Source organism: Cupriavidus sp. 09_S30, assembly GCF_056930435.1.
Map to the genome: position 1 here is coordinate 2,125,720 of NZ_JBXOWI010000001.1, position 55,789 is coordinate 2,181,508.

Annotated in this window: 56 protein-coding genes and 1 pseudogene (2 of these 57 running past the window's edge); 18 read left to right on the plus strand and 39 right to left on the minus strand. The window is 66.2% G+C overall.

All coding sequences use genetic code 11. From position 1 onward, the window contains the following. The 7 genes from ldcA to AC1Z3O_RS10120 all read right to left on the minus strand — a co-directional run. Nucleotides 1–36 carry the beginning of a muramoyltetrapeptide carboxypeptidase gene (gene ldcA, locus AC1Z3O_RS10090; protein WP_483515586.1) on the minus strand. Its footprint begins 921 nt before the window's first position, so the window shows 36 of its 957 coding nt (coding positions 1–36); it begins with the start codon at nt 34–36; the stop codon falls past the left edge of the window. After that, complete coding sequence (tadA, locus tag AC1Z3O_RS10095; RefSeq protein WP_483515587.1) at nt 33–635, minus strand: tRNA adenosine(34) deaminase TadA; 603 nt, start codon at nt 633–635, stop codon at nt 33–35. Before tadA ends, ldcA begins: the two co-directional genes overlap by 4 nt. 13 nt (nt 636–648) lie before the next feature. Next, nucleotides 649–1,125 carry a 6-pyruvoyl trahydropterin synthase family protein gene (locus AC1Z3O_RS10100; protein ID WP_483515588.1) on the minus strand — a complete coding sequence of 159 codons (477 nt, stop codon included), beginning with the start codon at nt 1,123–1,125 and terminating at the stop codon, nt 649–651. Nucleotides 1,126–1,187: 62 nt separating this feature from the next. After that, nucleotides 1,188–1,823, minus strand: a complete 636-nt coding sequence (gene queE, locus AC1Z3O_RS10105) for a 7-carboxy-7-deazaguanine synthase (RefSeq protein WP_483515589.1) — start codon at nt 1,821–1,823, stop codon at nt 1,188–1,190. A 297-nt stretch (nt 1,824–2,120) separates the two neighbouring features. After that, nucleotides 2,121–2,627, minus strand: a complete 507-nt coding sequence (locus tag AC1Z3O_RS10110) for a DUF1993 domain-containing protein (protein ID WP_483515590.1) — start codon at nt 2,625–2,627, stop codon at nt 2,121–2,123. Between the two features lie 165 nt (nt 2,628–2,792). Then, nucleotides 2,793–3,650 carry a D-amino acid aminotransferase gene (locus tag AC1Z3O_RS10115; RefSeq protein ID WP_483515591.1) on the minus strand — a complete coding sequence of 286 codons (858 nt, stop codon included), beginning with the start codon at nt 3,648–3,650 and terminating at the stop codon, nt 2,793–2,795. A gap of 142 nt (nt 3,651–3,792) precedes the next feature. After that, nucleotides 3,793–5,184, minus strand: coding sequence for an MFS transporter (locus AC1Z3O_RS10120; RefSeq protein ID WP_483515592.1), 1,392 nt, complete (start codon nt 5,182–5,184; stop codon nt 3,793–3,795). 308 nt (nt 5,185–5,492) lie between these two features. Here AC1Z3O_RS10120 and AC1Z3O_RS10125 point away from each other — a divergent pair, with 308 nt between their 5' ends. Next, entirely contained in the window at nt 5,493–5,921 is a 429-nt protein-coding gene (locus tag AC1Z3O_RS10125; protein WP_483515593.1) for a TOBE domain-containing protein, read from the plus strand. A 137-nt stretch (nt 5,922–6,058) separates the two neighbouring features. Continuing rightward, nucleotides 6,059–6,460: a hypothetical protein gene (locus AC1Z3O_RS10130; RefSeq protein WP_483515594.1), complete on the plus strand. Its 402-nt coding sequence runs from the start codon at nt 6,059–6,061 to the stop codon at nt 6,458–6,460. A gap of 69 nt (nt 6,461–6,529) precedes the next feature. Here AC1Z3O_RS10130 and AC1Z3O_RS10135 read toward each other — a convergent pair whose 3' ends face one another. Then, nucleotides 6,530–7,495 (minus strand): SOS response-associated peptidase family protein, encoded by a 966-nt coding sequence (locus tag AC1Z3O_RS10135; RefSeq protein WP_483517569.1) that lies wholly within the window; start codon nt 7,493–7,495, stop codon nt 6,530–6,532. A 796-nt stretch (nt 7,496–8,291) separates the two neighbouring features. Between AC1Z3O_RS10135 and AC1Z3O_RS10140 the strand changes: the two genes are divergently transcribed. After that, nucleotides 8,292–8,954 carry a hypothetical protein gene (locus AC1Z3O_RS10140; RefSeq protein ID WP_483515595.1) on the plus strand — a complete coding sequence of 221 codons (663 nt, stop codon included), beginning with the start codon at nt 8,292–8,294 and terminating at the stop codon, nt 8,952–8,954. Nucleotides 8,955–9,062: 108 nt separating this feature from the next. On the opposite strand, the gene AC1Z3O_RS10145 is transcribed toward AC1Z3O_RS10140, so the two are convergent. From AC1Z3O_RS10145 to AC1Z3O_RS10155, 3 genes are all read right to left on the minus strand, one after another. Next, the gene (locus AC1Z3O_RS10145) at nt 9,063–9,950 is read right to left on the minus strand and encodes a LysR substrate-binding domain-containing protein (protein WP_483515596.1); all 888 of its coding nucleotides are present in this window, start codon (nt 9,948–9,950) and stop codon (nt 9,063–9,065) included. A gap of 64 nt (nt 9,951–10,014) precedes the next feature. Then, the gene (locus tag AC1Z3O_RS10150) at nt 10,015–10,269 is read right to left on the minus strand and encodes a hypothetical protein (RefSeq protein WP_483515597.1); all 255 of its coding nucleotides are present in this window, start codon (nt 10,267–10,269) and stop codon (nt 10,015–10,017) included. Between the two features lie 239 nt (nt 10,270–10,508). After that, on the minus strand, nt 10,509–12,053 hold the full coding sequence (locus tag AC1Z3O_RS10155) for a methyl-accepting chemotaxis protein (RefSeq protein ID WP_483515598.1): 1,545 nt from the start codon (nt 12,051–12,053) through the stop codon (nt 10,509–10,511). A gap of 248 nt (nt 12,054–12,301) precedes the next feature. Here AC1Z3O_RS10155 and AC1Z3O_RS10160 point away from each other — a divergent pair, with 248 nt between their 5' ends. Continuing rightward, nucleotides 12,302–12,670, plus strand: a complete 369-nt coding sequence (locus AC1Z3O_RS10160; protein ID WP_483515599.1) for a hypothetical protein — start codon at nt 12,302–12,304, stop codon at nt 12,668–12,670. A 3-nt stretch (nt 12,671–12,673) separates the two neighbouring features. Here the strand turns inward: AC1Z3O_RS10160 and senA are convergent, their stop codons facing one another. Beyond that, complete coding sequence (senA, locus tag AC1Z3O_RS10165; RefSeq protein WP_483515600.1) at nt 12,674–13,933, minus strand: selenoneine synthase SenA; 1,260 nt, start codon at nt 13,931–13,933, stop codon at nt 12,674–12,676. On the opposite strand from senA, the gene senB reads away from it, so the two are divergent. The 5 genes from senB to phnE all read left to right on the plus strand — a co-directional run bounded on the left by senB (nt 13,869) and on the right by phnE (nt 18,257). Then, nucleotides 13,869–14,867: a selenoneine biosynthesis selenosugar synthase SenB gene (gene senB, locus AC1Z3O_RS10170; protein WP_483515601.1), complete on the plus strand. Its 999-nt coding sequence runs from the start codon at nt 13,869–13,871 to the stop codon at nt 14,865–14,867. The genes senA and senB overlap by 65 nt on opposite strands. Before the next feature lie 80 nt (nt 14,868–14,947). After that, the gene (locus AC1Z3O_RS10175) at nt 14,948–15,823 is read left to right on the plus strand and encodes a putative selenate ABC transporter substrate-binding protein (protein ID WP_483515602.1); all 876 of its coding nucleotides are present in this window, start codon (nt 14,948–14,950) and stop codon (nt 15,821–15,823) included. Beyond that, complete coding sequence (locus AC1Z3O_RS10180) at nt 15,820–16,641, plus strand: phosphonate ABC transporter ATP-binding protein (protein WP_483515603.1); 822 nt, start codon at nt 15,820–15,822, stop codon at nt 16,639–16,641. The genes AC1Z3O_RS10175 and AC1Z3O_RS10180 overlap by 4 nt, the downstream gene beginning before the upstream one ends. Next, entirely contained in the window at nt 16,638–17,459 is an 822-nt protein-coding gene (locus AC1Z3O_RS10185; protein WP_483515604.1) for a PhnE/PtxC family ABC transporter permease, read from the plus strand. Before AC1Z3O_RS10180 ends, AC1Z3O_RS10185 begins: the two co-directional genes overlap by 4 nt. 3 nt (nt 17,460–17,462) lie before the next feature. After that, on the plus strand, nt 17,463–18,257 hold the full coding sequence (gene phnE / locus AC1Z3O_RS10190) for a phosphonate ABC transporter, permease protein PhnE (RefSeq protein ID WP_483515605.1): 795 nt from the start codon (nt 17,463–17,465) through the stop codon (nt 18,255–18,257). A 102-nt stretch (nt 18,258–18,359) separates the two neighbouring features. Here the strand turns inward: phnE and AC1Z3O_RS10195 are convergent, their stop codons facing one another. Continuing rightward, complete coding sequence (locus AC1Z3O_RS10195; RefSeq protein WP_483515606.1) at nt 18,360–19,559, minus strand: MFS transporter; 1,200 nt, start codon at nt 19,557–19,559, stop codon at nt 18,360–18,362. Nucleotides 19,560–19,821: 262 nt separating this feature from the next. On the opposite strand from AC1Z3O_RS10195, the pseudogene AC1Z3O_RS10200 reads away from it, so the two are divergent. Beyond that, nucleotides 19,822–19,953 (plus strand): annotated as a pseudogene (locus AC1Z3O_RS10200) (ArsR family transcriptional regulator); the annotation flags it as partial. Nucleotides 19,954–20,062: 109 nt separating this feature from the next. On the opposite strand, the gene waaC reads toward AC1Z3O_RS10200, so the two are convergent. Further along, on the minus strand, nt 20,063–21,061 hold the full coding sequence (gene waaC / locus AC1Z3O_RS10205; RefSeq protein WP_483515607.1) for a lipopolysaccharide heptosyltransferase I: 999 nt from the start codon (nt 21,059–21,061) through the stop codon (nt 20,063–20,065). A gap of 125 nt (nt 21,062–21,186) precedes the next feature. Between waaC and AC1Z3O_RS10210 the strand changes: the two genes are divergently transcribed. Further along, entirely contained in the window at nt 21,187–21,540 is a 354-nt protein-coding gene (locus AC1Z3O_RS10210) for a helix-turn-helix transcriptional regulator (RefSeq protein WP_483515608.1), read from the plus strand. Nucleotides 21,541–21,588: 48 nt separating this feature from the next. Next, nucleotides 21,589–22,257 (plus strand): phosphatase PAP2 family protein, encoded by a 669-nt coding sequence (locus AC1Z3O_RS10215; protein WP_483515609.1) that lies wholly within the window; start codon nt 21,589–21,591, stop codon nt 22,255–22,257. Between the two features lie 70 nt (nt 22,258–22,327). On the opposite strand, the gene AC1Z3O_RS10220 is transcribed toward AC1Z3O_RS10215, so the two are convergent. The 4 genes from AC1Z3O_RS10220 to guaB form a co-directional block, all read right to left on the minus strand. Beyond that, a complete protein-coding gene (locus AC1Z3O_RS10220; RefSeq protein ID WP_483515610.1) occupies nt 22,328–22,846 on the minus strand; it encodes a hypothetical protein in 519 nt (172 codons plus the stop codon). 334 nt (nt 22,847–23,180) lie between these two features. Beyond that, nucleotides 23,181–24,800, minus strand: coding sequence for a glutamine-hydrolyzing GMP synthase (gene guaA / locus AC1Z3O_RS10225; protein WP_483515611.1), 1,620 nt, complete (start codon nt 24,798–24,800; stop codon nt 23,181–23,183). Further along, nucleotides 24,775–25,392, minus strand: a complete 618-nt coding sequence (locus tag AC1Z3O_RS10230; protein ID WP_483515612.1) for a hypothetical protein — start codon at nt 25,390–25,392, stop codon at nt 24,775–24,777. Before AC1Z3O_RS10230 ends, guaA begins: the two co-directional genes overlap by 26 nt. Nucleotides 25,393–25,554: 162 nt before the next feature. Beyond that, entirely contained in the window at nt 25,555–27,018 is a 1,464-nt protein-coding gene (guaB, locus tag AC1Z3O_RS10235; RefSeq protein WP_483515613.1) for an IMP dehydrogenase, read from the minus strand. 124 nt (nt 27,019–27,142) lie between these two features. On the opposite strand from guaB, the gene AC1Z3O_RS10240 reads away from it, so the two are divergent. Continuing rightward, complete coding sequence (locus AC1Z3O_RS10240; protein ID WP_483517570.1) at nt 27,143–28,102, plus strand: DMT family transporter; 960 nt, start codon at nt 27,143–27,145, stop codon at nt 28,100–28,102. 93 nt (nt 28,103–28,195) lie between these two features. After that, complete coding sequence (locus tag AC1Z3O_RS10245) at nt 28,196–28,708, plus strand: DUF4124 domain-containing protein (protein WP_483515614.1); 513 nt, start codon at nt 28,196–28,198, stop codon at nt 28,706–28,708. A gap of 76 nt (nt 28,709–28,784) precedes the next feature. On the opposite strand, the gene AC1Z3O_RS10250 is transcribed toward AC1Z3O_RS10245, so the two are convergent. Together AC1Z3O_RS10250 and AC1Z3O_RS10255 are read right to left on the minus strand one after the other, a co-directional pair. Further along, nucleotides 28,785–29,150, minus strand: a complete 366-nt coding sequence (locus AC1Z3O_RS10250) for an RnfH family protein (RefSeq protein WP_483515615.1) — start codon at nt 29,148–29,150, stop codon at nt 28,785–28,787. Further along, nucleotides 29,137–29,574, minus strand: coding sequence for a type II toxin-antitoxin system RatA family toxin (locus AC1Z3O_RS10255; RefSeq protein WP_483515616.1), 438 nt, complete (start codon nt 29,572–29,574; stop codon nt 29,137–29,139). The genes AC1Z3O_RS10250 and AC1Z3O_RS10255 overlap by 14 nt, the downstream gene beginning before the upstream one ends. Nucleotides 29,575–29,781: 207 nt before the next feature. Between AC1Z3O_RS10255 and smpB the strand changes: the two genes are divergently transcribed. Further along, nucleotides 29,782–30,234, plus strand: coding sequence for an SsrA-binding protein SmpB (smpB, locus tag AC1Z3O_RS10260; RefSeq protein WP_483515617.1), 453 nt, complete (start codon nt 29,782–29,784; stop codon nt 30,232–30,234). A 55-nt stretch (nt 30,235–30,289) separates the two neighbouring features. Here the strand turns inward: smpB and AC1Z3O_RS10265 are convergent, their stop codons facing one another. The 3 genes from AC1Z3O_RS10265 to ppsA form a co-directional block, all read right to left on the minus strand. Next, a complete protein-coding gene (locus tag AC1Z3O_RS10265; RefSeq protein WP_483515618.1) occupies nt 30,290–31,222 on the minus strand; it encodes an SPFH domain-containing protein in 933 nt (310 codons plus the stop codon). 84 nt (nt 31,223–31,306) lie between these two features. Beyond that, nucleotides 31,307–31,765, minus strand: coding sequence for an NfeD family protein (locus AC1Z3O_RS10270; protein WP_483515619.1), 459 nt, complete (start codon nt 31,763–31,765; stop codon nt 31,307–31,309). Between the two features lie 133 nt (nt 31,766–31,898). Continuing rightward, the gene (gene ppsA / locus AC1Z3O_RS10275) at nt 31,899–34,283 is read right to left on the minus strand and encodes a phosphoenolpyruvate synthase (protein WP_483515620.1); all 2,385 of its coding nucleotides are present in this window, start codon (nt 34,281–34,283) and stop codon (nt 31,899–31,901) included. A gap of 276 nt (nt 34,284–34,559) precedes the next feature. On the opposite strand from ppsA, the gene ppsR reads away from it, so the two are divergent. Further along, a complete protein-coding gene (gene ppsR, locus AC1Z3O_RS10280) occupies nt 34,560–35,408 on the plus strand; it encodes a posphoenolpyruvate synthetase regulatory kinase/phosphorylase PpsR (protein ID WP_483517571.1) in 849 nt (282 codons plus the stop codon). Nucleotides 35,409–36,152: 744 nt separating this feature from the next. Here ppsR and AC1Z3O_RS10285 read toward each other — a convergent pair. The 16 genes from AC1Z3O_RS10285 to rpsB form a co-directional block, all read right to left on the minus strand. Then, nucleotides 36,153–36,932 carry a TrmH family RNA methyltransferase gene (locus AC1Z3O_RS10285; protein WP_483515621.1) on the minus strand — a complete coding sequence of 260 codons (780 nt, stop codon included), beginning with the start codon at nt 36,930–36,932 and terminating at the stop codon, nt 36,153–36,155. A gap of 91 nt (nt 36,933–37,023) precedes the next feature. Then, nucleotides 37,024–37,695, minus strand: a complete 672-nt coding sequence (gene rnhB, locus AC1Z3O_RS10290; RefSeq protein WP_483515622.1) for a ribonuclease HII — start codon at nt 37,693–37,695, stop codon at nt 37,024–37,026. Further along, nucleotides 37,695–38,873 (minus strand): lipid-A-disaccharide synthase, encoded by a 1,179-nt coding sequence (gene lpxB / locus AC1Z3O_RS10295; RefSeq protein ID WP_483517572.1) that lies wholly within the window; start codon nt 38,871–38,873, stop codon nt 37,695–37,697. Before lpxB ends, rnhB begins: the two co-directional genes overlap by 1 nt. 28 nt (nt 38,874–38,901) lie before the next feature. Next, a complete protein-coding gene (gene lpxA, locus AC1Z3O_RS10300; protein ID WP_483515623.1) occupies nt 38,902–39,705 on the minus strand; it encodes an acyl-ACP--UDP-N-acetylglucosamine O-acyltransferase in 804 nt (267 codons plus the stop codon). Nucleotides 39,706–39,786: 81 nt separating this feature from the next. Continuing rightward, nucleotides 39,787–40,239, minus strand: coding sequence for a 3-hydroxyacyl-ACP dehydratase FabZ (fabZ, locus tag AC1Z3O_RS10305; RefSeq protein WP_483515624.1), 453 nt, complete (start codon nt 40,237–40,239; stop codon nt 39,787–39,789). Next, entirely contained in the window at nt 40,236–41,348 is a 1,113-nt protein-coding gene (gene lpxD / locus AC1Z3O_RS10310; protein ID WP_483515625.1) for a UDP-3-O-(3-hydroxymyristoyl)glucosamine N-acyltransferase, read from the minus strand. Before lpxD ends, fabZ begins: the two co-directional genes overlap by 4 nt. A gap of 37 nt (nt 41,349–41,385) precedes the next feature. After that, nucleotides 41,386–41,925, minus strand: a complete 540-nt coding sequence (locus AC1Z3O_RS10315; RefSeq protein WP_483515626.1) for an OmpH/Skp family outer membrane protein — start codon at nt 41,923–41,925, stop codon at nt 41,386–41,388. 17 nt (nt 41,926–41,942) lie between these two features. Continuing rightward, complete coding sequence (gene bamA / locus AC1Z3O_RS10320; protein ID WP_483515627.1) at nt 41,943–44,276, minus strand: outer membrane protein assembly factor BamA; 2,334 nt, start codon at nt 44,274–44,276, stop codon at nt 41,943–41,945. A 98-nt stretch (nt 44,277–44,374) separates the two neighbouring features. Continuing rightward, entirely contained in the window at nt 44,375–45,754 is a 1,380-nt protein-coding gene (rseP, locus tag AC1Z3O_RS10325) for an RIP metalloprotease RseP (protein ID WP_483515628.1), read from the minus strand. Between the two features lie 94 nt (nt 45,755–45,848). Further along, nucleotides 45,849–47,024 (minus strand): 1-deoxy-D-xylulose-5-phosphate reductoisomerase, encoded by a 1,176-nt coding sequence (ispC, locus tag AC1Z3O_RS10330; protein ID WP_483515629.1) that lies wholly within the window; start codon nt 47,022–47,024, stop codon nt 45,849–45,851. Between the two features lie 11 nt (nt 47,025–47,035). Then, entirely contained in the window at nt 47,036–47,857 is an 822-nt protein-coding gene (locus AC1Z3O_RS10335; protein ID WP_483515630.1) for a phosphatidate cytidylyltransferase, read from the minus strand. A gap of 59 nt (nt 47,858–47,916) precedes the next feature. After that, a complete protein-coding gene (locus AC1Z3O_RS10340; RefSeq protein ID WP_483515631.1) occupies nt 47,917–48,690 on the minus strand; it encodes an isoprenyl transferase in 774 nt (257 codons plus the stop codon). A 50-nt stretch (nt 48,691–48,740) separates the two neighbouring features. Then, nucleotides 48,741–49,301 (minus strand): ribosome recycling factor, encoded by a 561-nt coding sequence (gene frr / locus AC1Z3O_RS10345; protein ID WP_483515632.1) that lies wholly within the window; start codon nt 49,299–49,301, stop codon nt 48,741–48,743. 103 nt (nt 49,302–49,404) lie between these two features. After that, nucleotides 49,405–50,115 (minus strand): UMP kinase, encoded by a 711-nt coding sequence (pyrH, locus tag AC1Z3O_RS10350; protein WP_483515633.1) that lies wholly within the window; start codon nt 50,113–50,115, stop codon nt 49,405–49,407. Between the two features lie 283 nt (nt 50,116–50,398). Next, nucleotides 50,399–51,277 (minus strand): translation elongation factor Ts, encoded by an 879-nt coding sequence (gene tsf, locus AC1Z3O_RS10355; protein ID WP_483515634.1) that lies wholly within the window; start codon nt 51,275–51,277, stop codon nt 50,399–50,401. A 292-nt stretch (nt 51,278–51,569) separates the two neighbouring features. Then, complete coding sequence (rpsB, locus tag AC1Z3O_RS10360; protein ID WP_483515635.1) at nt 51,570–52,313, minus strand: 30S ribosomal protein S2; 744 nt, start codon at nt 52,311–52,313, stop codon at nt 51,570–51,572. Between the two features lie 456 nt (nt 52,314–52,769). Here rpsB and map point away from each other — a divergent pair, with 456 nt between their 5' ends. Both map and AC1Z3O_RS10370 read left to right on the plus strand, forming a co-directional pair. Beyond that, the gene (gene map / locus AC1Z3O_RS10365) at nt 52,770–53,588 is read left to right on the plus strand and encodes a type I methionyl aminopeptidase (RefSeq protein WP_483515636.1); all 819 of its coding nucleotides are present in this window, start codon (nt 52,770–52,772) and stop codon (nt 53,586–53,588) included. A gap of 80 nt (nt 53,589–53,668) precedes the next feature. After that, nucleotides 53,669–55,789, plus strand: the 5' portion of a protein-coding gene (locus tag AC1Z3O_RS10370) for a [protein-PII] uridylyltransferase (protein WP_483517573.1). Its footprint extends 483 nt past the window's final position; 2,121 of the gene's 2,604 nt are visible here — the first part of the coding sequence; it begins with the start codon at nt 53,669–53,671; its stop codon lies beyond the right edge, outside the window.

The window sequence follows — 55,789 nt, forward strand, 5'->3', positions numbered from 1 at the left end:
GACTTCGGTGTGCTGCGAAACGGCGGGCGAACTCATGCGTCTTGTAGGGGTTCGGATGGAGTAGTCGGATCGGCCAAGTCGGTCGGCTCAGGCAAGACGCCGGCCTGGTGCTCCTTCTGCGCGGCCTGTTGTGCGGCCTTTTGCGCGCGGCGGCGCGCACCGAAGAATGCCTTCAACATGCCACCGCATTCCTCGGCCAGCACGCCCCGCGTCACGGTGGTCTGGTGGTTCAACTGCGCCTGCTCGAAGAGATTGACCACGCTGCCGGCGGCGCCGGTCTTCGGATCGCTGGCGCCGTACACCACGTGCCGCAGGCGGGCATGCATGATGGCGCCGCTGCACATGGCGCAGGGCTCCAGCGTGACATACAGCTCGCACTCGGGCATGCGGTAGTTCCCCAGCACCTTGGCTGCGGCGCGCAGTGCCTGCATCTCAGCGTGGGCGGACGGGTCCACCGAACGGATCGGCAGGTTGTGGCCGCGCGCGATGATGGTGTCGTTCCACACCACCACGGCGCCCACCGGCACCTCGCCGGCGGCTTCCGCCAGGCGCGCCTCTTCGAGCGCGGCCCGCATGTAGCGGCGGTCGCGCTCGGCATCGGCGTCGGGCCCAGCCGTCAGGGCTGCGTCGCTCATCGCCGCTGCGCCTTCAATCCTGAGCCGGCAGGCTGGCCGGTGCGCTGACCTCGGCCCAGCAGTTCGGCGTTTCGAACAGCACCAGGCGGGTCAACTGCAGATGGTGCCCGAAGCAGTCCTTGAATAACGGAGCCAGGATGTCGAAGGCGATCTGGGCCAGGTTCTCCACGGTCGGAATGGCATCCAGCACCACGGTCTTGTGCCCTTCCATCGATTGCAGGAAGTTCAGCAAGGCGGTGTCGCCGCGGTAGATCAGGAAGGCATGGTCCCACTTGGAGACCAGGTGCTCGGTGGCCAGCGTCTTGATGTCACCGAAGTCCAGGATCATGCCTTCGTCCGACGCGCCTTCGCGATGCAGCACCTCGCCCGAGAGCGTCAGGTCGAGACGATAGCGGTGCCCGTGGATATTGCGGCATTGGCCGCAATGATTGGGGATGCGATGGCCGGAGTCGAACTCCAGCCGGCGGGTGATCGAGACTTGCTTGTTCATGTGTTCCTGGGCCATGGCCGCGTCCCGGTTGTCGCGCGACCTGCGCGCACCGGGGACGACGTTCAGCGGATGCCGAGCAGCTTATGCGTTTGCAGTGACAGGCGCCAGCGCGGATGGTTCTGGCAGAACGCCACGGCGGCGGCCGTATTTTCCCGCGCCAGCGGACCATCCATGGGCTGCACCAGGAAATGCCGGAAATCCAGCCGCTCGTATGCCGCGAAATCCTGGCCGGGCTGCGGAATCACCACCTTGAGCTCGTCGCCGCGCGTCACGGCCAGTTCGGCACCCATCTTCGGGCTGACGCAAACCCAGTCTATGCCCTCGGGCACGGGAATGGTGCCATTGGTCTCGATGGCGATCTCGAAGCCCTGCGCGTGGAAAGCGGCGATCAGCGGTGCGTCGAGCTGCAGCAGCGGCTCACCGCCGGTGCAGACCACCAGGGGCTGGCCGCCGGCGCCTTGCGGCCATTCGGATGCGACGGCCGCGGCCAGCGCCTGCGCGTCGCGGTATTTGCCGCCAAGCGTGCCGTCGGTACCGACGAAGTCGGTATCGCAGAACTGGCAAACCGCATTGTCACGGTCTTCCTCGCGGCCGCTCCACAGGTTGCAGCCCGCGAAACGGCAGAACACTGCCGCGCGGCCCGCGTTGGCACCCTCGCCTTGCAGCGTATAGAAGATTTCCTTGACAGCGTAAGTCATGCTTTGCGGCCCGCGAGGCCGTCACGTGGTTTCAGCGACCGGCGCCTTCGGCGGCAGTCCTTGGTGATCGTCGGAGAATGGCAGCGCGGCACACACAAGGCCTGCCGGCGGCGCCTTGTGGCGGCAAATGCCGGTCGGCACCGGCCGCTGCGAAGACTTCAAGTATACCAGAGGGGCCGGTAAGCCGCCTGCACATGCCCTCGTGCCGCTTCGCCGGGACGGCTTGCGCGTGGCCCTAGGAAGGCGTGGACGATACTGCACGCCGCGTCCGGCCTGGCCGGGGCAAGGCGGGGTGGCCTAGCGCTCGCCGATAAAGTCGCGCTTGCCGATCGGCACGCCGCGATGGCGCAGGATGTCGTAGGCCGTGGTCACGTGGAAATAGAAGTTCGGCAGGGCGAATTCGAGCAGATAGGATTTCCCGGTGAAGCGCACGGTTTCCGACCGCATCTTCAACTCGATGACGCGGTCCTCGCTGCCTTCCAGCTGGGCCGGCTTGATGCTTTCCAGGAAGGCCACGGTCTTGGCGATGCGCTCGCGCAGTTGATGGAAGCTCTCTTCGGTATCCGGCAACACGGGCGGCGCGATGCCGGCCAGCCGCGCGGCACAGCCCTTGGCGGTATCGCTGGCGCGCTGGACCTGCGCCAGCAGCGGGTACATGTCGGCATGGAGGCGGGTCTGCAGCAATTCCGCCGAATTGAATCCGTTGGCATCCGCATGGGCCACGCCCTTGTCGAGAATCACGCTCAGGTTGTGGAAGGCCCGGATGAAGAGCGGGATGGAGACGTCGTACATCGAAAGAGACATGGGAGATCCTTGTGCCTGTCGTGACGGGAACGCGCCCCGGCCCGCCCAGGCGATGAAGCCGGAGTCCGCCCCGCAAGCATAGACCGGATCGCGCCGGCGCGCCGCCTGCCCGCAGGCCGGCGGACTTCCCGCCGGCTTCCTGCCTGCTGTGCGCAGCGGCCGCGGCTAGGGCGCCGCCGAGGCCGCCTTCGCCGCCTGGTAGCCGGCGTACAGCCGGGCGAACACCGGTCCCGGCACCCCCTGGCCGACTGCCCTGCCGTCGATGGATACCACCGGCAGGATCTCCTTGCTGGCCGAGGACAGCAGCACCTCGTCCGCGGCGAAGACCTCCTCGCGGGCAATGCGGCGCGACTGCAGGGGAATTCCGGCAGCCTCGCACAGCGACTCGATCAAGGCATAGCGGATGCCTTCCAGGATCAGCGCGTCCTTGGGCGGCGCGCTGACCGTGCCGTCCTTGACGATCCACACATTGGAGGATGAGGCCTCCGTCAGCCAGCCATCGCGGAACTGGATGGCCTCCGTGACATCGTGCTCGGCGGCATACTGGGCCGCCAGCACATTGCCCAGCAAGGACGTCGACTTGATGTCGCAGTGCAGCCAGCGACTATCCTCCATCGTCACGCAAGCAACGCCGCGCTCCCGCGCCTGGGCCGAAGGCAGCGCCATCGGGCTGCTCATGATGAAGACAGTCGGCTCCACATCGCGCGGAAACGCGTGGGCGCGCCTGGCGACGCCGCGCGTGACCTGGATATAGATCATCTGGTCCACAGGGCTGTTGGCCTCGGCCACCTGCCCGATCAGCGCCATCCAGCCGGCCTCGTCATGCGGATTGCGCATACCGATGGCCGACAGGCTGCGCGCGAGGCGCGCCAGGTGCTGCGCCGCGCGGAAGGGCCGGCCGCCGTAGATGGGAATGACTTCGTAGATGCCGTCCCCGAAGATGAATCCGCGGTCGAGGACGGAAATGCGGGCTTCGGACAGCGGCGTGAATGCGCCGTTCAGGTAGACGATGGCGTCGTGCATATTCGATGGGAGCAACGCCCGGGGCGCTGCAGGACTGTGACTGAGGGGAAGGAAAGGCGGCCGAAGCCAGCCATTTCATTCTTCCACAGGGCAGCTTCCCATCTCATGCAAAATCGGCATGAGCGTGCCGCGCGGGGGCGCCTCAGTGGCCCGACACCATGCCCGCGCCGGCCGCGCCGCCGTCCTCGTCTTGCGCCGGCGGGCGGCCGGCCTCGCCCAGGAACTTGACGGTCAAGGCACCGGCAGCCAGCAGCGCGGGCACTGCCAGCAGGGTAAAGATGGCATCGAAACTCAAGTGCCGGCGCATCAGTTCCGCCCCCAGCAAGGCGCCGGCGATGCCGCCGAAACGGCCGATGCCCAGCATCCAGGCCACCCCGGTGGCGCGTCCCTTGGTCGGGTAGAAACCCGCGGCCAGCGAAGGCATCGACGACTGGGCGCCGTTCATCGCCGTCCCAGCCAGGAAGATCAGCACGCCCAGCAGCAGCAGCGGCCCGCCGCTGCCCTGGCCGACGGCGTAGATCAGCACCCCCGTCAGCGCATAGGTGAAGGCGATCACCTTGTTGGGGTTCATCCGGTCCATCAGCCAGCCCGCCACGATCGTGCCGACGCCTCCGCCCAGCGGGAACAGTGCGGTCAGGAAGGCGGCGCGCTCGATGCTGAAGCCGGCATCCTTCATCAGGGTCGGCATCCAGCTTGTCAGCAGGTAGAAGATCACCAGGCCCATGAAGTAGGTCAGCCACAGCATGAGCGTGCCAAGCCGGTAGCGGCGCGACAGCACCGTGCCGATGGCCGAACCGGTGCGCGGCGCCGCTTCGCCCAGCGTGAAGCGCACCGCCGGATCGATCGCCACGCCGGTGATGCGCGCCAGCACGCGCCGAACCCGTTCTGCCGGCTGCTCACGCACCACCAGATAGCGCACCGATTCCGGCAGCAGCGTGGTGAGCATCACGGCCAAGGCCAGCGGCACCACGCCGCCCAGCACCAGCACGCTGTGCCAGCCGTAGTGCGGGATCATCCAGGCCGCGACGAAGCCGCCCGCCGCCGAACCCAGCGGGAAACCGCAGAACATGGTGTTGACCAGCACGGCACGCCGCCGCGAAGGCGCGAATTCGGACATCAAGGTCACCGCATTGGGCATGGCGGCACCGAGGCCCAGGCCGGTCAGGAAACGCATCGCCGTCAGCGCTTCCAGCGAGTTGGCGAACGCCGTGGCCAGGCTCCATGCGCCAAAGAAGAAGACCGAAAGCACCAGCACCGTCTTGCGGCCGACCCGGTCGGCCAGCGGGCCGGCAAACAAGGCGCCGCCGGCCAGGCCGAACAGCGCTGCGCTCATGACCGGCCCCAGCGACGCCTTGTCTATCCCCCACTCCTGAACCAGCGAGGGCGCGATATAACCGATCGCCGCGGTATCGAAGCCATCCACCGCCACGATCAGGAAGCACAGGACGAGAACCAGCCACTGGTAGCCAGAGAAGCGCTGGCCATCGATAAATGCCTGCACATCGACGACGTGCGACGCTGCACCTTCTTTCATCATGTCTCCTGGCTGAGCGAACACGGCTCGAGGAGCCGCCTGCTTGCGCGTTGCCGGGCGGCTCGGCGTTTGTTCGCTTTTAGAACTCAAGTTCTATTCAGGAACAAATAATAAGAGCGAAGCAAAACGACCCAACATCGGCGTAAACCCGGGTACATCCAGCGGCAGCGGCAAATCGTCACGTGCACGTCACCCGCCAGCACACCGCCTCGGTGCCAAACACCCGCGCCATGCCGCGGCAGCGACGCTACACTAGGCTGCCAGGCCCAAATCAGACAACCACAGCCGGCATCGATCAGGAGACAGCCATGCTCACCAGCGCGCGCAACCAGTTCCCAGGGGAAGTCGTCGAAGTCAGGACCGGCGCTGTCAATGACGAGATCGTGGTCCAGCTCCCTAGCGGACAGCAGATCGTCGCGACCGTCACCCACGAAAGCGTGGCCGGGATGGGCCTGGCCAAAGGCAGGCAGGCCCTCGCCATGGTGAAGGCCAGCTCAGTGATCATCATGGTCGACGTGGACGTGAGCAAGGTCTCTGCCCGCAACGCCATCAGCGGCAACGTGTCGGCGCTGACGAAGGGGGCGGTCAACGCCGATGTGACCATCACGGCTGCCGGCGGACCGGCCGTCTGCGCGATCATCACGAACGCCAGCGTCGATCGCCTGGGGCTGGCAATCGGCAAACCCGCCGTGGCTATCTTCAAGGCATCCAGCGTGATCATCGGCGTGGACGGGTGAGCTGGCCGCCATCGGCACGCCTTCGTACCCTCTATTGCCGCATGCTGTCGGCGGGCTGCTGCCAGCCTGATTTAAGATAGGCAGCCCAGGCCCCCGCCGACGGCGCGTCGCGCCTTCCACCGCCCCCCTCGAACGATATGAACGCACCGTTCCCGATCCGCAAGGAATGCCCCCCGGGCGCCTGCATCTGCGGGCGCGAGGCGTTGCTGGACGACCCACAGGCCGACATCCGCGTGCTGCGGCTGACCCAGGAGGAGGAAAAGCGGCTGATCGCCCGGCTCGAGAGCCTGACCAGCCTGGCCGAACTGCAGCACATGGAAAAGCGCCTGCACGAGCAACTCGGCATCGTGCTCACCATCACGCCCAGCGCCAATGAGGTGCGCACCACGCGCGGCATCGCGATCCGGATCGCCGAGCAGCCAGGCCTGTGCCGCAAGACCCGCCAGTCCATTCCCGCAGCCATCCGCCGCAGCATGGAGAAATGCCCGGAGATTGCCTACGCCATCCTCAACGCGCACGACCTGCTGAGCGGCACCTGAGCGGCACCTGAGCGGCACCTGAGCGGCACCTGAGCGGCATAGGGACGCGCCGCGGCGTGCCCTGCCCCCTCACGCCGCCTGCCGGTGCGCGAAATAGGTGGGCGCGCGGTCATCCAGGATGGCCTGGAGGGCGCCCAGGTCGTTCGGATCCGGATTGAGCCAGGCATCCAGGTTTTCCGGCCGGATGGGGATGATGCAGCGGTCGTGCCCGGCCGCCGCGATCTCCGGCGGCGGCTCGTCCGTGATGGCGGCAAAGGAGTACAGGTCCGGCTCGCCGCCCGCGCCCTTGCTGAACGACCACAGGCACGCCACCAGCATGTCCATCGGCGGCTGCGGGCTGAATTCCAGCACCACGTTCTCCTCCGCTTCGCCAGCGTGCAGGCCGCGCTGCTCCAGCTTGTGGCGCGCCACGTTTTCGTAGAAGGCGGTCACGACGAGGACGGCGTGGTGATGGCCGAAGAGCTTGCGCCAGGCGTGTTCGAGATTGTCGCGCCGCGCATTGTAGGTACCCGGCCGCCGCCGTTCGTCGGCCGCGGTCCAGCCCGGCAGGCGGCACTGGTAGCGCATCGGCATCAGTACGCGCCGGCCGTCCTGCATCACGATGACGGGCGCATAGTGGCCAGGAAAGATGCGGGAGTCGGGCGCTGCGAGGTGGCTGCGCTGCAGGTCCGCCAGATTGCGCTGCGCCCGGGCGATCTTGTCGGCGGCGATGCGCTGGTCTTCCTCGGCCTTCTTGGTCCGCCGCGCGCCCAGTGCGCGCTCGGCATCGGCGAGGCGCGTCTTCTGGCGGAACAGTTCCGCCTCGAACGCGTTGGCCTGCTCCCGATCGCCCTCGGCGACGATGGCAGCCAGTTCGCGCTCGTCCGCATCGCGCGGGTCGGTGAAGTCCCCGCGCATCGCCTTGGGAATGCGCATCCAGCCGCCATCCCTGCGCTTCTCCCAGAACAGCTCGACATAGCGGCGCAAGCTGACATGCACCCCATACTCTCGTTCGTACCGGCGGTGCTCGGCACGGATCATCGCGGAATAGCACATCCTAGGCTCCCTCTGCGTCACCTGACCGCGCCATCGTCTGCCTGCATTGCACCGGCCACGGGCAGCCATGCACGCGCCGTGCCCCGACGGCGGGCCGGGCTGTGGCGTGTGTGGCGTTAACCATATGCCTTCCGCCGCATTCTCGCCTGTCCGCATCAAGCTGATAAGGGCCCGGGCGGCCCGGCCGCCGAGGCTGCGGCTCCACGGGCAGCACAGGCCGCCCGCGCCCGCTTCTCCAACTTCGGTAGGATAGCCATCAGGATGATGGCAAGGTCACCGCAAGCCCCTTAGGATCACCCCCGGGGCTATCACCTTTGCCCCAAATTCCCTAGTCGAACCGCCCCAGTCAGCGACCGGGGCGTCTTTTTTTGTGCGTCCGCGCATCGCCCAGGCGCATCCCACTGCATTCGGCGCCGCATCCATCCATGCCCGCCATGCCCCCGCTGGACCTGCCGGCGCCCTCCCTCACTGGCGTTCCCTGTCGCGGGTCAAAAAAATCCGGTGCGCCTCGGGATCGTGCAATATGCTAACGAATCGACCTGACAATGCTGGCCAACGCGCGGATGGAGGGCTCCTGGTTGGCCGGAACGATCTGATGCGCTTCCTCTCAAGGTGCCTTGTGCGGGCGCTGCAGCTTGCGACGGGCCTGACCCTGCCATGCATGGTGCATGCCCAGTCCGCCCCACAGGACAATTACCTCACCGCCAGTGTCCATCGACCCTCGCAGTCGATCTGCAGCGCGCCGTGGTTCCGGCCTCGCGCTCGGGCGCAACTCGAGGCGGCCGGCGACATGCCGATGTCCATCACCATGGAGATCCGGCACCCGTCGCCCACGGCAACGGGATGCAGCGCCTGGATCAGCATTCACTCCAAATCCGCGCTCGCCGCCTTGATGGGCCCGCCGGTCGTCATGGACCAGGTCCACAAGATGGATTTCCAGACAGCGGCGTCGGATACCGGGGCGGGCATCAGCAGCAAGCGTGCCACCATCAATGCCCAGGCAAGCTACACGCGGCTGTTCGGGGAGGCGTCCTTCCAGGGAAACGGCATGCTGGGCTATGCCGGCCTCGACATCCGCGAGGGCAAGGTCATCCCCGGCGAGACGCTGAACTCCAGCTTTGACCTGGAAGTGCACAGCCTGTCGACGGGTGAAAAAATCACCACCATCAAGGCGCCCGCCGCCTCGGTGGTCATCAGCGCGCGCACCGTCGGCCGCAAGCAGACCATCTCGACCGTGCTCGGCCGGCGCGAGTGCCTGCCGATCACCTACGAGAAATTGGCATCGCTGGGGCCGCTGACGATCGGCGACCAGATCTTCAAGCTGGAGCCCGCCACCATGCACGTCACCGAGTGGTATTGTCCGAGCGAGTCCTTCGTGCTGCGCACGGAAGTACGCCAGGACGGCAGGACCGAGGTGATCGACACCACGGCCCTCGGCGTCGACGACGACAACCCTTGACGGCATCGCGCCTCCGCCGCACCGCAACTTGCCGCCGCTGACTCGCGACCGGACCGGCAATGGAGCCTGGCGACACTCTCCCGGCCGAGGCTGGTCGCCGGCTGACGCCTACGCCGCCCGCCCCACCGCGTCCTCTTCCACCAATTGCCGGATCCAGTCATGCACGATGCGGATCTCGGGCGATGTCTCGATGCGCTCCGACACCATCAGGTAGTACGAATGCGCCGACGCCAAGCCAATCGGCGACAGGCGCACCAGTTGGCCCGAGGCGAGCAAGTGCAGCAGCAGGGAGCGGCGCCCATAGGCAATCCCCTGGCCACGGATCGCGGCATCGAGCATCAGCCCGGTGTCGGTGAACGTCGTCACGCGCCGGCTGCGCGGCATGGCGAGCCCGGCCGTGCGGAACCACGGCTCCCAGGCGTGGCGGCTGTGCGAAAGCAGCATCGCCTCGCCGAACACGCCTGGCATCGCGCGCCGGGACAGCGTGGCCAGATAGCCCGGCGCGGCCACCGGAAACCATTCGTCGTGGCCCAGGTCCAGGTGCGGCTCGACCGGCTTGGCGCGCGTGAAGCGTAGGGCGACATCGGCATCGCCATGACGCGGCACGATCATCTGGCTGGTCGGATCGAGGGCGATGGCAATCTGCGGATGGCGTCGCTGGAACTCCGCCAGGGCCGGCACCACGCGAAAGCGCGCAAACGAGGGCAGCACACTGACGCGCACGGTGCGGGTGTCGCGGGCCGCGCCGAATGCCGCGCCCAGCGTGGCCAGGGCCTCGCGTACCGGTCCCAGCAGGCGCTCTGCCTCGGCGGTGGGCGTGACCGTGCGCGTCGTGCGGACGAAGAGCGCGACGCCGCACTGCTCTTCCAGCTCCCGGATGCGATGGCTCACCGTGCTGTGGGCAAGACTGAGCGCCTCGGCGGCCTTGTGGAAGCTGCGCAGCCGGGCCACGGCATCAAAGGCGAGCAGCAGCGGAATAGGTGGAATCTGCTTCATGGCAATGTCGTGCGGCCGGTTCGCAAGCCGCGCTGGGGCGCGGCTTTGGGGGCGCCAGCCCGGATCATAGCCTACGCTTGGCACGCCAGATCCAGCCAAGCAGGCCCGCAAACGCAAGCGGGCCCCAGACGGCCAGCAACTCACCCAGGCCGGGCAGGTAGGCGCGCCGCGGCAGATCGCCATTCTGCGCGCTCACCCCGCCGCAGGCCAGCGCCACCAGCCAGGCCGCCTGCAGCCAGACGCTGCGGCCGGCCCGCTCCGCACCGAGCGCAACCGCGGCGGCCAGGGGCAGCAGGCCAAACGTGAGGGCGGACAGCATCGTGGTCTCCTTGCATAGAGTGGCCGCATCGGTGGTCGCATCGGTGACACACGGGTGGCGATAGGGCAAGGCGATACTGTAGACACGGGTGCGGACCCGGTTGCTGAAAGTTGCGGCGGGATTGTGCAACGCCTTCGACCAATCACCGCCGCGGACGCTGAGAACCTCCCCCGGCTGCATCCGCCAGGCCGGGACCGGCACGCACCATGCGCAAACCCGAGGCGCAAAGATGCGCGCGCTCAGCGAAACACGCCCACTGCCTCCGCCAGCCGGTTTGCCTGCTGCCGCAGCGCTTCGGCAGCGGCCGCGCTCTGCCCCACAAGATCCGCATTCTGCTGCGTGATCTGATCGATGTTGCCGATGGCATCGTCGACCCGGCCCACCCCTGAAGCCTGCTCTGCGGTGGAGGCGCTGATCTGCGCGATGAGATCGGAAACCCGCTGCACCTGCTTGACGATATCGTCCATCGTCGCGCCGGCGTCGTTGACGATCCTCGCGCCCTGCTCCACCCTGCCGACGCTGGCATCGATCAGTGCCTTGATTTCCTTTGCCGCGCTGGCGCTGCGTTGCGCAAGGCTTCTCACCTCCCCCGCCACCACCGCAAACCCGCGCCCCTGTCCGCCGGCACGCGCGGCTTCGACCGCGGCATTCAGCGCCAGGATATTGGTCTGGAAGGCAATGCCGTCGATCACGCCGATGATGTCGGAGATGCGCGTGGAACTGCCCGAGATGGCGTCCATCGTCGACACGACTTCCGACATGGCCTGGCCACCCTTTTCCGCCGCCATGCTGGCCTCCCCCGAGATCGAGTTCGCCTGGGACGCCGTCTCGGCATTGTTGCGGACCGCCTCGGTTACCTGCGCCATGGACGACACCGTATCGTGCACGCTGGCGGTGGCCCGCTCCGTCCGCGCACTCAGGTCGCCGTTGCGCTGGGCAATCTCCCCGCTTGCGCTCTGCACGCTCAGGACCTGCTCGCTGACGTCATCGATGAGCCATCGGAACATCAGGCCGAGCTGGCTGATGGTGCGCAGAGACATGCCGATCTCGTCCACCCGATCCATGTGATCCACCTTCTGGCTTTCGCCGGAGGCAACGCGCAGCGCTTGCTCCAACATGCGTTCGAGCGGCCGCGAAATCTGCGCCTCAAGCCAGAGTGACGCCACCAGCAGCGACAGGGCAAGGACGGCGCCCATGCCGTAGAGCGCCCCACCCGACACCCCGAGCGCGACGGCACCTGCCAAGCAGGCAGGCAGCACGCCGAGCAGCCCGCAGCGGATGCGCCAGCGCACGGGCATGGTGCGCAAGATCGACATCCAGCCGAGCCAGCCCCCGCGGATGAGCAGCCCCTTGTAGAAGCGGCGTCCGCGCGCCCTGCCTTCGCGGAAATCGCGATAGAGCGCATCCGCCGCCGCGATCTCCTCCCGCGACGCCTTGGTGCGTACCGACATATAGCCCGCGGCGCGACCGTTGCGCACGACCGGTGTCGCGTTCGCCCGAACCCAGTAGTGATCACCGTTCTTGCGCCGGTTCTTGACGAGCGCGGTCCAGGGTTCGCCGCGTTTCAGCGTGGCCCACATGTCCGCGAAGGCTTCAGGCGGCATGTCCGGATGGCGAACGATATTGTGGGGTTGCCCCTGTATCTCCTCGCGTGTGAAGCCGCTCACCTCCACGAAGGCGGCGTTGGCGTAAGCGATATAGCTCTGCGTATCCGTGGTGGACATCAACGTTGCGTTGTCGGGCAGTTCATATTCATGCTGTGTTACTGGCTGATTGTTGCGCATGCATTTCTCCCTATGGGCCATCACGATCGATCGCTAGCGAGTAGCTTGGGGCGCGCTAACGGCAGCCATTGCAAGAAATTAACCCCGCCGGTGCTGGGTACCGCAGAAAAATAAGCCGATAGAGGCAAAAAAAACCTGCTCCGGCGCGAATCTCAGCAGATTCCCCCTCAATCGCGACACAAGTCGGTACAAGTATTCATGACCACGTGATTGGACGGCACGGATGCGATACCTCACGACGTGAAGTGTTGCCGGGCTCCGTCTTCCTGTGTGGCCGGCGCCTCGAACGGCGGGGAACGCAGAACTTCTTCCCTCCCTCTTCCCTTTCCCCCGGCCTTCCCTCAGCCTGCCCTATTGCGCAGTTTCTCTGGGGCGTGACCTTTTCCGTGCTGATGGTGGGCCTGCAGACCTGGGTCCTCCGCGCGGCGGGCGACGCGGCCATGCAGGCCTCGGCCATCTACACTGCGATCTTCAATGTCTCGAGCGGATGCGGCGCGATGCTGGGCGCCTGGATATTGAGCCGCTCAGGATTGCCGGCGATCATGGACACGGCGGGCGCGGCCCTCATCGTGGCCCTGTCGATCGGCTTGTGGCAGCCACGCAAGTCAGGGCACTGACAGTTAATCGCAGCAGCGGAATCCGACGAACAGGTCGTTGCGGTGAGGCAGGTAGAAATTCCGGTAGCGAGGATGCTGCATGCGGCTGCGCGTGGCGAGTGATCCACCGCGTACCGAACGATGTGCGCCGAACCAGGGTGCTGAATATTCCTGGTAAGGGTCGGGCGAGAATCCCGCATAGGGCTCGAACGGATCGGCTGTCCACTCCCACACCGCGCCGCCCCAATGGATCAAGCCATGGGTTGCCGCGTACTCCCATTCGGCTTCCGTCGGTAGGCGCTTGCCGGCCCAGCGGCAATAGGCCTCCGCCTCGTAAGCATTGACGTGGCACACCGGCCTGTCGAGCGGCAGCGGCACCCACTGGCCGAACCAGCGCCATTCCCACTGACTCGGGATGCCGTCGGCCGCGCGCCAGCGCGCCGGATGGGCGAGCCCGCTCTGCTGCAGCCAGGCGAGGCCGGCCTCGGACCACCACTGCCGGTCGCGGTAGCCGCCGTCCGCCACGAATTCCGCGAAGGCGGCATTGCCGACGCACTCCACGTCGATCTGGAAAGGCGGGACCCGGACCGGATGCGCCCACTTCTCGTTGTCGAAGACGAAGCCGCCACCGGCCGGCGATCCCATCAGGAAGGTTTCGCCCCCCACCTGTTTCGATCCGGCGCCCGGCCGGACGGCGGGTATGCCGAGCGGGACATGCGTCGAGTAGTCGAGGGTCTGGCGCATATAGGTCAGCGCTTCGGCGTGCATGTCCTCGTGGAACAAGGCGAGCCGGAAGAAATAGAGGGCCTCGTCGGTGTCTTCCGAAGAGGCGAGCGCGGCGAGAACGCGTTCCAGGACGGCTGAGACATAGTCGCGCACCTTGGCGAGCGGGGGCAGCGCAAGATGCCAGCGATCCTGGTGCGCCACGCGCATGGAATCGAACAGGCGATCGGCGTCCGCCAGCATCGAAGGCAGGGTGGCGGTCAGGCGGCCGTCCTGGCCAGGACGCGGCGCCCTCAGCACCCAGTGCTCCGTGAACCACGCGACGTGGGCATACTCCCACAAGGGCGGGTTGATTCCCGGATCGTAGCGGACCTGCCATTGGAACGGCGACAGGTTCTCGAGGATGGCCCAGGTGCGCCGGTGCGAGTCGGAAAATGCCGCGCGCAGCCCAAACTTATTTATCCTTCTTGCTGCAAACCCCTCAGACCCGATCGTCATGCATCCTCCCAAGGCCACCGTTGCGATTATCAGCCCGGCGCTGCGCAAAGCCAACAATGGCAATTGGCAAACCGCCCATCGCTGGTCCCGCTTCCTGCAGAAGGACTACCAGGTCATGCTGGCCGCGGAATGGACGGCGGACAGCCAGGTTGGCTCCCCACCGGCGTGCCTGATCGCCCTGCACGCCCGCCGCTCCGCCGCTTCCATCGCCCGCTTTGCCGAGGCCTGCCCGGAACGCCCGCTGGTGGTGGTGCTGACCGGCACCGATCTGTACCGCGACATCCGCAGCGATGCCTGCGCCCAGCGCTCCCTCGAACTCGCGACCCACCTGGTGGTGCTGCAGGACGAGGGGCCGGCCGAGCTTTCCGCGGCGCAGCGCGCAAAGTGCCGGGTGATCTACCAGTCCGCTCCGGCATTCCACTCGACAACGGTGCCTCAGGACGCCCTCTTTGAGGTCGTGCTGGTTGGCCATATGCGGGCGGAGAAGGACCCGCTGACGCCGATGCGCGCCCTCGCCCTGCTTCCCGACGATTCGCGAGTGCGCCTGACCCACATCGGCAGCGCGCTGGACGACGAGTACCTGCGGGCGGCACAGGCACTGCAGGCACAGGACTGGCCAGGGGTGCGGCGCTATGTCTGGCTGGAGAACCTGCCCCATGCCGAAACGCGGCGACGCATCGGGCAAGCGCAAGTCATGGTCATCTCCAGCGTGATGGAAGGCGGGGCCAATGTGATCATTGAGGCCGTCACGAGCGGCGTGCCGGTGCTGGCCAGCCGCGTCCCGGGTAACGTCGGCATGCTGGGCAGGGACTACGACGGCTACTTCCCGCCAGGCGACGCCGCGCAGCTTGCGCTGTTGCTCGAGCGCGCCAGCCGCGATGCGGCTTTCCTCGAACGCCTGCGGCAGCAGTGCGCGATCCGGGCGCCGCTGTTCGCCCCGGCGCGAGAGCACGCGGAAGTGATTAAACTTGTCGCCGAAGTCCTGCAAACGACATAATCGCGGGCCTTCGCTGTGGCACTCGCCAGCACAGGCATCCGTTACCCGCTTCATACACCCGACTCCCGAGATTGCCAGCCATGCTCCTCAACAACATCACACGCAGGCTCCAGCGCCTCGCAGCAGTTGTCCTGCTCGGTCTTGCCTGTCTCCCGTCCGCACAGGCGACGCAAGCCGTCCTGAGAGTCTCCGCCATCCCCGATGAAGCGCCGACCGAACTGCAGCGCAAGTTCGCGCCGCTCGGCAAGTATCTGGAGAAGGAAACCGGGATGAAGGTGGAGTTCGTGCCGGTCACGGACTACGCTGCGGTGGTCGAGTCGCTGGCGACCGGCAAGATCGACATGGCCTGGCTGGGCGGCTTTACCTACGTGCAAAGCAAGATCCGGACGAACGGCGCCACCATACCCATCGTCCAGCGGCAGGAAGATGCGGCGTTCACCAGCAAGTTCATTACCGCCGATCCCAAGATCAAGTCCCTGTCCGATCTCAAGGGCCGCACATTCGTTTTCGGCGCCCCGTCCTCGACTTCCGGCCACCTGATGCCGCGCTACTTCCTGCTGCAGGCCGGCATCAATCCGGACAAGGACTTCAAGACCATCGCTTATTCAGGCGCGCACGATGCGACGGCTGCCTTCGTCCAGGCCGGCAGGGCCGACGCCGGCGTGCTCAATGCCTCGGTCTGGGACAAGCTGGTGGAGCAGCACAAGGTGGATCCTGCCAAGGTCCGCGTGTTTGCCGTCACGCCGCCCTACCACGACTACAACTGGACCGTGCGCGGCGGGCTCGACCCGGCCTTGCGCAAGACACTGACCGAGGCATTTCTCCGCCTCGATCCGAGCAACCCCGAGCAGCGCCAGATCATGGCATTGCAGCGGACCGTCAAATACATCCCCACCACGCCGGAAAATTACAACGGCATCGAGGCTGCGGCCCGCGCAGCAGGCCTGATCAAGTGAGTTTCCGACTCGACGCCACCAGCGTCAGCTACGCCAACGGGCAGCGGGCGCTCAGCCAGATCGCCTTGTCGGCGGCCAGCGGCGAGCGCATCGCCCTGATCGGGCCGTCGGGCGCCGGCAAGACCACCATGCTGCGCTTGCTGGCAACGTCGCTGCGTCCAGGCGAGGGTCGTGTCGAGGTTCTGGGGCGCAGCCCCTGGGCGCTGTCCGCAGCGGGCCTGCGGAAGTTGCGCTGCCGCATCGGCATGGTGCACCAGGTGCCGCCGATGCCGCCGCGCCAGCGCGTGGTTACCGCCATCCTTGCCGGCCGCCTCGGCGTCTGGCCTGGCTGGAAATCGCTTCTCTCGCTGATCTACCCGGCGGACATTGCCGGCGCCAGCGAGCAGCTCGCCCGCCTCGAGCTGGCCGACCGCCTGTTCGACCGCTGCGACCAGTTGTCAGGCGGCCAGCTACAGCGTGTGGGTATCGCGCGCGTGCTGTACCAGAGCCCGGAGCTGATCCTGGCGGATGAGCCGGTCTCGGCAATGGATCCCGCCCTGGCCAATCTCGCCCTGGGCGAACTATGCCGGGAGGCCGCTACGCGCTCCGTGACGCTGGTCGCCAGCCTGCATGCGGTGGATCTTGCGCTGCGCTGGTTTCCCCGCATCGTCGGCCTGAAGTCCGGCGAGATCGCGTTCGATCTGCCGGCAGAGAGAGTCAGCGACGCGCTGCTGCGCGAGCTCTACGCCTCCGAGAGCGAGTCGCCGCCGGTGCAGGGCAAGGAGGACCTTCCCCTTGTCGCGCCTGGCGGCGCCCGGCCCAGGGCCGCTTGCCGATGATCGCCCATCCTCGCGATCCGCAAGTGCTGCGGCGGGCCGGCGGCCTGCTTCTGGCGTTCGTGCTGCTGTGGCCCCTGTTGAGGCTGTCGCAGTTTCGCCCGGCGTCCTTGTTCGAGCCCGGCAACCTGAAGGTGATGGGCGGCTTTCTGCGCAATTTCTTCCCGCCGGATGTCTCGGCGGAGTTTCTCGGCTATCTCGCCAAGGCAACGCTGGAGACGCTCGCGATCGCCACCGCGGGCATCGCCCTGGCCTTCGTCGTTGCCGCACCGCTGGCCGCGGCGATGACCGGCAGCCTCTCGGTCTCCCGCATCGGTCCCGGCCGCGGGCACAAGGTGCGTTCGGCATTGCGCGTCGGCATACGTGGCCTGGTGCTGCTGCTGCGTGGGGTGCCGGAACTGGTGTGGGCGCTGCTCTTCGTGCGCGCCTTGGGCCTGGGCGCAACGGCCGGCGTGCTGGCCCTGGCGGTCACCTACGGCGGCATGCTGGCAAAGGTCTATGCGGAAATCCTCGAGTCCGGCGACAAGCGCGCGGTGGACGCGCTGCTCGTCGGCGGCAGCGGGCGCCTGCCGGCGCTGTTCTACGGGCTGCTGCCGAATGCGGCCCAGGAGCTGGTGTCGTACACCGTCTATCGCTGGGAGTGCGCGGTGCGCGCCTCGGTGGTCATGGGCTTCGTCGGTGCCGGCGGGCTCGGCCAGCTGATGGATCAGGCCATGAAGATGCTCGATGGCGGCCAGACCGCGACCATCCTGCTGGTCTTCCTGCTGCTGGTCCTGCTGGCGGACGCGCTCAGCGCCCGGCTGCGCAAACTACTGGCCTGAACCATGGCGAACCAAGCCAAAGCCGTCCAGATCTGCCTGAGCTGCCTGCTCACCATGATCGCCGTCGCCGTCGCGATCTCGCTCAGTTTCGCCTATCTGTCGCTCGATCTCGGCCGGCTCTTCTCCGCCGACGCGGCCGGCCAGATGCTGCGCTTCCTGCTGTCCTTCTTTCCACCCGAGCTGTCGCCCGCCTTCCTCGTCCGGACGGGCAGCAGCATGCTGGAAACCTTCGCGGTCTCCGCCGTCGGCACACTATGCGCCGCAATCCTCGGCTTCGCCCTGGCGCTGCCGGCTTCCGGCCTGTATGGCACGGCGCCGCGCGCGCTGGCGCGCTTCCTGTTGAACCTGCTGCGCTCGATCCCCGAACTTGTGTGGGCGACCCTGACCGTGCTTGCCACAGGCCTCGGCCCGTTCGCCGGCACCCTTGCGCTGGCGCTGCATACCGCTGGCGTGCTGGGCCGCCTGTTCGCCGAAGCGCTGGAGAATGCGCCGGTCGCACCCGCACGCGCGCTGGCCGAAGCCGGGACCCCGCCCGCGCTGGCCTTCGTCTATGGCACGCTGCCCTGCGTGCGTCCGCAGTTCCTCTCCTACAGCCTGTACCGCTGGGAAACGAACATCCGCATGGCGGCAATCCTGGGCTTCGTCGGCGCCGGCGGGCTCGGGCAAATGCTGTATTACGAGCTCTCTCTCTTCCATCTGCCGCAGGCTTGCACGGTGATCTTCGCCATGCTCGTACTGGCCGCGCTTGTCGACACCACCAGCGCCCTTCTGCGCCGCGAGGGCGCGGTGGCGAATTGAAGGTAGCATGCGCCGTCTCATGTCCGGCCCGGGGTTCTGGTCAGCCGGCAGCGGCGGCGGTCGAACGGACTCGTGTCGCCTGGCCTGTACACGCGGGCATCTTCATCTCGCCCCGCTCTCACTCAACTGCGTGCGCCGATTCACGCCAAGCCATACCAGCGACGCTGCGGCCAGCGCAAGCCAGGGAAGGAGCGCAAGGTTCATCGTTTGCCAGCCGAAGGCTTCGAGCAGGCCGCCTGCGCTGAACGAGCACGCCAGCCCGATGGCGAAGATCGTCATGTCGTTGATGGCCTGCGCCCGCGCCTTCTCGGCCGGGGTGTAGGTGCTGGTCAGCAGCGTCGTGCCGCCGATGTACATGAAGTTCCAACCCACGCCGAGCAGGATCAGCGCACCTGCGAACGAGCCGAAGCCCGTGCCGGTCAAGGTCATCAGGACGTGGCCGACGAACAGCACCACCCCTGTCAACATGATGCGCAGCACGCCGAAGCGGGCGATCAACGAGCCGGTGAAGAACGACGGCAGGAACATGCCCAGCACGTGAAGCTGGATGACGGTAGCAGCGGTGCCGAGCACGTGATCGTGATGGAGCATCGCGATCGGCGTGGCGGTCATCGCCAGAATCATGATGCCGTAGCCCGTGGCGGCGCCGAACAGCGCGACCAGGTAAGCGGGCTGCGCGACGATCTCCTGCCACGGCCGCCCCTTGCCGTGTTCGGTCGCGGCGGGCGCCGGCGCCGGGGCCTGCAGGCCCAGCAGGACGCCCGTGGCAAGCAGCGACACGACGGCCAAGATCAGGAACGAGCCCAGGTACTCGGGCCGCAGGAGAGCGCCGCCGAGCCGTGCCAGCGTGGGGCCGGCCAGTGCAGCGACCACACCACCAGCCATGACCAGTGAGATCGCACGCGGACGGAACGCCTCGTCGGCTACCTCGCTGGCCGCGAAGCGGTAGAACTGGGCGAACGCCTGATAGTTGCCGACGAGGAAGGTGCCGAACGCAAGCGTCGGAAGCGAAGCGCTGGAGATGCCGAAGGCGGACACAAGGCCACCGGCCACTCCCAGGAAGGTGCCGCACAGGAAGCCGGCGCGGCGACCGACTCGAGCCATCCACATCGAGGCCGGGAACATCATGATCGCCGTCCCCAGAAACATCGTGGCGACGGGCAAGGTGGCCCAGCGCGGAGACTCCGCCATCTGACCGCCTGCCAACCCGCCGACGGTCATGACCATGACGGAGACGATCTGGAACAGGGCCTGCGCGCTTGCCAGGATCAGCACCTGGCGGTGCATGGTGTTCTTCAGCATTGAAGTCCTTTTGGTTCTTTGTTGAGCCTCCGCGTGCCCCGCATGCCCGTTGAAGTCCACGCGATCGGCGTACCTATCCTGGCTCGCAGGCTCCGTGTTATTCATCCATCATTCCAACGAATGATAGAATGATTAAGTGAAGAACTGCTCATGTCAAGCACAAATCCCAGGCGCGTGATTCACGAGAACCTGGCCGAGATCGCGAAGGCGATGGACCATGAACATCGCCTCGAGTTGCTCGGACTCATCGCCCAGTGGCTAGTGCCGAGGGACTTATTGCCTTCTGTCCAGCGAAGCCGTGGCCGCCCCGCGCGCCAAAGGCTATCGGATCCGCCGCCTGGAGGACGGCTTTCCCGAGTGGAAGGCGGCAGGCTTTGCCGTCGAAACCACCTGAGCCGCGCCGCATTCCGCGAAAAGGCCGCCGCAGCCCCTGTCCATCCGGCGAGACGTATTTCTGCGACCGCGCATACCGCGCCTACCGGGCATTTGCCGGCGGCGACAGCCTAGGCGGCAACCGCCTGGCACGCTGGGCTCACGCTAGGCTGAACCGAGTCGATGGCGTCGATCACCTCGCTGACGCTGGGAACCACGCCGTGGCCGCCCAGCGAAACGGAGCGACCCGGTGCGTCGATACCGAAATGCTCGCGCGAGGTGCGCGTGAAAATCATCACGGCGGGCCGTCTGAGGGCGTCAGCGATATGGACCAGGCCGGTATCCGTGCCGATCACCAGGGTTGCGTGATTGACCACACGGGCCCAGTCGGTCACGGACGTGCGTGGCGCCAGCATCGCGCCCGGAATGCCGGCGACAATCGCCTCGGCTTCTTCACGCTCGGCCTGGGAACCCCACGCTATCAGCAGCCGCAGTCCACGGCCGCTCAGTTCGCGGCCCACGCCGACCCAGTTCTCGCGCGGCCACTTCTTGGTCTCGCACGAAGTGCCATGGAACATCACGGCGAACGGGCGGCCGGCGGCAAAGGCGGGCAGGCCCGGCGGAACGCGCAGGCCGTAGTCGGGATCGGCATGTAGCGGGTAGCCGAGCGCCTTGCTGACGCAAAGCCGGATGCGGTGCCTCGCCGTAACGAGGTGGGGCGCAGCGCTTGGGTCGAAGATGTCGGTATAGGCGAACGCCGCGCCGCGCTCACCCAGCTCGTTGGTCGGGAAGCCGAAGCGGTGCCGTGCCCGCGCCAGGAAGGTCACGATGGCGCTTTTGTATACCCCGTGAACGTCGATGACCACATCGTATTTTTCCCTGCGCAGCTCGCGTAGCGCGCGGAAGATGGCGCGCAGGTCCGACCACTGGCGCATCTGCTTGTAACGTCGCAAGGGCGGACTGATCACGCGATCGATATCGGCATTCCAGCGCGGCACCTCTGCGCAGTATTCATCCGCGATCCAATCGATACGCACGCCGGGGAACGCGCGCTTGAGGTCTGCCACCAGCGGCTGCGTGAATACCATGTCGCCGAGCGAGGTGATCTTGACGATGAGGATGCGTTTCATCGGATGACTGGCACTACCTGGCAAGCGAGGTTAGCGGGGCGACGGCCGGGCAGGAAGCCCTTGCAGGTCACGGTCACAGCGATTTTACGCATGCCGGAAGACCGCCAGAACGATTTTCCGCGAATGTGCACTGCCACGGCAGGTTCGCACTTGACTTTGGGCTCGTCGCGCCACTTCATCAGCGGCTGAGGAGTCACTTCTCTCCACGCCCCCTACCGTCGCCCCTGCCCGGCTCGGACGCCCGCGACGAACTACTGCAGTTTCCGAAGCTGAGCCCCCCTCGCTTCCGGCGCACCATCCGCCGTCAAGAACTGCGGCAGATCGCTCCCTTGGCCGAGACGACAATCTACGCAATGGAGCGCCGCAGTGAGTTCCCGCGTCGCCTCAACCTGACCCTGCGCTGCTGTGGGTTGAAGGGAATGCTACGGGGTGGGGAGCAATTCGAGCTAGGATGGGTACACCACAGGCACGACTCGTGACCGTGGTATGTTGCGCCTTCTCAAACCGCTTAGCGCCATCCCGGCCTCATGCAATTCTGGAATCTTGTCACCTGTTTGGGTGAGAGCACCTATCTATTGCCCAGCGCGATCATGATCGCGCTGTGCCTCTGCTACCACCGCGCGCAAGGCAACGCCCTGCGATGGCTAGTGGTCGTCGCCGTTACTGCGGGCCTAACCCTTATATCCAAGCTTGCCTTCATGGGATGGGGCGTTGGCATTCCCGCGCTCGACTTCACTGGCTTCTCCGGCCATAGCGCGATGTCTGCGGTCGTTCTACCAGTGCTGCTCTATCTGTGCATACCGACTTCGCGCCCTGGCCTGGCACGGTTCACCGCAGTCTGCGGCATCGGCCTGGCACTGCTGATTGGCTGGTCGCGCCTGGTCTTGCACGCGCACTCGCCATCCGAGGTTGTGTCTGGGCTGGCCTTGGGGCTGCTCGCCAGCGTGGCCTTCCTGATCTGGTCCGGTCGCGATGTGCTACCGCGGAGTGTGGCGCCGCTGGCCGCCGCACTACTCGCCCTAACCATGCTGCATGCGCCGCCGCTGCGTGCCGCCACTGGCGCCTCGCATCGCTTGGTCGAAAGCATGGCAGCCTACCTGTCCGGGCGCGACCGCCCCTACCAGCGCAACCAATTGCGCGCCCTTATCACCAACGGACGAGCCACAGGAGCAATTCGAGTCACGGATCGGATGTGAAAAAACCCGCGCGAGGCAGGCATGAAAAAGGCCGCCAGCAGGCGGCCCCAAAACCATCAACAGCTAACCACTAGGAGAGCAGAATACGGAGTTTCTGGCTCCATGCTTCTCCGTTTGCCTTTCCGCTCATTGGCACAATGAAGACTGGCATTTCAAGGCGCGTTGTGCGGAAACTCAAATGCATGTCGCGGTAAGTCAGCGAAACGTTGCCCGAGACTTCCGTCCACCGTAGTTGCCAATCATCGATCTCTGAAAAATCAAACAGAACGTGCTTCGCGCCGCCGTTCGTCATCAGCGCCAGCTTTCTTGCATCTGGATCGATTCGCATCGTTGTAAAGCGGCTTCCGAAGCCCTCGGCAAAATTGAAGCCTGTCTCACGGTTCAGCTTGGCAACGTAAGCCAGATATTCCTTCCGCTCCCAGGACACGATCCACCAGACCAGTGCACATCCAACTACGACTACGCCGATGGCAATCCCACCAGGCACACTAACGAGAACTGCGACTCCTAGTCCAAAGAGAAGCGCCGCGCCGCCTCCGAGTATGCCAATAATGCGGACTACGTCCTTTGCGAATTGAGCTAGCTGCATTTCCCTTCAATGGTGTTGTGGAACCCAAATCGCAATACGGAATGTTCTGGTCACGCTTAAACTCCGCTTCAGCGGGGTATTCCTTCCCCAACTTAACCGCCTGAGAGGGCGCGACTAGGTATCCGACGATAGCCCGTCCCTCCGTAGCCGAAGCTGGAAGGCATCGGGGGAAGCCAAATCGGCATAGGGGGCAGCCAACAGGCTGCGCCCCTGCCACACCACCCGACCCACAAGAGTGCGCCCATGCTGGGCGCACAAAAGCAAAAACCCGCGCAACTGCGCGGGTTTCCGGGTGATTTTCAATAGCTAGCGATAGCTAGAGAAGGTTACCAAATCACTCCCACTCGATCGTCGCCGGCGGCTTGCCCGACACGTCATACACGACGCGGTTCAGGCCCCGCACTTCATTGATGATGCGGTTCGAAGCACGGCCCAGCAGCGCATACGGCAGGTGCGCCCAGTGCGCGGTCATGAAGTCCGTGGTCTGTACCGCGCGCAGCGCCACCACGTAGTCGTAGGTACGGCCGTCGCCCATCACACCGACCGACTTGACCGGCAGGAAGACGGCGAAGGCCTGGCTGGTCAGGTCGTACCAGCTCTTGCCTACTTGCTGCGGCTCGCACAGGCCGGCGGCGGCGTCCTGCTCGGTGGCGATCGTCTTGCGCAGTTCCTCGATGAAGATGGCGTCGGCGCGGCGCAGCAGCTCGGCGTACTCGCGCTTGACCTCGCCCAGAATGCGCACGCCCAGGCCCGGGCCCGGGAAGGGGTGGCGGTAGACCATCTCCGGGGGCAGGCCCAGTTCCACGCCGAGTTCGCGCACTTCGTCCTTGAACAGGTCGCGCAGCGGCTCGAGCAGCTTCAGGCCCAGCGTCTCGGGCAGGCCGCCGACGTTGTGGTGGCTCTTGATGGTGGTGGCCTTCTTGGTCTTGGTGCCGCCCGATTCCACCACGTCCGGGTAGATCGTGCCCTGCGCCAGCCATTTGGCATTGCTCAGCTTCTTGGCCTCGGCCTGGAACACCTCGACGAATTCACGGCCGATGATCTTGCGCTTCTGCTCGGGATCGGTCACGCCGGCCAGGTGGCCGAGGAACTGCTCGGAGGCATCGATGTGCACGACCTTGGCGTGCAAGCGGCCGGCGAACATGTCCATCACCATCTTGCCTTCGTCCAGACGCAGCAGGCCATGGTCGACGAAGACGCAGGTGAGCTGGTCGCCGATGGCGCGATGGATCAGCGCCGCAGCGACGGAGGAGTCCACGCCGCCGGACAGGCCCAGGATCACTTCCTCGTCGCCCACCTGCTCGCGGATCTTGGCCACGGCTTCGGCGATGTGGTCGCGCATCACCCAGTCGGCGCGGGCGCCGGCGATGCCGAGCACGAAGCGCTCGATCAGCTCGCGACCCTTGGCCGTGTGAGTGACTTCCGGGTGGAACTGCACGCCGTAGTAGCCGCGCGCTTCGTCGGCCATGCCTGCAATCGGGCAGCTCGGCGTGGAGGCCATCAGCTTGAAGCCTTCCGGCAGCGCAGTGACCTTGTCGCCGTGGCTCATCCAGACCTTGAGCATGCCGTGGCCCTCGGGCGTGGCGAAGTCCTGGATATCCTTGAGCAGCGCGGTGTGGCCGTGCGCGCGCATCTCGGCGTAGCCGAACTCGCGCTGGTCGCTCCACTCCACCTTGCCGCCCAGCTGTACGGCCATGGTCTGCATGCCGTAGCAGATGCCGAGCACGGGCACGCCGAGATCCCACACCGCCTGCGGCGCGCGCAGCTGGTGGTCTTCATAGGTGCTGGCGTGGCTGCCGGAAAGGATGATGCCCTTCGGGTTGTACTGGCGCACGAACTCGTCCGACACGTCGTTCGGATGAATCTCGCAGTAAACGTGCGCTTCGCGGACGCGGCGTGCGATCAGCTGCGTAACCTGCGAGCCGAAATCAAGGATGAGGATTTTGTCGTGCATGATTGGCCGGTGGCGTATCTTCTGGGACGCTGTCGGTCGTCACCTCGGTGCCCGGGCCGTAGCCTGGCGGCGGCGTGATGACCGGCTCGCGCCGGGGTTCGTATGTCTGCGTCTGGCGCGCGGCAGGCGCGCCGTTGATGTTCTTGCCGGAATCCTTGGCGGACTGCGCTTCCTTGCCTAGCTCGCGCTGCTCCCGCTCGCGCAGCCGCACCTTCTTGGCCGCGGGAATCTGCACCACCGCGAAGAAGGCCAGCACCACCGCCAGCGCAAGCAGCCAGATCTTGCCGGCCGGCTGCAGCGGGACGTCGAGGAGCAGGGTCCAGACGGCGATGATCACCGCGCTCGCCAGGTTGACCTGGCCGACCGTGCGCGCCACCGCTACCGTCAGCTGCCCGTTGACCGTGGCCTGCCACAGCAGCCAGGCCAGCCCGATCAGGGCGACACCGAGCAACTGGCCAAAGAAGGCCGGCTGGGGTTGCGGCAACTGGAGGGCGCTGTAGAGCGTGGCCGAGGGAGATAGCAGCAGCACCAGGCCTAGCAGCACATCGAGCAGGGCATCGAGAAACAGCACCCCTCGCAGCAACACCTTCATCACAAGTCCTCCGCTTGGTTTCCTGGGCGGGCCCGGTGTACTGCAACCCGGGTGGCAATACCGGACGCCGGGCGGCGGCCGGAACTGCCCGCGTGCCCGTGCGCCTGCGCGGCGCCGACCGGGACCGCTTCGCGCGGGTGCCGGCCGGATACCGCCGTGGGCTTAGTCGATGTGGTAGTTCGGCGCTTCCTTCGTGATCTGCACGTCGTGCACGTGCGACTCGCGCATGCCGGCCGCGGTGATCTGCACGAACTGGGCGCTTTCGTGCCAGTCGGCGATCGACTTGCTGCCGCAATACCCCATCGAGGCACGCACGCCGCCGCACAGCTGGTGGATGATGGCCGTCACCGAGCCCTTGTAGGCTACGCGGCCTTCGATGCCTTCCGGCACCAGCTTGTCGACGTTGGCGGTGTTGTCTTCCTGGAAGTAGCGGTCCGCCGCGCCATCCTTCATCGCGCCGACCGAGCCCATGCCGCGGTAGCTCTTGAACGAGCGGCCCTGGAACAGGAACACTTCGCCCGGCGCCTCTTCGGTGCCGGAGAACATGCCGCCCATCATCACGGTATGCGCGCCCGCAGCCAGCGCCTTGGCGATGTCACCCGAGTAGCGCACGCCACCGTCGGCCACCAGCGGTACGCCGGTACCCTGCAGGGCCTCGGCCACGTTGGACACCGCGGTGATCTGCGGCACGCCCACGCCGGCCACGATCCGCGTGGTGCAGATCGAGCCCGGGCCGATGCCCACCTTGACGCCGTCCGCGCCATACTCGACCAGCGCGCGCGCCGCGTCGCCGGTAGCGATGTTGCCGCCGATGACCTGCACCTGCGGGAAGTTCTGCTTGACCCAGCGCACCCGGTCCAGCACGCCCTGGCTGTGGCCGTGGGCGGTATCGACCACGATCACGTCCACGCCGGCCTTGACCAGCAGCTCGACACGCTCATCGTTGTCCGGACCCACGCCCACTGCGGCGCCTACGCGCAGCTGGCCGTGGTCGTCCTTGCTCGCCAGCGGGTGCTCGACCGCCTTCTGGATATCCTTCACGGTGATCAGGCCGCGCAGCTCGAAGGCCGAGTTGACCACCAGCACGCGCTCGAGGCGGTGGCGGTTCATCAGGCGCTTGGCTTCTTCCAGGCTCGCGCCCTCGGCAACCGTTACCAGCTTCTCGCGCGGGGTCATCTTGGCCCGCGCCGGCGCGTCCAGCTCTTCCTCGAAGCGCAGGTCGCGGTTGGTGATGATGCCGACCACGACCTTGCCTTCCAGCACAGGGAAGCCCGAGATGCCGTGCTGCTGCGACAGCGCGATCACATCGCGGATCTTCATGTCGGGCGAAATGGTGATTGGATCACGCAGCACACCCGACTCATAGCGCTTGACGCGCGCCACTTCGCGGGCCTGGTCGGCCGGCTTCAGGTTTTTGTGGACGATGCCGATGCCGCCGGCCTGCGCCATCGCGATCGCCAGGCGCGCTTCCGTCACGGTGTCCATGGCGGCAGACACGAGCGGCATGTTCAGCTCGATCGAGCGGGTCAGGCGGGTGCGGAGGGAGACATCCCGGGGAAGGACGGCCGAGTAGGCCGGGACGAGCAGCACGTCATCGAAGGTGAGTGCTTTCTGGACAAGACGCATAGCAATTCCTCTAGGCGCAAAACCGAATTATACAGGAACCTTGCTTTCGCAGATGTGTCCCCGCACGCCGTCTGCTATGCTCGATTCCTTTTATCCGCGGTGCGACGCCCGCGGCATCGTGGCGATGGGAATCGGGGTTCTGTGCGGCCTGCTGGCCGGTGCGTTCTGGGGCATGGTGTTCATCGCCCCCAAGCTGCTGCCGGCCTTTTCCCCCTGGGAACTGGCAATTGGGCGCTACCTGGCCTATGGCCTGGTGGCGGCCATCGCCTCGCTCCCGCTGATGCGCCGCATCGCCCGCAAGCTGACGCGCGCCGACTGCGTCGCCCTGCTGCGCCAGGCCTTCACCGGCAACCTGCTCTACTACGTGCTGCTGGCCTTCGGCGTGCAGCTGGCCGGCGTCGGCCCCACCTCGCTGATCATCGGCATCCTGCCCATCACGGTCACCATCATGGGCCGGCGCGACCAGGGCGCAGTGCCGATGGCGCGCTTGATCTGGCCGCTGCTGGTGGTGGCGGCCGGCATCGCCTGCATCAATCTCGACCTGTTCGGCGGGGGCCCGGGCGCGCACGCCGCTGCGGCCAGCGCGGCGGCGCACACAGTCTGGCAGAAGCTGGCGGGGGTGCTGTGCGCCGTGGGCGCACTGATCTGCTGGACGCTGTACGCGGTGGACAACGCGCGCCACCTGCAGCGCAATCCTCACTACAGCGGCAACGAATGGTCCGCGCTGTACGGCATGTCGACCGGCGCTGTGTCGGTGGTGCTGGCCGTGATCGGCTGGCTGCTGGCTGGCAGCGCGCTGAGCGCACCCGGCGTGGCGCGCGACTGGCAATGGTTCTGGATGGTCAATGCCGCCGTCGCCCTGGGAGCGTCGCTGATCGGCAACAATCTGTGGAACATCTCCAGCCGCCGGCTGCCGCTGACGCTATCGGGACAGATGATCGTCTTCGAGACCCTGTTCGCGCTGGCCTACGGTTTCGTCTTCGACCACCGCTGGCCCCGGCCGCTGGAACTCGCGGCCATCGTGTTGCTGATGGCCGGCGTCGCCTGGTCGGTACGGTTGCACGCCAGCGACAAGTCTGCCTAAACTAGCGACCGGACAATGTGTGGCGCGCACGCCGCCCACCGCCGGCGCAAGTGGCGCCCCGCCATTCCGCCAACCCAACCGCTCTGCCTTGCCATGAAACGATCGCCTGCGCTGTGCCTGCTCGCCGCCTGCCTGCTGATTCCGGCCACCGCGTTTTCCCAATGGCAGTGGCGCGACGGCAACGGCCGCATGGTCTACAGCGACGTGCCACCGCCACCCAGCGTGCCAGGCGGCAGCGTGATCAAGGCACCAGGCCGCTTTGCCGGCAGCTTCCGCGTGCTGGACGCCAGTGCGCCGGCGGCCCTGCCGGCAGCCAAGCCCGACGCGCGCCCGACCTCCGCCGCCGGATTGGCCACCGAGGAGGAAGCCTTCCAGAAGCGTCGTGTAGCGCATATGAAGCAGGAGGCCGAACAAGCACTGAAAGACAGTAACGAGCAGGAGCGACAGGCTCGCTGCGCCCAGATGCGCAATTACGCCAATGGGCTGCAGCAGGGCACCCGGGTCGCCACACTTGCACCGGACGGCTCGGCCCAACGCCTGAACGGCGACCAGCGGCAGGCAGAACTGGACCGCACCACGGCCAGCATCGCGCAGGACTGCACCTGAGCGTTGCAACGCACGCACCGGCGACCGCTACCGGCACGCCGGGCCACGAATTGCAGCCTGGCGAACAAGACGGCCGCTACTGTCCCCCACCCCGCCACTTCTGTCCCTCGCGCGAGCCGGCCTGGCGAACCTGCTGCACCCGGCGGCGGCGCGCGGATTTCGGATCGGCGATCAGCCCGCGGTAGATCTCCACGCGGTCGCCTTCGCGCACCACGGTGTCCAGGGTCTTGAGCTTGCCGAAGATGCCGACGCGCAGCGCCGACGGATCGACCCCGGGACAAGCTTGCACCAGTCCCGCCGCATCGATCGCCTGCGCAATGGTGGCCCCCGCAGGCAAGACGACCTCGCGCAGGAAAATATCGCCCGGCCGGGCATAGCAGACCAGGGCGTGCACTACCGGCGGGTCCGCGTCCTGCGCGGCAATCGGATCATTCACCGCCATAGACCACCTCGGCCCGTTTGACGAACGCATCGACGAAGGTATTGGCGATCATGCTGAAGACCGGCCCGATCAGCTTTTCCAGCAGAAAGCTCGAGAACTCGTAGTGCAGGTGGAAATCGATCTTGCAGGCATCCTCGCGCAGCGGCGTGAAGCGCCACGAGCCATTGAACACCTTGAAGGGCCCATCGGCGAAGGTCATATCGATCTGAGTGGGGCGCTGCTGCGTGTTGCGCGTATGGAAGTACTGCTTGATGCCGTTGAAGTGGATATGGAGCTTGGCGTCGAGCAGGGTTTCGGTCTGCTCGAACACTTCCACGCCGCCACACCAGGGGAGGAACTTGGGATAGTCTTCGACGCACGTGACCAGGTCATACATTTGCGCGGCGGAGTAACCGAGCAGGACGGATTTATGGACGTCTGCCATTGATGGGGAATTGCAGGGGGCACCCGGTGCGCATTGGCCGGCCGGCGCTCGGCGCCGGCCATGAACCGGTGCCGGGCCGGTTTGTTAGAATTGCAATTTTAGCCGACGCGCGCCGTCACGGCACCTCACCGGTAGCCCTGCGCGCCGCTGTGCAGCAATTTGTGCCGCCGCACGCCAGGCCGGCCACCCCGCTCAATCCGGATCCGCATGACCATTGCAGACAACAAGAAAGCCTTCTTTGACTACTTCATCGAGGAACGATACGAAGCCGGCATCGTGCTCGAAGGCTGGGAAGTCAAGGCAATCCGCGCGGGACGCGCGCAGATCAAGGAGGGCTATGTGGTCGTGCGCGATGCCGAGATGTTCCTGATCGGCGCCCATATCAGCCCGCTGCTGAGCGCCTCCACGCACGTCAAGCCCGACCCGGTCCGCACCCGCAAGCTGCTGCTGAAGGCCGACGAGATCAAGAAGCTGATCGGCAAGGTGGAGCAGCGCGGCTACACGCTGGTGCCGCTGAACCTGCACTACACGCGCGGCCGCGTGAAGTGCGAGATCGGCCTGGCCAAGGGCAAGAAGCTGTTCGACAAGCGCGAGACCGAGAAGAACCGCGACTGGCAACGCGAGAAGGCACGCCTGCTGAAGGACGGCGGGAAAGAGTAAGACAGCGGAGTAAGGCAGCGGCAGACGCACGCCTGCCGCACTGCCCCGCCCTGCCTCAGGCGCCCTTCTGCTGCCCCTTCACGATCTGCAGCGCCGAGGCGATCATCCCGCTCATCTCGCCCAGGTTGCCTGGCACGATCAGGGTATTGCCCTGCTTGGCCAGATTGCCGAAGGCGCCGACATATTCCTCCGCCACCTTCAGGTTGACCGCCTCCATGCCGCCCTCCGCGCGGATGGCGCGGCCGATCTTCTCGATCGCCTGGGCATTGGCCTCGGCCACCGCGAGGATGGCGGCCGCTTCGCCCTGCGCCTTGTTGATCGCGGCCTGCCGTTCGCCTTCCGATTTCTGGATGGCCGCTTCGCGCGCACCGGAGGCCAGGTTGATCTGCTCCTGGCGCTTGCCCTCCGAAGCGGCAATCAAGGCCCGCTTCTCGCGCTCGGCGGTGATCTGCGCCTGCATCGCGTGCAGGATCTCCTTGGGCGGCGTCAGGTCCTTGATCTCGTAGCGCAGCACCTTCACGCCCCAGTTGGAGGCGGCCTCATCCAAGGCATTGACCACGCTGTGGTTGATGAACTCGCGCTCCTCGAAGGTCTTGTCCAGTTCCAGCTTGCCGATCACCGAGCGCAGTGTGGTCTGCGACAGCTGGGTGATGGCCACCACGAAATTGCTCGATCCGTAGGACGCCTTCATCGGGTCGGTGACCTGGAAGTACAGCACCCCGTCGACCTGGAGCTGGGTATTGTCCTTGGTGATGCAGACCTGGCTGGGCACGTCGAGCGGGATCTCCTTGAGCACGTGCTTGTAGGCCACGCGATCGACGAACGGCACCACGACGGACAGGCCCGGGGTCAGCGTGGCGTGATAGCGCCCAAGCCGCTCGAGCACCCAGGCATGCTGCTGCGGCACGATCTTGATGGCCTGCGCGATCAGCACGATCGCGAAGATGAGAATGACCAAGGGCAGCAGACCAAGCTGGAAATCGAGCATAGAGAGACTCCGTAGTGAATTGCCGAACTGCGGGGATACGAGGATGGGGCGACAGCGAAAGCGGAGGCATCCGGGCCGGCGGCCCTAGGACCGGGACCCGGGCTGTTCGCCGGGCGCTGCGCACGGCGCCACCACCAGCGTGGTACCGCGCACCTCGACAATGCGGAAACGGCCCGGTGCGACCACATGATCCGGCGCGAGCTGTACCGACCAGTCTGCGCCGCGGTAGGCGGCTCGCGCGTGGCCATAGGCATCCCAGGCGGCCACATCAAGCTCCTGACCGATGTCCAGGTTGGTGTTCGGATCGGTGCCGGCGGGACGCCGCCTGACCCGCCCGAAGCGGCTGCGCCGCAACACGACGATGCCCGCGACCACCACCACCGCACTCACGATGGCCTGCGCGCCGGGAGCCAGGCCGACGAGGCCGCTCAGCCCGCCGACCAGCAGGCCCAGCGCCACCATCAGCAGGTAGAACGTGCCGACTGCCAGCTCCGCGATCGCCAGCAGGCCGGCCGCCACGAACCAGGCGTACTCGCTTGTCATCGCGCCCCCCTCGCAAAGAAAAAACCCCCGCCGCGCCAAAGGCGCCTGCGGGGGCCGTATCACACCTGACGCAGGGCCGGTGCGTGCCGGCGCGCGTGGCGCCGGCAACAGTCGTATTGTGACGCGAAATGCCTCAGGAAGCCAGCTTCTGCCAGGTCTCCACGACGGAGTCGGGGTTCAGCGAGATCGACTTGATGCCTTCCTTGGCCAGCCAGGCGGCGAAGTCCGGGTGATCGGAAGGGCCTTGGCCGCAGATGCCGATGTACTTGTTCAGGCGCAGCGCGGTCGAAATGGCGCGCGACAGCATGAAACGCACCGCCGGATCGCGTTCGTCGAAGTCCTTGGCCAGCAGCTCCATGCCCGAGTCGCGGTCCAGGCCCAGCGTGAGCTGGGTCAGGTCGTTCGAGCCGATCGAGAAGCCGTCGAAGAACTGCAGGAACTCCTCGGCCAGGATGGCGTTGGACGGCACTTCGCACATCATGATGATGCGCAGGCCGTTCTCACCGCGCCTCAGGCCGTGCTTGGCCAGCAGTTCGATGACCTTCTCGGCCTGGCCCAGCGTACGCACGAAGGGCACCATGATCTCGACGTTGGTCAGACCCATCTCGTCGCGCACACGCTTCAGGGCCTTGCACTCCATCTCGAAGGCTTCGGCGAAGTCTTCGGCGATGTAGCGCGAGGCGCCGCGGAAGCCCAGCATCGGGTTTTCCTCGTCCGGCTCGTAGCGCGAGCCGCCGATCAGCTTCTTGTACTCGTTGGACTTGAAGTCCGACAGGCGCACGATCACGGGCTTCGGGTAGAAGGCCGCACCGATGGTGGCCACGCCTTCGGCGAGCTTGTCGACGTAGAAGGCGCGCGGGCTGGCATGGCCGCGGGCCACGCTTTCGACCGCCTTCTTCAGGTCGGCATCGACCTGCGGATAGTCGAGGATCGCCTTCGGGTGCACGCCGATGTTGTTGTTGATGATGAACTCGAGACGGGCCAGGCCCACGCCGCCGTTCGGGATCTGGCTGAAGTCGAAGGCCAGCTGCGGGTTGCCCACGTTCATCATGATCTTGACGTCGATCGCCGGCATCTCGCCGCGCTGGACCTCGGTCACCTCGGTCTCGAGCAGGCCATCGTAGATGCGGCCTTCATCGCCCTCGGCGCAGGACACGGTCACCAGCGTGCCGTCCTTCAGCAGGTCGGTCGCATCGCCGCAGCCCACCACGGCCGGCACGCCCAGTTCACGCGCGATGATGGCCGCGTGGCAGGTACGGCCGCCACGGTTGGTCACGATGGCCGAGGCACGCTTCATCACCGGCTCCCAGTTCGGGTCGGTCATGTCGGCAACCAGCACGTCGCCGGGCTGCACGCGCTCCATCTCGGACGGATCGTTGATCACGCGCACCGGGCCCGTGCCGATCTTCTGGCCGATGGCGCGGCCGCTGGTCAGCACCGGGGCAGTGCCCTTGAGTTTGAAGCGCAGCTCGGCCTTGCCGACGGCCTGGCTCTTCACGGTCTCCGGGCGGGCCTGCAGGATGTAGATCTTGCCATCCTTGCCGTCCTTACCCCACTCGATGTCCATCGGGCGGCCGTAGTGCTTCTCGATGATCATCGCGTACTGGGCCAGCTCGGTCACGTCCGCGTCGCTGATCGAGTAGCGGTTGCGCTGCTCGATGGGCACGTCGACCGTCTTCACGCGGCCGGCTTCGCCAGGCGCGGTGAATTCCATCTTGATCAGCTTGGAGCCGATCGAGCGGCGGATGATCGGGTACTTGCCCTCGCGCAGCGTGGGCTTGAACACGTAGAACTCGTCCGGGTTGACGGCGCCCTGCACCACCGTCTCGCCCAGGCCGTAGCTGGACGTGATGAAGACCACGTCCTGGAAGCCCGACTCGGTGTCGATGGTGAACATCACGCCGGAAGACGCCAGGTCGGAGCGCACCATGCGCTGCACGCCGGCCGACAGCGCCACCACGTCGTGGGCAAAGCCCTTGTGCACGCGGTAGGAGATGGCGCGGTCGTTGTACAGCGAGGCGAACACGTGCTTGATCTTGTCGAGCACGTCGTCGATGCCGCTGACGTTCAGGTAGGACTCCTGCTGGCCGGCAAAGGACGCATCGGGCAGGTCTTCGGCGGTGGCGGAAGAGCGCACGGCGAAGGACGCCTCGGCACCCTCGCGGGCCGACACACGTGCATAGTGCTCGCGGACCTCTTGTTCGAGGCGCGGCTGGAACGGGGCGGTAGCCACCCACTCGCGGATCTGCGCACCGGCTTCGGCCAGGGCCTTGACGTCATCGACGTCCAGGGTCTTCAGGCGCTCCGAGATACGCTCGGTCAGGTTGTTGTGGGCGAGGAAATCGCGAAAGGCCAGCGCCGTGGTGGCGAAGCCACCCGGCACGCGCACGCCGGCCTCGGCCAGCTGGGAGATCATCTCGCCCAGCGACGAATTCTTGCCGCCGACGATTTCCACGTCAGCCATGCGCAGCTGTTCGAACGGCAGCACGTAGGCGCCGTCTTTTGCCTGGTTGGTCATAAAAGCCTCAAAACAAAGTAAGAAACCTGTTGCGTGTTCGGCATATTCTTAGTGTTCTGCTCCCGAACCGATCGCTTTGCTAAACCACCCCGCCGCTGCAGCATGCTGCAGCGCACATTGCCGACAATCCGGCCGGTAATCGTTGCCCCGGCTTGCCTTGCGGAATTGCTTAGCGAAAAGATCGCCGCTATTCTACCGTGCCGCACCGCACTTTCGCGGATGCCGTATCCAAATAATTGTTCAGACATGTCCGAGCCTGAAGTGCCGCAAACGCCCATGCCGGCCGAGACCGCCAATGGGCGGCCCGCCGTCCGCACCGTCTTCATCGTATCCGATGGTACCGGCATCACCGCGGAGACTTTCAGCCACTCGATACTCGCACAGTTCGAGATGCGCTTCCGCAAGGTGCGCATGCCCTTTGTCGACACGCCGGACAAGGCGCATATCGCGGTGGGGAAGATCAACGAGGCCTTCTATGCCGAGGGCGTGCCGCCCATCGTCTTCACCACCCTGGTGAATCCGGAGTCCAACAAGGCGCTGCGCCGGGCCAAGGCGATGATCCTGGACATGTTCCAGACCTTCATCGAGCCGCTGGAGAAAGAACTCGGCATCAAGTCGACGCATGCGATCGGCCGCTTCCACCAGAACGCCGATACGGAAGCCTACAAGAACCGCATCGAGGCGATCAACTTTTCGCTGGCACACGATGACGGACAGTCGCACAAGAACCTGGCCGAGGCCGACGTGATCCTGGTCGGCGTGTCGCGCAGCGGCAAGACGCCCACCAGTCTCTACCTGGCCATGCAGTATGGGCTGAAGGCGGCCAATTACCCGCTCATCCCCGACGACTTCGAGCGCGGCCGCCTGCCGTCGGCACTCCACGCTTACAAGGGCAAGATCTTCGGCCTGTCGATCGATCCGCAGCGGCTGACCGAGATTCGCAATGAACGCCGCCCTGGCAGCAAGTATGCAGCGCTGGAAAACTGCCGCTATGAGGTCAACGAGGCTGAGTTGATGATGCGGCGTGAGGGGATCAAGTGGCTGTCCTCTACGCACAAGTCGATTGAGGAGATTGCTACGACGATCTTGCAGGAGATTAAGGTGGAGAGGGATAACGGGTATTGAGATGGATGTGGGGGTCTGGGGGCTTTGCTGTAGCGGCGTGGGTTAATCGTGGCAAAGGCCTATTTCGACTCCCCCTGCGGGGGAGCCGACCTACTTTCTTTGTCTCGCCAAGAAAGTAGGCAAAGAAAGGCGACCCGGGTGCGGCGAAAGCCCCTCGCGATTTGCCGTGGCCGCCGCGCCCGTCCGAACTCGCGGCCTGCGGCCGCTCAGACAGCGGACGGGCTTCATCGGCGGCCACGGCAAATCGCGAGGCGCCGCACAACGGGAGGGAACGGCCAAACCATCGGTTGGCAAGTGTTCCCGATGCTGCCGATCTTGCTGAGGTCTGCCTTTGCCGTGAAGCGACAGTAAAGCTGGCGCTTCACCTGCCACCCGAAGCGAAGCGAGGCGTGGCGTCTTTACCCTGCCGTATGCGGCGCCTCGCGGGCTGGCCGAAAGAGCGGAAAAGAGGGCCCCCTGTCTGAGCATCGCCGTAAGGCGATGTGAGTTGGGGCCCGGCCGCTCTTTCGGCCAGCCCGCGAGGGGGTTTTGAGCCGCATCCGGCGCGCCTTCTTTGCCTACTTTCTTGGCAAGACAAGAAAGTAGGTCGGCTCCCCGCAGGGGAGTCGAAACAGGCCTTTGGCCTAGTCAACCCACACGGCTAATCAAAACCCAAAAGCCAGCTCCAGGCTGCTGCCTCGCCAACCAGCGCCGCCCGCATCCACGCGCAAACGCTCGCTGTCCCCAAGGGCACCCCGCCAAGCCCTACCCCCTCCTCTGCCTCACCGCCTCAAACAAACAAATCGCCGTCGCCGCCCCCACATTAAGCGACTCCAGCCCGCCAGGCTGCGGAATCCCAACCGTACGGGTCACAGCGTCCATCCACTCCGCCCCCACACCCGCACCTTCATTGCCCACCACCCAGGCGACCGGCCCGCGCAGGTCCGTGTCATACAGATCGGCATCGGCATGCGAAGAGGTGGCCAGCAGCGGCACCGCCAGGCGCGGCAGCACCATTGACGGCGTGCAATGCTCCACGATGTTCAGGTGGAAATTGGCGCCCATCGCCGCACGCAGCGTCTTGGTCGACCAGGCAAAGGCACAGCCGGTGGCGAGGAAGGCATGCTGGACGCCTGCCGCGGATGCGCTGCGCAGGATCGAGCCCACATTGCCCGCGTCCTGCACGCCGTCCAGGATGATGCAATCGGTCTCCACGCGCGCGGGCAGCTTGCCCCCCGGGGTCTCGATGACCAGCAGCAGATCGATGCCGTTCACCACGCCGGTGATCTGCGCGAACAGGGCGTCCGCCAGTACCACCACGCGGTCGTCGGGCACACGGCGCAGCAGCGGCGCCACCTCCGCATGTTCGAAATGGCGCTCGGAAACGACGCAACTGACCGGCTGGCCGAGCGCATCGAGGTAGGCTTGGGCCAGGTGCACGCCATCCAGCACCGACTGCCCCGCCTTGCGGCGCTGGTGGGTGGAGGTGGCCAGCGCCTTGAGGTGCTTGAATAGCGCGTTGTCGCGCGAGGTGACATGCTTCACGGCGGATTCTCCGGAATTCGACGGGTTCGGCGCTGAGGGGGAATGGCGCGGCGGCGGGTTCAGCCTGGCAGGCGGGCCGGCAGGAGGGCCATCAGGCCGCCGCCCCGGCCGCACCTGTACCGGCTTCCAGAACCTTGCGCACGGGTGCGAAAGTGCGGCGATGATGCACCGTGGCACCGAAGCGCGCGAGGGCCGCCAGGTGCTGCGGCGTCGGGTAGCCGGCGTGGACGTCGAAGCCGTACTGCGGGAATTCCGCATGCAGCGCCAGCAGCTCGCGATCGCGCGCCACTTTGGCCAGGATGGAGGCGGCGGAAATCGCCTGCACCTTGGCATCGCCCTTCACCACGGCCTCCACCGGGAACGGCACCTGCGGGCAACGGTTGCCATCGACCTGCACCAGGTCAGGCAAGACGCCGCTGGCGGCCAGCCCCTGCACCGCGCGCTGCATGGCCAGCATGGAGGCATGCAGGATGTTGATGCGATCGATCTCCTCGACCGTCGCGAACGCGATATGCCAGCCCAGGGCCCGTTCACGGATCTGCTCGTACAGCGCATCGCGGCGGCGGGCGGTCAGGACCTTGGAGTCGGCCAGCCCATCGATCGGCCGCTCGGGATCGAGCACCACGGCAGCGGCATAGACCGGCCCCGCCAGCGGTCCCCGCCCGGCTTCGTCGACCCCGCACAGGCGGCCGGCCGGCGCCTGCCAGCCCAGTTCGAGTTGCGGCGCGGCTTCCGCCTCCGCGGCCTTGCTGCGGCGGGCCATCAGGCTTCTCCCCGCTCGTGCATCAGCTTCACCACGACATCGCTGGCGATCTCTGCCGTATTCCGGCGCAGCGTCTCATGCATCTTGGTGAAGTGCTCCCGCAGGAAGGCGATATTGCCTTCGTCGTTGAGCTGCAGCAGCGTCTCGCGCGCCAACGCCTCGGGCGTGGCGTCGTCCTGCAGCAACTCGGGCACGACGAAGCGGCCCGAAAGGATATTGGGCAGGCCGACATAGGGCAGGTAGCCCTGCCGCTTCATGAGCTGCGCGGTCAGCCAGGGCACCTTGTAGGAGATGACCATCGGCTTCTTGTACAGCGCGGCTTCCAGCGTCGCGGTGCCGCTGGCGAGCAGCACCACGTCGGCGGCCTCCATCGCCAGGTGCGACTGGCCGTCCACCACCGTCAGCGCCAGGTCCGGGTACTGCCCATGCAGTTCCTCGACGATGGCGCGCAGCGGCTCGCTCGCGGCCGGCAACACAAAGGCCAGCCCCGGGTCCATGGCCTGCATGCGTGCCATCGCCGCAAAAAAGGTCGCACCCAGGTTGCGCACTTCGGAGCGCCGGCTGCCAGGCAGCACGGCCACCACGCGCCGCCCCGCTGGCAGGCCGAGCTTGGCCCGGGCCCCGGCCACGTCGGGCACCATCGGGATCACGTCGGCCAGCGGATGTCCCACATAGGTTGCGGGTATGCCGGCACGCGCGTAGATCTCGGGCTCGAAGGGGAACAGGCAAAGGATGTGGTCGACAGCGCGCGCGATGGTGCGGATGCGGCCGCCGCGCCAGGCCCAGATCGACGGGCTGACGAAATGCACCACCGGAATGCCGGCACGGCGCAGCGGCACTTCCAGCCCGAAATTGAAGTCCGGGGCATCCACGCCGATGAAGCACAGCGGCGGCTGCGCCAGCAGCGTCTCGCGCACCGCACGCCGCGTGGCCAGGATCTCGCGCAGCGAGCCCAGCACCTCCACGTAGCCGTTCACCGACAGCGTTTCCATCGGCCATTGCGAGCGGAAACCCTCGGCCATCATGCGCCGCCCGCCGATGCCGGTGTAGTCCACCGCGTCGCCCAGCCGCGCCTTCAGCCCGCCGAGCAGCTGCGAGGCGAGCAGGTCGCCCGACGCCTCGCCCGCCACCATGGCGATGGTGCCTCGTTTGCCGGGCGTCTGCCCGGCGGCGTGCATTGCGCCTGCGACCGTCACGCGGGCCGCCTTAGCGCACGATGCCGCGTTGCGTGGCGGCGATGAAGGCAAGGAAGGTGTGCAGCGGCTTGGCCGCGGCCGCCTCGGTCTGGGCCGCGAGATCGGAGATCTCGGCGCGCGCCTGGTCGAAGCTCAGGTCAGACTTGTACAGCAGCTTGTAGGCCTGGCGCAGCGCGGCGATCTGCGCTGCGTCGAAGCCGCGGCGGCGCAGGCCTTCGACGTTGATGCCATGCGGCGCCGCCTTGTTGCCACTCTTGTCGCTGGCCGCGATCACGTACGGCGGCACGTCCTGCACCAGGGCGGAGGCGCCGCCCAGCATGGCGTGTTCGCCGATGCGCACGAACTGGTGCACACCGCTCATGCCGCCGATGATGGCCCAGTCGCCCACCTGCACATGGCCGGCGATCTGCGCATTGCTGGAAAACACCGTGTGGTTCCCGACGCGGCAGTCATGCGCGATATGGACGTACGCCATGATCCAGTTATCGTTGCCGATGCTGGTCAGGCCCTGGTCCTGCACCGTGCCCGTGTGGATGGTGGTGAATTCGCGGATGGTATTGCGGTCACCGATCTCCAGCCGGGTGGGCTCGTCGCGGTACTTCATGTCCTGGGGCACGCCGCCGATCGAGGCATAGGGCCCGATGCGGTTGTCGGCACCCACGGTGGTGTGGCCTTCGACGGTGGTGTGCGAACCGATGCGCGTGCCGCGCCCGATGCGCACATTGGCGCCGACGATCGAGAACGGACCGACGCTCACGTCGTCCGCCAGCTCGGCCTTCGGATCGATCAGCGCGGTGGGGTGAATCTGCGTCATGCGTCCTGTCCTATGGTCTGGTAAAGCGATACAACCAGGTGTGCGCGGCGTCCGTTCGCGGCTGCCGCCCACGCCTGCCCATCAGGCGTCGGCCTGCTTGACGGTACACATCAGCTCGGCTTCGCAGGCGACCTTTTCGTCGACCGTGGCGAACGCCTTGAACTTCCAGATGCCGCGGATATAGCGCTCCACGGTCACGTTCAGATGCAGCTGGTCGCCCGGGTATACCACCTGCTTGAAGCGGGCACCGTCGATGCCGACGAAGTAGTACAGCGCGCCTTCCTTGCGTTCCATGTCGGCGCCGAAGGTCAGCAGCCCGGCCGACTGCGCCAGCGCTTCCAGGATCAGCACGCCGGGCATCACAGGCTGCTCGGGGAAGTGGCCCGTGAAGTAAGGCTCGTTGATAGTGACGTTCTTCAGCGCCTTGATGCGCTTGCCCGGATCGAACTCGAGCACCCGGTCCACCAGCAGGAAGGGGTAGCGGTGCGGCAGCAGCTTGAGAATCTTGCGGATATCGATATCGGCTGCGGTCATGATGATTTCCCTTGGATTTCTTGGCTATGTTGGGTCCCGGCGCCTTCTTGTCCACGCAGGCGCTTCTCGATCTGCATGACGCGCTCGCGCAGCTTGGAAAGCCCGCGCACAATGGCGGCATTGCGCTCCCACTCGCCGTGCGGCAAGAAGGGGAATACGCTGGTGTAGTGTCCGCCGGGTTTTGTGATGGATTTGGTGATGGAGGTGCCGCCCGACACCGTGGTGCGGTCGGCGATATTCAGGTGGCCGGCGAAATTGGCCGAGCCCCCGATCACGCAGAAGCGGCCCACGCGGGTGCTGCCGGCGATGGCCGCGCAGCCCGCGATCACGGTATGGGCGCCGACGCGCACGTTGTGCGCGATCTGCACCTGGTTGTCGAGCTTGCAGCCGTCCTCGATCACGGTGTCGGCCATGGCGCCGCGGTCGATGGCGGTATTCGCGCCCACCTCGACGTCGTTGCCGAGCACTGCCCTGCCCGTCTGCGGGATCTTGACGTACTCGACCCCGGCCGGGCCGATATCCGGCGCGAAACCGAAGCCGTCCGCGCCGATCACCACGCCGCTATGCAGGATGCAGCGCGCGCCGACCACACAGCCGTGGTAGATGGATACATTGGCATAGACGAGCGTGTCGTCACCTACTTGCGCGCCGGCGCCGACCACGCTGTTGGCCAGGATGCGCACGCGCTCGCCCAGCTGCGCCCCGCTTTCGATCACGACATTGGGACCGATAAAGCAGGAGGCCGGCACGACCGCGTCCGCCGCCACACTGGCGTGCGGATCGATACCGGTACGCGTGTCCGCATTCGCCTCGCGATCGAATCGCTGGGCGATGCGGGCAAAGGTCACATAGGGATTGCGCGCGACGATCCAGTTGCGCCCGTCGGCGTGCCCCTCAGCGCGCAGGCGCTCGAGGTCTGCCGCCGACACGATCACAGCAGCAGCGCCGCTGGCAGCGGCCTGGGCCAGATAGAGCGGATTGGAAAGGAAGGAGAGCTGGTCAGGGCCGGCCTGGTCGAGCGGCGCGAGGCCGCGCACGGGCAGGTCGGGGTCACCCACAACCTGCGCGCCGTGCTCCGTGGCGAGCTGACCCAGTGTGGGCGTATTCATGGCAGTACTTCCCGAGAAAAAAACGAACGCGAGCGGCTTACTTGCTGCCAGCGTTGCCGCCACCAGCGTTGAGCGACTTCATCACATCGTCGGTGATGTCGATGCGCGGATTCACGTACACCGCCTCCTGCACGATCAGGTCGTACTTACGCTGCTCGGCCAGCTGGCGGATCACGCGATTGGCGCGCTCCAGCACCTGGGCCAGTTCCTCGTTGCGGCGCTGGTTCAGGTCTTCGCGGAACTCGCGCTGCTTGCGCTGGAACTCGCGGTCGAGATCGGCCACCTCGCGCTGGCGACGCTGGCGGTCGGAGTCGGCCAGCACGGCCGTGTCCTTGTCGAGCTTGTCTGCCATGCCCTTGATCTTCTGGGCCATGTCCTGCAGTTCGCGGTCACGCTTGGAAAACTCTTGCTCGAGCTTGACCTGCGCCTGCTTCGCGGGTTGCGAATCGCGCAGGATGCGCTCGGAATTCACGGCGGCGATACGCGCCTCCTGGGCCGAGGCCGGGACCGCGGCCAGGGCAGCGGCAGCCAGTGCCAGCGCGCTCAGGGATTTGATCAATGGGGAAGTGGTTTTCATATAGCTGTATCCCTTCATCAGAATGCCGTACCCATCTGGAATTGGAAGCGTTGGGTCTTGTCCTCAGGTGCCAGTCGCAGCGGGAAGCCCATGCTGATCTTCAGCGGGCCGATCGGCGACAGCCACGACATACCGAAACCGGTCGAGTACTTCAGCTGGCCGAAGCTCAGCGGCGCACCCTCCTGGTACACGTTACCGAAGTCGAAGAACGTGAACAGGCGCAGCGTGCGATCCACGCCCGTGCCGGGCAGCGGGAAGATGAATTCGACGTTGCCGATCATCTTCGAGGCGCCGCCCACCGGGTTGCCGTTCTGGTCCTTCGGACCCAGCGTGCTGGTCTGGTAGCCGCGCACCGAGCCGATACCACCGGCATAGAAGTACTTGAACACCGGGAACGGGGTGCTGCCGTAGCCATGGCCGTAGGCAACTTCACCGTTCAGCGCCAGGGTGAACGACTTCGAGATCGGATAGAAGTACTGCTGCTGCACGCTGGCGCGATAGTACTGCGTATCACCGCCCGGCATGCCGACTTCCAGGTTGGCCTGGGTGTAGGGGCCCTTGGTCGGCACCAGCGCACTGTCGCGGCGGTCGCGCGCCCAGCCGATGGTGAACGGGAAGTTGTTGATCGGATCGCCACTGCTCTTGCCGATCTTGTTCATCCAGGCGATGTACTGCGACGGCGTGTTGACGTCGGTGTAGACCTGGGTGCGCTCGTAGCCAATGCCGAAGAACACCGTGTCGACTTCCGAGAACGGAATGCCGAACTTGAAGCTGCCGCCCGTCGACACGATCTTGTAGTCCGTGTCGCCGGTGTAGTACAGCGGCCGCGAGGTACGGTAGTAGACGTCCGTGGTGCGGCTGATGCCGTCGACCGTGAAGTACGGGTCGTACTGCGTCAGCGAGATGGTGCGGAAGGACTTGGCGGTGTTCACGTCCAGGCCCAGGCTGGTACCCGAACCGAACACGTTGTCCTGGCGCAGGCCGGCCTGCAGCACCAGCTTGTCGGTGGACGAGAAGCCCAGGCCGAGGCTGATCTGCCCGGTCGGCTTTTCAGTCACGTTGACGTTGACATCGACCTGGTCGGGCGCGCCCGGCACGTCCTCGGTGGTGATGTTGGTGTCGGTGAAGTAGCCGGTGCGGTTGATGCGCGCCTGCGACTGCGTGAGCTTCTCGCTGTCGAACCAGGAGCTTTCCATCTGGCGCATTTCACGGCGCACCACCTCGTCGCGCGTCTTGCTGTTGCCGATCACATTGACGCGGCGCACGTAGACGCGGCGGCCCGGATCGACCATCAGCGTCAGCGCGACCTCGCGCTTCTCGCGGTCGATCTGCGGCTGCGGGTTGATGGTGGTAAAGGCGTAGCCGTAGGTGCCCAGCAGGTCGGTGATGGCCTTCGTGCTCTGCGTCAGCTTCTCCGAGGAGAACACATCGCCCTTGTGCAGCGTCAGCAGCTTCTCCATCTCTTCCTGCTTGCCGAGCATTTCACCGGCCAGGCGGATGTCCGAGACCTTGTATTGCTCGCCTTCCTTGATGTTGAGCGTCAGGAAGATGTCCTTCTTGTCCGGCGTGATCGACACCTGGGTCGATTCGATGGCGAACTCCAGGTAGCCGCGGTTCAGGTAGAACGAGCGCAGCGCTTCCAGGTCAGCCGTCAGCTTCTGCTTGGAGTAGAGGTCGTTCTTCGTGTACCACGACAGCCAGTTCGGCGTGGACAGCTGCATTTCGTCGCGCAGCGTGCCTTCCTTGAACGCCTTGTTGCCAACGATATTGATCTGGCGGATCTTGGCGACCGGGCCCTCGTCGACATTGAACACCACCGACACGCGGTTGCGGTCCACCGGCGTGATCGTGGTCTGCACGTCGGCCGCGTAGTAGCCGCGCGAGACGTACTGGCGCTTCAGTTCCTGCTCGGCCTTGTCGATCAGCGCCTTGTCGTAGTAGCGCGCCTCGGCCACGCCGACGGCACGCAGCGAGCGGCGCAGCGTATCCTTGTCGAATTCCTTGATGCCGACGAACTCAAGCTGCGAAATGGCGGGACGCTCCTCCACCCTGACGACCAGCACGCCTTCTTCGGAACGGATCTGCACATCCTTGAAGAAGCCGGTGTTGTACAGTGCGCGGATCGCGTCGGCGCCCTTTTCGTCGGTGAAGGTCTCGCCGACGCGCACCGGCAGGTAGCCGAACACGGTGCCCGGTTCGACGCGCTGCAGCCCTTCGACACGGATGTCCTTGACGACGAAAGGCTCCGCGGCCCAACCCGCTGGCGTCCAGGCGGCAATCATGGCGCTAGCCAGAACGCTCAGCGAGATGCGCTTATGTCTGATCAATCTTGATCCCCTCTTTGGTTCCATGCAGGATTGGCTCGGATGCTTCCCCGGGCATGCGCCCGGGCATTGGCATGCCTGACGCGGTCGGCGGCAGCAGCGCCGCACCGTCGCCCGTTCATTTTCTAGCCGTGCTCGAACAACAGCCGGCTGACGTCATTGAACAGGGCGAGTGAGGTCAGGAGCAAGATGCAGGCGATGCCGACCTTCTGCAGCACTGCCTGCCAATGGTCTGGTACTGGCCTGCCGGTCAAAAATTCCACGCAATAATACAGCAAATGCCCCCCATCCAGTACCGGAATAGGTAACAAATTCAGTACACCCAGGCTCACACTGACCAGCGCCAGGAAGCCGATGAAGGCTTGCCAGCCCATGCTCGCGGCGCGTCCCGCATAGTCCGCGACGGTCAATGGGCCGCTCAGATTCTGCAGCGAAGCCTGGCCGATCAGCATCTTGCCCAGCAGCTTGAGCGACAGCGCACTGGTAGACCAGACCTGCGCCGCCGCACGCGCCAGCGCCTGGTCCGGCCGGTAGCGCACCGTCTCCATGGCCACCGACTGGCTCAAGGCCGCCCCGAGCTTGCCGCTCGGCGCCGCGCCCTGGGCCCCGGCTGTCGTATCCAATGTCACGGCCACATCGAGCCGGCGGCCTTCACGCACAATGCCGAGCTGCACCGCCTGCCCCGGATGGCCACGGACTTCGCGGATCAGCTCGCCGGCCTGGCTGAGCGCGCGCCCCTGCACGGACACGATCTGATCGCCGGCCCGCAGTCCGGCGCGCTGGGCAGCGGTATCCGGCAGCACTGCGCTGATCGTCACGGGACCACCCTGCAAGGCCAGCCCCAGCGTGGCCAGCGGATCCTGCTCGGGATCACGCCCGGTATCGGGCAGGCGCGGCAGCACGGCATCGCGCTCGACCCCGTCGGTGCCGCGCACCCGCAGCACGGCGCGCGCGCCGCCGAAGCCCTCGGCGAAGACCGCCATGCGCAGGTCACCCCAGGAGCGCACCATCTCCGTGCTGCCGTTGGCCGTCAGCGACAGCACGCGGTCGCCCGCGCGCAGCCCGGCCTGGGCGGCCACGGTCCCGGCCGCGGGCGCGGCGATGACGGGCGACGCCTCGCGCATGCCGCCGGCGAAGAGCAGGAAATACAGGGCGATGGCCAGCACGAAGTTCGCCACCGGGCCGGCCGCGACAATGGCAAAGCGCTTGCCCACCGGCTGCCGGTTGAAAGCACGCGGCAGCTCCGCAGGATCGATGTCGGCCTCTCGCCCGGGCTCCAGTTCGCGCTCGTCGAGCATCTTGACGTAGCCGCCAAGCGGAATTGCCGCGATGCTCCATTCGGTCCGGTCGCGCCCCTTGGCGACCCAGCGCAGCAAAGGCCGGCCGAAGCCGATCGAGAAACGCAGCACCTTGACGCCGCAGGCGCGGGCCGCGAGATAGTGCCCCATCTCGTGCACGAAGATCAGCACGCCCAGGGCGATGAGGAAGGCGATTACGGTCTGCATGGGCTGCGGCTCGTCACGTGGTTGCGCGTCTCAGATGCCGCCAGCGCGGCATCCATGGCGCTATTGTGGCAGAAGCACGCGGCGCGCCTGCCGATCAGGCCGCCACTGTGCCCAACAGCTCGCGCGCGTCGCGGCGCGCGCCGGCATCGGCAGCCATCACGCCGGCCAGAGAGCCGGCCTCGCCATCGGCTGGACGCTCGAGCACGCGGGCGACGACGCGGGCGATATCGGTGAAGCGGATCGCTCCTTGCAGGAAGGCCTCGACCGCCACCTCGTTGGCCGCATTCAGCACGGCAGGCGCGACGCCGCCGGCGCGCAGTGCGTCGAAGGCCAGCGCCAGGCAGGGGAAGCGCTCCAGGTCAGGATGCTCGAACACCAGGGCGCCCGCGCGGGTCAGATCCAGCGGCGACACGCCGGAATCGATCCGCTCCGGGTAGGCCAGGCCGTAGGCGATCGGCGTACGCATGTCAGGGTTGCCCAACTGCGCCAGCACCGAACCGTCGGCATAGGCCACCATCGAGTGCACGATGCTCTGCGGGTGGATCAGCACCTCGATGCGGTCGGCGGGCGCGCCAAACAGCCAGTGCGCCTCGATCACCTCCAGGCCCTTGTTCATCATGGTCGCCGAATCGACCGAAATCTTTCGGCCCATCGACCAATTGGGATGGGCGCAGGCCTGGTCCGGCGTCACGTCGTGCAGGGTGTGCGGATCGCGCGTGCGGAACGGACCGCCCGAGGCGGTCAGCAGCACCTTGGACACCCCGGCGCGGTAGCGCGGGTCATCGGCCGGCAGGCATTGGAAGATCGCGTTGTGCTCGCTGTCGATGGGCAGCAGCGTGGCGCCGTGCTCGCGCACCGCGTCCATGAAGATGTTGCCCGACATCACCAGCGCTTCCTTGTTGGCCAGCAGCACGCGCTTGCCGGCCCGCGCCGCGGCGAGCGAGGGGCGCAGCCCCGCCGCGCCGACGATGGCGGCCATCACGGCGTCCGTGGCAGCGTCGGCGGCGATCGACTCCAGCGCGGCCTCGCCCCATTCCACCACCGTCTTGAGGCCGGCGGCACGCAGGCGCCCTTCCAGCTCCTGCGCGGCCTCGGCCGACCCCATCACGGCCCGCTCGGGCCGGAACTCGACGCACTGCGCCGCCAGCTTCTCGACCTGGCGGTGCGCGGACAAGGCATGGACGGTGTAGCGGTCGGGATGGCGCCTGACGACGTCCAGCGTACTGTCGCCGATCGAGCCTGTGGCCCCGAGGATGGTAAGGCGTTGCATATCAGCTTGGTTCAGAAGAAAGTCGCCAGCAGCGCGGCCAGCGGAAAAACGGGAAGCAGCGCGTCGATGCGGTCGAGCACGCCGCCGTGGCCAGGCAGCAGGCCACTGCTGTCCTTCATGCCGACCTGGCGCTTGAGCAGCGACTCGAAGAGGTCACCGATCACGCTGGCCGCCACCAGCAGCGTGACCAGAAGCGCCACCGGCAACAGGCCCAAGGCATCGGCACCGCGCGAAAACCAGGTCGGGGCCAACACATGGCTGACGGCGAGCCACAGCGCTATCAGCGAGGCCAGCAGCCAGCCGCCCAGCGCCCCCTCCCAGGACTTGCCCGGGCTGATGGTAGGCGCCAGCTTGCGCCGGCCGAGCGCCTTGCCGACGAAATACGCGCCGATGTCCGCAGCCCAGACCAGGACCGCCACCGACAGCAGCACGCCGATGCCGGCATGGCGCAGCAGCATGGTGGCCTCGCCGAAGGCTGGCAGCATGACCAGTCCGAGCACCGCACCAAGGGCGGTGAACCCGGGCGTGGCACGTCGCACGCCGCGCGCGAGCAGCACCAGGGCCACGCCCCAGCACACCACGGCGGCCTGCAGCAGCCGCGCCATCAGCGCGGGGTCCGACAAGGCCTGCCAGCCGAACAGCGCCAGCAGGCAGGCCGCACCATAGCCCCACGACCAGGCCCCGTGCAGCCCGATCAGCCGGCCGAACTCCCAGCCGGCGAGCAGCACGATCACGGCCACCAGCCCCCCCAGCGCCGCCGGTGGCGCCAGGAACAGGATGGGCAGGAGCACCAGCAGCAGGCACAGCGCGGTGATAACACGGGTGATGAGCATGTACCGCGGGTTCCCGAAGAGCGGTTTCAGTGCGAGGCGTGGTTGGCGACGGCCGGCCCTCAGGCCGTGCCGGACAGGCCCGAAGGCGCCACTACCTGCGCACTGGTACGTCCGAAGCGGCGCTCGCGCTGCCGGTACGAGGCGAAGGCCTTGTCCAGCTCCGCGGCGTCGAAGTCGGGCCAGAAAATGTCGGTGAAATACAGTTCGGAGTAAGCCAGCTGCCACAGCAGGAAATTGCTGATGCGCTGCTCTCCGCCGGTGCGGATGAACAGGTCCGGCTCGGGCGCATAGGCCATCGCCAGGTGCGGCGCCAGCAAGTCCTCGCTGATCGCTTCGGGATCGAGCATGGGCGAGTGTGCCAGCATCTTGCGCATGGCCTGCAGCAGGTCCCAGCGGCCGCCGTAGTTGGCGGCGATGGTCACCGTCAGCCCGGTATTGGCCGCGGTGCGCGCCTCAGCGTCCTGGATCAGCTGCTGGATGCGGGGGCTGAAGCGATCCAGGTCCCCAACCACCTTGAGCCGGATGTTGTTGGCATGCATCTTGACCACCTCGCGGCGCAAGGCGGACATGAACAGCCGCATCAGGAAGGAGACCTCGTCGGCCGGCCGGCGCCAGTTCTCCGAACTGAAGGCGAACAGCGTCAGGTACCGCACGCCACGCGCGGCGCAGGCCTCGACAATCGCCCGCACGGCCTCCAGGCCCCGCGTGTGGCCGGCGACGCGCGGCAGGAACCGCTGGGTCGCCCAGCGGCCGTTGCCATCCATGATGATGGCGACATGCCGGGGCACATAGCCGGTATCGGGTACGCCAAGCGTGGAACTGATGTGCTGCATGATGTGGGACGGTCGTCCGCGGTGCCGGCGGCATGCCGCCGGCACCCGGTTCAGACCGTCATGATCTCCTTGTCCTTTTCAGCAACCATCTTGTCGATCTCGGCCACGTACTTGTCCGTCAGCTTCTGCACCTCGTCCTGGCCGCGGCGATCATCGTCCTCGGAGATGGTCTTGTCCTTGACCAGCTTCTTGAACTGCTCGTTGGCATCGCGGCGCAGGTTGCGCACGGCCACCTTAGCGCTCTCGCCTTCTGACTTGACCACCTTGGTAAGTTCCTTGCGGCGCTCCTCGGTCAGCGCGGGCATCGGCACGCGGATCACGTCGCCCATGGTCGAGGGATTCAGACCCAGGTCGGAGTCGCGGATGGCCTTTTCCACCGCACCGACCATCTTCTTTTCAAACGGCTGCACGCTGATGGTGCGGGCGTCGGCCAGGCCCACGTTGGCAACCTGGTTAACGGGCACCATGGAGCCGTAGTAGTCGACCTGGATGTGGTCGAGCAGACCGGTATGCGCGCGACCGGTGCGGATCTTGGCCAGGTCGGCCTTGAATGCCTCGATCGATTTCTGCATCTTCTGCTCGACGCTTTTCTTGATGTCGGCGACGCTCATCATTACCTCCAAATGCCAATCAAGGCCCCGCCCAGCGGGGCCGAAAATGAATCATTCTACTCTTTGCCGGCACGCGCGCCACTTCGGGCGCCGCGCCAGCACTTTACACGTGTACCAGCGTGCCTTCGTCCTCGCCCAGGATCACGCGCTTGAGCGCGCCCGGCTTGACGATGGAGAACACCTTGATCGGCAGCTTCTGGTCGCGGCACAGCGCGAAGGCGGTGGCGTCCATCACCTGCAGATTGCGCGAGATCGCCTCGTCGAAGGTGATCGTCGTGTAGCGCGTGGCGCTCGGGTCCTTCTTCGGGTCGGCCGTGTACACGCCGTCCACCTTGGTGGCCTTGAGCACGATCTCCGCGCCGATTTCCGAGCCGCGCAGCGCGGCGGCCGTATCGGTCGTGAAGAAGGGATTGCCAGTGCCGGCGGCGAAGATCACCACCTTGCCCTCTTCGAGCTGGCGGATGGCGCGGGGGCGGATGTAGGGCTCGACCACCTGGTCCATGCGCAGCGCGGACTGCACGCGGCCCTCGATATTGGCGTGGCGCATGGCGTCCTGCAGGGCCAGCGCGTTCATCATGGTGGCCAGCATGCCCATGTAGTCCGCCGTGGCGCGGTCCATGCCCGCGGCGCCGCCGGCGACGCCACGGAAGATATTGCCGCCGCCGATGACCACTGCCACCTGCACGCCGAGCCTTACGATCTCGGCGATGTCATTCACCATGCCCTCGATGGTGGCACGGTTGATGCCGAAGGCATCGTCGCCCATCAGGGCCTCACCGGACAGTTTCAATAGGACGCGCTTATAGGCTGGCATATTCACCCTCGGGGCTGGTTCGGAACGCTAGTTCGAACGGATGTTTGAAAGCGCGCGGCGCGGATCGGCGCGCCGCCGCGCAAGAAAGACCGGTTTTCGCCGTCGTCTGCCCCGCGCACGGTGGTACCGTCCGCGCAGGCGACGGCGGAAGCCGTCTGTGGCGACCCCGACGCATGATGCGCCCAAGTCACATTTGTGCAGAGGGGCACCTTACGGCGCCCCTCTCGGCATTATACGGGGCCGCCCTGCCTCATTTCCGAGGCTGGCGGCAGCCCGTTCCGACTCAGCCCTTCTGGGCAGCGGCCACTTGGGCAGCCACTTCAGCAGCGAAGTCGTCTTGCTTCTTCTCGATGCCTTCACCAACCACGTACAGGGTGAAACCCTTGACCGTGGTGTTGGCAGCCTTGAGCATCTGCTCGACGGTCTGCTTGTCGTTCTTCACGAACGGCTGGTTCAGCAGCGACACTTCCTTCAGGTACTTCTGCACCGAGCCTTCCACCATCTTGGCGGCGATCTCGGCCGGCTTGCCCGACTCGGCAGCCTTCTGCTCGGCGATGCTGCGCTCCTTGGCGATCAGGTCGGCGGGCACTTCGGCGGACGACAGCGACACCGGCTTCATCGCGGCAATGTGCATGGCCACGTCCTTGGCGGCGGTTTCGTCGCCGTCGAACTGGACCATCACGCCGATGCGGGTGCCGTGCAGGTACGAAACCAGCTTGCCGCCATCCGCGTAGCGCACGAAGCGGCGGATCGCCAGGTTCTCGCCGATCTTGCCGATCAGGGCCATGCGGGTGGCTTCCACGCTCACGCCGTCGATTTCCAGCGCCGACAGGGCGGCCACGTCGGCCGGGTTCTGCTTGGCGACCAGTTCGGCGATCTTGGCCGAGAAGGCCAGGAAGTCGTCGTTCTTCGATACGAAATCGGTCTCGCAGTTCATTTCGACCAGCGCGCCAGTGCTGCCGTCGATGAAGGAAGCAACCACGCCTTCAGCCGTGACGCGCGACGCGGCCTTGCTGGCCTTGTTGCCCAGCTTCACGCGCAGCAGTTCCTCGGCCTTCTCCATGTTGCCTTCGGCCTCGGTCAGGGCCTTCTTGCATTCCATCATCGGCGCGTCGGTCTTCGCGCGCAGTTCAGCCACCATGCTTGCGGTAATTGCCGCCATTTGTCACTCCTTGATTGGTTCTCGCCGGCCCGGCCGCCATCGTGCTGGCGTCCGGCCGGTCCGGGATGCTTACCTACTCACCCGCGGCAGATGATGCCTGCGGCGGATGACAACAATTCAAAAAAAGGGGGCCTTGTGTGCCCCCTTTTTATCGCCCTGCTCTCTTGGCGCCACTGGCCGCCGGCGTATCCCGGCTTCGCGCAGCGCGCCAGCCTTGCGGCCGGCAGCAAACGAGTTCCCGTCATCGCCAGCCGCTGCGCGGTCCCTCCAGGGCCCGCGCGGCGAAAGGGGTTCAGCCTTCGTGAACCTCGACGAACTCGTCGCCTTCGCGCACGGCTTCCACCACTTCCTGCACCGCGTTGGCGCGGCCTTCCAGGATGGCGTCAGCCACGCCGCGCACGTACAGTGCGACAGCCTTGCTGGAGTCATCGTTACCCGGGACCACGTAGTCGATGCCTTCGGGCGAGTGGTTCGTGTCGACCACGCCGATCACGGGGATGCCCAGCTTCTTGGCTTCGGTCACGGCGATCTTGTGGTAGCCGACGTCGACCACGAAGATGGCGTCAGGAATGCCGTTCATGTCCTTGATGCCGCCGATGGACTTTTCCAGCTTTTCCATCTCGCGCTCGAACATCAGCGCTTCCTTCTTGCTCATGGTTTCCAGCGCGCCGGCTTCCTTGGCGGCTTCCATGTCCTTCAGGCGCTTGATCGAGATCTTGACCGTCTTGAAGTTGGTCAGCATGCCGCCGAGCCAGCGGGCGTCGACGTAGGGCATGCCTGCGCGGCCGGCTTCCTCAGCCAGGATCTCGCGCGACTGGCGCTTGGTGCCCACGAAAAGAATGGTGCCGCGGTTCGCTGCCAGCTGACGCACGTACTTCAGCGCGTCCTGGAACATCGGCAGGGTCTTTTCGAGGTTGATAATGTGGATCTTGTTGCGATGACCGAAGATGTAGGGGGCCATCTTCGGGTTCCAGAAGCGGGTCTGGTGGCCAAAGTGGCAACCGGCTTCCAGCATTTCGCGCATGGTGACGGACATGTGATTCTCCATAAGGGTTGGGTCTGAAGTCCGCCCCGACATTCCTCAACAGGAACACCCCGGATGGACGGACTCGTGATTTACCGATTTACAATTGACTGCCCTGACGTGCATCTTGCGCCGCCTCAACCACCGCACCCTCACTGGAAATGAGGCAGGAAGCACTGCGCGAACACCATCAGGACAGCCCAACATTGTAGCAACAACCGGGGCAGCGCTCAAGTAGCGCCAATGGTGCGAAAGTGGGGTACGAAAGGGGCAAGAGAGAGCGCAGGAGAACAATGTCCGCCCTGGCCGCGAGCCGGCCTTGCGGCGCCCCTTCTGGCGCACCTTCCGGCGCCATTTACTGGTCGCCAGGCTGCGGTTGGCCGCCGAAGGTGCGATAATTCACCTTTACGAATCGATCACAACGGCGCAGGCCATGCCTTCGCCGTCACATTTTTTTGGCGCCCCAGCATGAGCATCACACTGAACTCCGCCGAAGACATCGCGCAAATGCGGGTGGCCTGCCGCCTCGCATCGGAAGTCCTCGACTACATCACCCCCTTCGTCAAGCCCGGCGTCACCACTGGCGAACTGGACCGCCTCTGCCACGCCTATATGCGTGACGTGCAAGGCACGGTTCCCGCGCCGCTGAACTATGCGCCGCCCGGCTACCCGCCCTTCCCCGCCGCCATCTGCACCTCGGTCAACGACGTGATCTGCCACGGCATTCCCGGTGAGCGCGTGCTCAAGAGCGGCGACGCGGTGAACCTCGACATCACGGTCATCACCAAGGAAGGCTATTACGGCGACACCAGCCGCATGTTCATCGCCGGTGAAGGCTCGATCCTGGCCAAGCGCCTGGCCCAGGTCACCTTCGAATGCATGTGGAAGGGCATTGCCCAGGTGCGCAACGGCGCCCGGTTGGGCGACATCGGCCACGCCATCCAGGTGCATGCGGAAGCCGCCGGCTACAGCGTGGTGCGCGAGTACTGCGGCCACGGCATCGGCAAGAACTTCCACGAGGACCCGCAGATCCTGCATTATGGCCGTCCGGGCACCGGCATGGAAATCAAGACGGGCATGATCTTCACCGTCGAGCCGATGATCAACGCCGGCAAGCGCGACATCCGCACCATGCCCGACCACTGGACCGTCAAGACGCGCGACCGCAGCCTCTCGGCGCAATGGGAGCACACGGTGCTGGTGACCGAGACCGGCTTCGATGTGCTGACGGTCTCCGCCGGCACGCAGGCCCCGCCGGCCTTCGTCACGGAATCCCTGGCCGTCTGATCGATGCAGCGGGCGCCGGAGCGGCGCCCTTCTTACATCCCTTCCCGCCCGCCGTGTCCGCCAACGCCCTTCCCACCCCGATGGCCGCTCAGCCTGAAGCGCAGCTCGCCGCGCAGGTACGCGACAAGCTCAAGGCTGACAAGCAGGTCCTGTTCGACGCCTTCACGGCCGGCGGCCACGTCGGCCCGCTGCTCACGCAGCTGCGCCGCGCCGTCGACGCCGCGCTGGTGGCCGCCTGGCGCGGCCTGGCGCTGCCCAAGGCTGCGGCGCTGGTCGCCGTGGGCGGCTACGGGCGCGGTGAGCTGTTTCCGCACTCCGACGTCGACGTATTGCTGCTGCTGCCGCACGAACCGGATGCCGATACCATCGGACGGCTGGAACGCTTCATCGGGCTGTGCTGGGATCTCGGCCTGGAGATCGGCTCGTCCGTGCGCACGGTGGACGACTGCATCCGCGAGGCCAGCCAGGACATCACCATCCAGACGTCGCTGCTCGAAGCGCGCCTGCTGACCGGCGACCGGCAGCTCTTTGCGGCACTGCAGGCGCGCTACCGGCCCGAGCTCGATGCGGCCGCCTTCTTCCAGGCCAAGTTGCTGGAGATGCGGCAGCGCCACGCCAAGTACCAGGACACGCCGTACTCGCTGGAGCCGAACTGCAAGGAAAGCCCCGGCGGCCTGCGCGACCTGCAGGTGATCCTGTGGATGACCAAGGCGGCCGGGCTCGGCGACAGCTGGAAGGAGCTGTTCCAGAAGGGGCTGCTGACCCAGCGCGAGGCGCAGGAGCTGGCGCACAACGAACGCCTGCTCAAGACCATCCGCGCGCGCCTGCACCTGGTCGCCGGCCGGCGCCAGGACGTGCTGGTGTTCGACCTGCAGACCGCGCTGGCCGAGGCCTTCGGCTATCGCCAGAACGCCAACAAGCGTGCCAGCGAGCAGCTGATGCGGCGCTACTACTGGGCTGCCAAGGCAGTGACCCAGCTCAACAGCGTGCTGCTGCTCAATATCGAGGCCATGCTGTTCCCCAGCGAATCGAAGGTGACGCGCGTGTTCAACGAGCGTTTCGAGGAACGCCAGGGCATGCTGGAGATCACCAGCGACGACCTTTACGAGCGCGAGCCGCGCGCCATCCTCGAGACCTTCCTGCTGTACGAGCGCACGCCCGGCATCAAGGGCCTGTCGCCACGCACCCTGCGCGGCCTCTACAACGCCCGCACGGTGATGAACGCGCGCTGGCGCACCGACCCCGAAAACCGGCGCCAGTTCCTGGCCATCGTGCAGGAGCCCAACGGCATCACCCACGCGCTGCGGCTGATGAACCAGACCAGCGTGCTGGGCCGCTACCTGATCAATTTCCGCCGCATCGTCGGCCAGATGCAGCACGACCTGTTCCACGTCTACACCGTGGACCAGCACATCCTGATGGTCGTGCGCAATATGCGCCGCTTCGCCATCGTCGAGCACACGCACGAGTTCCCCTTCTGCAGCCAGCTCATGGCGAGCTTCGACCGGCCCTGGGTGCTGTGGGTGGCGGCGCTGTTCCATGACATCGCCAAGGGCCGTGGCGGCGACCACTCCGCGCTCGGCGGGGTCGATGCGCGCCGCTTCTGCAAGCAGCACGGCATCGCGCGCGAGGACGCCGACCTGATCGTCTGGCTGGTCGAGCACCATCTCACGATGAGCCATGTGGCGCAGAAGCAGGACCTGACCGATCCGGAGGTGGTGCACGCCTTCGCGCGCACTGTCGGCAGCGAACGCTACCTGACCGCGCTCTACCTGCTGACCGTGGCCGATATCCGCGGCACCAGCCCCAAGGTGTGGAATGCCTGGAAGGGCAAGCTGCTCGAAGACCTGTACCGCATCACGCTGCGCGTGCTGGGCGGCGCTCGCGTCGATCCGCACTCGCTGTGGTCGCAGCGCCAGGACGAAACGATCGCGCAACTGCGCCTGATGGCCTTCGACCCCGAACTGCGCAAGCCGCTTTGGGCCCAGCTCGACGTGGCCTTCTTCCTGCGCCATGACGCGCGCGACATCGCCTGGCTCACCCGCCACCTGTACAACAAGGTCGACAGCGACGTGCCGGTGGTGAAGGCACGCATCTCCCCTGCCGGCGAGGGCCTGCAGGTGGCGGTCTACGTCAAGGACCAGCCCGACCTGTTCGCGCGCATCTGCGGCTACTTCGAGCGCAGGGCCTTTTCCATCCAG

Coding starts and splice junctions, on each gene's coding strand:
- tadA (WP_483515587.1), bottom strand. CDS start 635: ATGAGCGACGCAGCCCTGACGGCTGGGCCCGACGCCGATGCCGAGCGC.
- AC1Z3O_RS10100 (WP_483515588.1), bottom strand. CDS start 1,125: ATGAACAAGCAAGTCTCGATCACCCGCCGGCTGGAGTTCGACTCCGGC.
- queE (WP_483515589.1), bottom strand. CDS start 1,823: ATGACTTACGCTGTCAAGGAAATCTTCTATACGCTGCAAGGCGAGGGT.
- AC1Z3O_RS10110 (WP_483515590.1), bottom strand. CDS start 2,627: ATGTCTCTTTCGATGTACGACGTCTCCATCCCGCTCTTCATCCGGGCC.
- AC1Z3O_RS10115 (WP_483515591.1), bottom strand. CDS start 3,650: ATGCACGACGCCATCGTCTACCTGAACGGCGCATTCACGCCGCTGTCC.
- AC1Z3O_RS10120 (WP_483515592.1), bottom strand. CDS start 5,184: ATGAAAGAAGGTGCAGCGTCGCACGTCGTCGATGTGCAGGCATTTATC.
- AC1Z3O_RS10125 (WP_483515593.1), top strand. CDS start 5,493: ATGCTCACCAGCGCGCGCAACCAGTTCCCAGGGGAAGTCGTCGAAGTC.
- AC1Z3O_RS10130 (WP_483515594.1), top strand. CDS start 6,059: ATGAACGCACCGTTCCCGATCCGCAAGGAATGCCCCCCGGGCGCCTGC.
- AC1Z3O_RS10135 (WP_483517569.1), bottom strand. CDS start 7,495: ATGTGCTATTCCGCGATGATCCGTGCCGAGCACCGCCGGTACGAACGA.
- AC1Z3O_RS10140 (WP_483515595.1), top strand. CDS start 8,292: ATGTCCATCACCATGGAGATCCGGCACCCGTCGCCCACGGCAACGGGA.
- AC1Z3O_RS10145 (WP_483515596.1), bottom strand. CDS start 9,950: ATGAAGCAGATTCCACCTATTCCGCTGCTGCTCGCCTTTGATGCCGTG.
- AC1Z3O_RS10150 (WP_483515597.1), bottom strand. CDS start 10,269: ATGCTGTCCGCCCTCACGTTTGGCCTGCTGCCCCTGGCCGCCGCGGTT.
- AC1Z3O_RS10155 (WP_483515598.1), bottom strand. CDS start 12,053: ATGCGCAACAATCAGCCAGTAACACAGCATGAATATGAACTGCCCGAC.
- senB (WP_483515601.1), top strand. CDS start 13,869: ATGCATCCTCCCAAGGCCACCGTTGCGATTATCAGCCCGGCGCTGCGC.
- AC1Z3O_RS10175 (WP_483515602.1), top strand. CDS start 14,948: ATGCTCCTCAACAACATCACACGCAGGCTCCAGCGCCTCGCAGCAGTT.
- AC1Z3O_RS10185 (WP_483515604.1), top strand. CDS start 16,638: ATGATCGCCCATCCTCGCGATCCGCAAGTGCTGCGGCGGGCCGGCGGC.
- phnE (WP_483515605.1), top strand. CDS start 17,463: ATGGCGAACCAAGCCAAAGCCGTCCAGATCTGCCTGAGCTGCCTGCTC.
- AC1Z3O_RS10195 (WP_483515606.1), bottom strand. CDS start 19,559: ATGCTGAAGAACACCATGCACCGCCAGGTGCTGATCCTGGCAAGCGCG.
- waaC (WP_483515607.1), bottom strand. CDS start 21,061: ATGAAACGCATCCTCATCGTCAAGATCACCTCGCTCGGCGACATGGTA.
- AC1Z3O_RS10215 (WP_483515609.1), top strand. CDS start 21,589: ATGCAATTCTGGAATCTTGTCACCTGTTTGGGTGAGAGCACCTATCTA.
- AC1Z3O_RS10220 (WP_483515610.1), bottom strand. CDS start 22,846: ATGCAGCTAGCTCAATTCGCAAAGGACGTAGTCCGCATTATTGGCATA.
- guaA (WP_483515611.1), bottom strand. CDS start 24,800: ATGCACGACAAAATCCTCATCCTTGATTTCGGCTCGCAGGTTACGCAG.
- AC1Z3O_RS10230 (WP_483515612.1), bottom strand. CDS start 25,392: ATGAAGGTGTTGCTGCGAGGGGTGCTGTTTCTCGATGCCCTGCTCGAT.
- guaB (WP_483515613.1), bottom strand. CDS start 27,018: ATGCGTCTTGTCCAGAAAGCACTCACCTTCGATGACGTGCTGCTCGTC.
- AC1Z3O_RS10240 (WP_483517570.1), top strand. CDS start 27,143: ATGGGAATCGGGGTTCTGTGCGGCCTGCTGGCCGGTGCGTTCTGGGGC.
- AC1Z3O_RS10245 (WP_483515614.1), top strand. CDS start 28,196: ATGAAACGATCGCCTGCGCTGTGCCTGCTCGCCGCCTGCCTGCTGATT.
- AC1Z3O_RS10250 (WP_483515615.1), bottom strand. CDS start 29,150: ATGGCGGTGAATGATCCGATTGCCGCGCAGGACGCGGACCCGCCGGTA.
- AC1Z3O_RS10255 (WP_483515616.1), bottom strand. CDS start 29,574: ATGGCAGACGTCCATAAATCCGTCCTGCTCGGTTACTCCGCCGCGCAA.
- smpB (WP_483515617.1), top strand. CDS start 29,782: ATGACCATTGCAGACAACAAGAAAGCCTTCTTTGACTACTTCATCGAG.
- AC1Z3O_RS10265 (WP_483515618.1), bottom strand. CDS start 31,222: ATGCTCGATTTCCAGCTTGGTCTGCTGCCCTTGGTCATTCTCATCTTC.
- AC1Z3O_RS10270 (WP_483515619.1), bottom strand. CDS start 31,765: ATGACAAGCGAGTACGCCTGGTTCGTGGCGGCCGGCCTGCTGGCGATC.
- ppsA (WP_483515620.1), bottom strand. CDS start 34,283: ATGACCAACCAGGCAAAAGACGGCGCCTACGTGCTGCCGTTCGAACAG.
- ppsR (WP_483517571.1), top strand. CDS start 34,560: ATGCCGGCCGAGACCGCCAATGGGCGGCCCGCCGTCCGCACCGTCTTC.
- rnhB (WP_483515622.1), bottom strand. CDS start 37,695: ATGGCCCGCCGCAGCAAGGCCGCGGAGGCGGAAGCCGCGCCGCAACTC.
- lpxB (WP_483517572.1), bottom strand. CDS start 38,873: ATGCACGCCGCCGGGCAGACGCCCGGCAAACGAGGCACCATCGCCATG.
- lpxA (WP_483515623.1), bottom strand. CDS start 39,705: ATGACGCAGATTCACCCCACCGCGCTGATCGATCCGAAGGCCGAGCTG.
- fabZ (WP_483515624.1), bottom strand. CDS start 40,239: ATGACCGCAGCCGATATCGATATCCGCAAGATTCTCAAGCTGCTGCCG.
- lpxD (WP_483515625.1), bottom strand. CDS start 41,348: ATGAATACGCCCACACTGGGTCAGCTCGCCACGGAGCACGGCGCGCAG.
- AC1Z3O_RS10315 (WP_483515626.1), bottom strand. CDS start 41,925: ATGAAAACCACTTCCCCATTGATCAAATCCCTGAGCGCGCTGGCACTG.
- bamA (WP_483515627.1), bottom strand. CDS start 44,276: ATGGAACCAAAGAGGGGATCAAGATTGATCAGACATAAGCGCATCTCG.
- rseP (WP_483515628.1), bottom strand. CDS start 45,754: ATGCAGACCGTAATCGCCTTCCTCATCGCCCTGGGCGTGCTGATCTTC.
- ispC (WP_483515629.1), bottom strand. CDS start 47,024: ATGCAACGCCTTACCATCCTCGGGGCCACAGGCTCGATCGGCGACAGT.
- AC1Z3O_RS10335 (WP_483515630.1), bottom strand. CDS start 47,857: ATGCTCATCACCCGTGTTATCACCGCGCTGTGCCTGCTGCTGGTGCTC.
- AC1Z3O_RS10340 (WP_483515631.1), bottom strand. CDS start 48,690: ATGCAGCACATCAGTTCCACGCTTGGCGTACCCGATACCGGCTATGTG.
- frr (WP_483515632.1), bottom strand. CDS start 49,301: ATGAGCGTCGCCGACATCAAGAAAAGCGTCGAGCAGAAGATGCAGAAA.
- pyrH (WP_483515633.1), bottom strand. CDS start 50,115: ATGCCAGCCTATAAGCGCGTCCTATTGAAACTGTCCGGTGAGGCCCTG.
- tsf (WP_483515634.1), bottom strand. CDS start 51,277: ATGGCGGCAATTACCGCAAGCATGGTGGCTGAACTGCGCGCGAAGACC.
- rpsB (WP_483515635.1), bottom strand. CDS start 52,313: ATGTCCGTCACCATGCGCGAAATGCTGGAAGCCGGTTGCCACTTTGGC.
- map (WP_483515636.1), top strand. CDS start 52,770: ATGAGCATCACACTGAACTCCGCCGAAGACATCGCGCAAATGCGGGTG.